Annotated in this window: 40 protein-coding genes and 21 pseudogenes (1 of these 61 running past the window's edge); 25 read left to right on the forward strand and 36 right to left on the reverse strand. The window is 60.6% G+C overall.

What is annotated here, in order from left to right; all coding sequences use genetic code 11:
- Nucleotides 1-227: 227 nt before the first annotated feature.
- Nucleotides 228-749, reverse strand: a complete 522-nt coding sequence (locus MAFF_RS38070; protein ID WP_157866064.1) for a GNAT family N-acetyltransferase — start codon at nt 747-749, stop codon at nt 228-230.
- A 304-nt stretch (nt 750-1053) separates the two neighbouring features.
- Here MAFF_RS38070 and MAFF_RS39250 point away from each other — a divergent pair, with 304 nt between their 5' ends.
- From MAFF_RS39250 to MAFF_RS24555, 9 genes and pseudogenes are all read left to right on the forward strand, one after another.
- Nucleotides 1054-1239 carry a hypothetical protein gene (locus MAFF_RS39250; protein ID WP_157866066.1) on the forward strand — a complete coding sequence of 62 codons (186 nt, stop codon included), beginning with the start codon at nt 1054-1056 and terminating at the stop codon, nt 1237-1239.
- A 635-nt stretch (nt 1240-1874) separates the two neighbouring features.
- Entirely contained in the window at nt 1875-3251 is a 1377-nt protein-coding gene (locus MAFF_RS24530; protein ID WP_010913677.1) for an aminotransferase, read from the forward strand.
- A 22-nt stretch (nt 3252-3273) separates the two neighbouring features.
- Nucleotides 3274-4764: a M81 family metallopeptidase gene (locus MAFF_RS24535; protein WP_044551235.1), complete on the forward strand. Its 1491-nt coding sequence runs from the start codon at nt 3274-3276 to the stop codon at nt 4762-4764.
- Between the two features lie 17 nt (nt 4765-4781).
- Nucleotides 4782-5669 (forward strand): MurR/RpiR family transcriptional regulator, encoded by an 888-nt coding sequence (locus MAFF_RS24540; protein WP_048894799.1) that lies wholly within the window; start codon nt 4782-4784, stop codon nt 5667-5669.
- A 1-nt stretch (nt 5670) separates the two neighbouring features.
- Nucleotides 5671-6993, forward strand: coding sequence for an aspartate aminotransferase family protein (locus MAFF_RS24545; RefSeq protein ID WP_010913680.1), 1323 nt, complete (start codon nt 5671-5673; stop codon nt 6991-6993).
- 357 nt (nt 6994-7350) lie between these two features.
- Nucleotides 7351-7518 carry a hypothetical protein gene (locus tag MAFF_RS39255; RefSeq protein WP_010913681.1) on the forward strand — a complete coding sequence of 56 codons (168 nt, stop codon included), beginning with the start codon at nt 7351-7353 and terminating at the stop codon, nt 7516-7518.
- A gap of 84 nt (nt 7519-7602) precedes the next feature.
- Complete coding sequence (locus tag MAFF_RS39260) at nt 7603-7863, forward strand: transposase (RefSeq protein ID WP_010913682.1); 261 nt, start codon at nt 7603-7605, stop codon at nt 7861-7863.
- A gap of 164 nt (nt 7864-8027) precedes the next feature.
- A pseudogene (locus tag MAFF_RS24550) lies at nt 8028-9188 on the forward strand (IS110 family transposase).
- Between the two features lie 406 nt (nt 9189-9594).
- Nucleotides 9595-9825, forward strand: a pseudogene (locus tag MAFF_RS24555) (IS5/IS1182 family transposase); the annotation flags it as partial.
- Here the strand turns inward: MAFF_RS24555 and MAFF_RS24560 are convergent.
- From MAFF_RS24560 to MAFF_RS40345, 15 genes and pseudogenes are all read right to left on the reverse strand, one after another.
- Entirely contained in the window at nt 9822-10709 is an 888-nt protein-coding gene (locus tag MAFF_RS24560) for a TauD/TfdA dioxygenase family protein (protein WP_010913688.1), read from the reverse strand. The pseudogene MAFF_RS24555 and the gene MAFF_RS24560 overlap by 4 nt on opposite strands.
- 773 nt (nt 10710-11482) lie before the next feature.
- Nucleotides 11483-12087, reverse strand: a pseudogene (locus MAFF_RS24565) (IS110-like element ISMlo1 family transposase); the annotation flags it as partial.
- Nucleotides 12087-12782 (reverse strand): annotated as a pseudogene (locus tag MAFF_RS24570) (aminotransferase class III-fold pyridoxal phosphate-dependent enzyme); the annotation flags it as partial. The pseudogenes MAFF_RS24565 and MAFF_RS24570, both read right to left, overlap by 1 nt.
- Entirely contained in the window at nt 12782-13417 is a 636-nt protein-coding gene (bioD, locus tag MAFF_RS24575; protein ID WP_010913692.1) for a dethiobiotin synthase, read from the reverse strand. The pseudogene MAFF_RS24570 and the gene bioD, both read right to left, overlap by 1 nt.
- A pseudogene (locus tag MAFF_RS24580) lies at nt 13414-14540 on the reverse strand (8-amino-7-oxononanoate synthase). The gene bioD and the pseudogene MAFF_RS24580 overlap by 4 nt, the downstream one beginning before the upstream one ends.
- Before the next feature lie 12 nt (nt 14541-14552).
- Nucleotides 14553-15503, reverse strand: a pseudogene (gene bioB, locus MAFF_RS24585) (biotin synthase BioB); the annotation flags it as partial.
- A gap of 240 nt (nt 15504-15743) precedes the next feature.
- Nucleotides 15744-16613 carry an HpcH/HpaI aldolase/citrate lyase family protein gene (locus MAFF_RS24590; protein ID WP_010913695.1) on the reverse strand — a complete coding sequence of 290 codons (870 nt, stop codon included), beginning with the start codon at nt 16611-16613 and terminating at the stop codon, nt 15744-15746.
- Between the two features lie 2 nt (nt 16614-16615).
- Nucleotides 16616-17069, reverse strand: a pseudogene (locus MAFF_RS24595) (MaoC family dehydratase).
- On the reverse strand, nt 17069-19030 hold the full coding sequence (locus MAFF_RS24600) for an acetyl-CoA carboxylase biotin carboxylase subunit (RefSeq protein WP_010913696.1): 1962 nt from the start codon (nt 19028-19030) through the stop codon (nt 17069-17071). Before MAFF_RS24600 ends, MAFF_RS24595 begins: the two are co-directional and overlap by 1 nt.
- Nucleotides 19031-19032: 2 nt before the next feature.
- The gene (locus MAFF_RS24605; protein ID WP_010913697.1) at nt 19033-20616 is read right to left on the reverse strand and encodes a carboxyl transferase domain-containing protein; all 1584 of its coding nucleotides are present in this window, start codon (nt 20614-20616) and stop codon (nt 19033-19035) included.
- Between the two features lie 26 nt (nt 20617-20642).
- Nucleotides 20643-21401: an enoyl-CoA hydratase-related protein gene (locus MAFF_RS24610; protein ID WP_048894800.1), complete on the reverse strand. Its 759-nt coding sequence runs from the start codon at nt 21399-21401 to the stop codon at nt 20643-20645.
- Between the two features lie 29 nt (nt 21402-21430).
- Complete coding sequence (locus MAFF_RS24615; RefSeq protein WP_010913699.1) at nt 21431-23119, reverse strand: AMP-binding protein; 1689 nt, start codon at nt 23117-23119, stop codon at nt 21431-21433.
- Between the two features lie 264 nt (nt 23120-23383).
- The gene (locus MAFF_RS24620) at nt 23384-24844 is read right to left on the reverse strand and encodes a dipeptidase (RefSeq protein WP_010913700.1); all 1461 of its coding nucleotides are present in this window, start codon (nt 24842-24844) and stop codon (nt 23384-23386) included.
- A 35-nt stretch (nt 24845-24879) separates the two neighbouring features.
- Complete coding sequence (locus MAFF_RS40340) at nt 24880-25161, reverse strand: hypothetical protein (protein ID WP_193363997.1); 282 nt, start codon at nt 25159-25161, stop codon at nt 24880-24882.
- 23 nt (nt 25162-25184) lie between these two features.
- Nucleotides 25185-25403, reverse strand: a complete 219-nt coding sequence (locus MAFF_RS40345) for a hypothetical protein (protein WP_010913702.1) — start codon at nt 25401-25403, stop codon at nt 25185-25187.
- Between the two features lie 792 nt (nt 25404-26195).
- Between MAFF_RS40345 and MAFF_RS24635 the strand changes: the two genes are divergently transcribed.
- The 6 genes and pseudogenes from MAFF_RS24635 to MAFF_RS24665 all read left to right on the forward strand — a co-directional run bounded on the left by MAFF_RS24635 (nt 26196) and on the right by MAFF_RS24665 (nt 32564).
- Nucleotides 26196-27485 (forward strand): aspartate aminotransferase family protein, encoded by a 1290-nt coding sequence (locus MAFF_RS24635; RefSeq protein ID WP_010913705.1) that lies wholly within the window; start codon nt 26196-26198, stop codon nt 27483-27485.
- A gap of 14 nt (nt 27486-27499) precedes the next feature.
- Nucleotides 27500-28630 carry a phosphotransferase enzyme family protein gene (locus MAFF_RS24640; protein WP_010913706.1) on the forward strand — a complete coding sequence of 377 codons (1131 nt, stop codon included), beginning with the start codon at nt 27500-27502 and terminating at the stop codon, nt 28628-28630.
- A 276-nt stretch (nt 28631-28906) separates the two neighbouring features.
- A complete protein-coding gene (locus MAFF_RS24645; RefSeq protein WP_044549054.1) occupies nt 28907-30064 on the forward strand; it encodes a M24 family metallopeptidase in 1158 nt (385 codons plus the stop codon).
- 250 nt (nt 30065-30314) lie between these two features.
- Nucleotides 30315-30653, forward strand: a complete 339-nt coding sequence (locus tag MAFF_RS24650; RefSeq protein WP_010913642.1) for a hypothetical protein — start codon at nt 30315-30317, stop codon at nt 30651-30653.
- 62 nt (nt 30654-30715) lie between these two features.
- Nucleotides 30716-31512: pseudogene (locus tag MAFF_RS38075) on the forward strand (IS5 family transposase).
- 44 nt (nt 31513-31556) lie between these two features.
- Complete coding sequence (locus MAFF_RS24665; protein WP_010913709.1) at nt 31557-32564, forward strand: IS110 family transposase; 1008 nt, start codon at nt 31557-31559, stop codon at nt 32562-32564.
- A 409-nt stretch (nt 32565-32973) separates the two neighbouring features.
- Here MAFF_RS24665 and MAFF_RS24670 read toward each other — a convergent pair whose 3' ends face one another.
- Nucleotides 32974-34188, reverse strand: a complete 1215-nt coding sequence (locus MAFF_RS24670; protein ID WP_010913710.1) for an IS701 family transposase — start codon at nt 34186-34188, stop codon at nt 32974-32976.
- 186 nt (nt 34189-34374) lie between these two features.
- Between MAFF_RS24670 and MAFF_RS24675 the strand changes: the two are divergent.
- From MAFF_RS24675 to MAFF_RS24685, 3 pseudogenes are all read left to right on the forward strand, one after another.
- A pseudogene (locus MAFF_RS24675) lies at nt 34375-34653 on the forward strand (IS5 family transposase); the annotation flags it as partial.
- Nucleotides 34654-34838: 185 nt separating this feature from the next.
- Nucleotides 34839-36346: pseudogene (istA, locus tag MAFF_RS24680) on the forward strand (IS21 family transposase).
- Nucleotides 36343-36864 (forward strand): annotated as a pseudogene (locus MAFF_RS24685) (ATP-binding protein); the annotation flags it as partial. The pseudogenes istA (MAFF_RS24680) and MAFF_RS24685, both read left to right, overlap by 4 nt.
- A gap of 90 nt (nt 36865-36954) precedes the next feature.
- Here the strand turns inward: MAFF_RS24685 and MAFF_RS24690 are convergent.
- From MAFF_RS24690 to MAFF_RS24735, 10 genes and pseudogenes are all read right to left on the reverse strand, one after another.
- Entirely contained in the window at nt 36955-37668 is a 714-nt protein-coding gene (locus MAFF_RS24690; RefSeq protein WP_010913715.1) for a tyrosine-type recombinase/integrase, read from the reverse strand.
- Nucleotides 37644-37985: a site-specific integrase gene (locus tag MAFF_RS40775; protein ID WP_010913716.1), complete on the reverse strand. Its 342-nt coding sequence runs from the start codon at nt 37983-37985 to the stop codon at nt 37644-37646. Before MAFF_RS40775 ends, MAFF_RS24690 begins: the two co-directional genes overlap by 25 nt.
- A complete protein-coding gene (locus MAFF_RS24700; protein WP_010913717.1) occupies nt 37982-38203 on the reverse strand; it encodes an integrase in 222 nt (73 codons plus the stop codon). The genes MAFF_RS40775 and MAFF_RS24700 overlap by 4 nt, the downstream gene beginning before the upstream one ends.
- Nucleotides 38204-38300: 97 nt before the next feature.
- Entirely contained in the window at nt 38301-39299 is a 999-nt protein-coding gene (locus MAFF_RS24705; protein WP_010913646.1) for a tyrosine-type recombinase/integrase, read from the reverse strand.
- A complete protein-coding gene (locus MAFF_RS24710) occupies nt 39296-40234 on the reverse strand; it encodes a tyrosine-type recombinase/integrase (protein ID WP_010913647.1) in 939 nt (312 codons plus the stop codon). The genes MAFF_RS24705 and MAFF_RS24710 overlap by 4 nt, the downstream gene beginning before the upstream one ends.
- The gene (locus MAFF_RS24715) at nt 40231-41454 is read right to left on the reverse strand and encodes a site-specific integrase (protein WP_010913648.1); all 1224 of its coding nucleotides are present in this window, start codon (nt 41452-41454) and stop codon (nt 40231-40233) included. The genes MAFF_RS24710 and MAFF_RS24715 overlap by 4 nt, the downstream gene beginning before the upstream one ends.
- Before the next feature lie 110 nt (nt 41455-41564).
- A complete protein-coding gene (locus tag MAFF_RS24720) occupies nt 41565-42386 on the reverse strand; it encodes a tyrosine-type recombinase/integrase (protein WP_080511929.1) in 822 nt (273 codons plus the stop codon).
- A 149-nt stretch (nt 42387-42535) separates the two neighbouring features.
- Nucleotides 42536-43612 carry a tyrosine-type recombinase/integrase gene (locus MAFF_RS24725; protein WP_010913718.1) on the reverse strand — a complete coding sequence of 359 codons (1077 nt, stop codon included), beginning with the start codon at nt 43610-43612 and terminating at the stop codon, nt 42536-42538.
- 138 nt (nt 43613-43750) lie between these two features.
- A pseudogene (locus MAFF_RS24730) lies at nt 43751-44251 on the reverse strand (ATP-binding protein); the annotation flags it as partial.
- Nucleotides 44252-44266: 15 nt separating this feature from the next.
- A pseudogene (locus tag MAFF_RS24735) lies at nt 44267-45037 on the reverse strand (Mu transposase domain-containing protein); the annotation flags it as partial.
- Nucleotides 45038-45063: 26 nt separating this feature from the next.
- On the opposite strand from MAFF_RS24735, the gene MAFF_RS24740 reads away from it, so the two are divergent.
- The 3 genes from MAFF_RS24740 (at nt 45064) to MAFF_RS24750 (ending at nt 48335) form a co-directional block, all read left to right on the forward strand.
- Nucleotides 45064-45351, forward strand: coding sequence for a DUF5372 family protein (locus MAFF_RS24740; protein WP_048894801.1), 288 nt, complete (start codon nt 45064-45066; stop codon nt 45349-45351).
- Between the two features lie 167 nt (nt 45352-45518).
- The gene (locus MAFF_RS24745; RefSeq protein WP_010913721.1) at nt 45519-45998 is read left to right on the forward strand and encodes a helix-turn-helix domain-containing protein; all 480 of its coding nucleotides are present in this window, start codon (nt 45519-45521) and stop codon (nt 45996-45998) included.
- A 258-nt stretch (nt 45999-46256) separates the two neighbouring features.
- Complete coding sequence (locus tag MAFF_RS24750; RefSeq protein WP_010913722.1) at nt 46257-48335, forward strand: recombinase family protein; 2079 nt, start codon at nt 46257-46259, stop codon at nt 48333-48335.
- Here the strand turns inward: MAFF_RS24750 and istA (MAFF_RS24755) are convergent.
- Nucleotides 48336-49111 (reverse strand): annotated as a pseudogene (gene istA, locus MAFF_RS24755) (IS21 family transposase); the annotation flags it as partial.
- Nucleotides 49112-49283: 172 nt separating this feature from the next.
- Nucleotides 49284-50474 (reverse strand): annotated as a pseudogene (locus MAFF_RS24765) (IS110 family transposase).
- 297 nt (nt 50475-50771) lie between these two features.
- Between MAFF_RS24765 and MAFF_RS24770 the strand changes: the two are divergent.
- The 3 genes and pseudogenes from MAFF_RS24770 (at nt 50772) to MAFF_RS24775 (ending at nt 52691) form a co-directional block, all read left to right on the forward strand.
- Nucleotides 50772-51476: a hypothetical protein gene (locus MAFF_RS24770; protein ID WP_044549064.1), complete on the forward strand. Its 705-nt coding sequence runs from the start codon at nt 50772-50774 to the stop codon at nt 51474-51476.
- A gap of 190 nt (nt 51477-51666) precedes the next feature.
- A pseudogene (locus tag MAFF_RS41470) lies at nt 51667-51932 on the forward strand (IS110 family transposase); the annotation flags it as partial.
- Nucleotides 51933-52541: 609 nt separating this feature from the next.
- Nucleotides 52542-52691, forward strand: a complete 150-nt coding sequence (locus MAFF_RS24775) for a hypothetical protein (protein WP_193364022.1) — start codon at nt 52542-52544, stop codon at nt 52689-52691.
- A gap of 106 nt (nt 52692-52797) precedes the next feature.
- Here the strand turns inward: MAFF_RS24775 and MAFF_RS41185 are convergent.
- Nucleotides 52798-52929, reverse strand: a pseudogene (locus MAFF_RS41185) (helix-turn-helix domain-containing protein); the annotation flags it as partial.
- Between the two features lie 344 nt (nt 52930-53273).
- On the opposite strand from MAFF_RS41185, the pseudogene MAFF_RS24780 reads away from it, so the two are divergent.
- A pseudogene (locus MAFF_RS24780) lies at nt 53274-54156 on the forward strand (TauD/TfdA dioxygenase family protein).
- Between the two features lie 285 nt (nt 54157-54441).
- Here MAFF_RS24780 and MAFF_RS40790 read toward each other — a convergent pair.
- The 6 genes and pseudogenes from MAFF_RS40790 to MAFF_RS24795 all read right to left on the reverse strand — a co-directional run.
- Nucleotides 54442-54504, reverse strand: a pseudogene (locus MAFF_RS40790) (tyrosine-type recombinase/integrase); the annotation flags it as partial.
- 441 nt (nt 54505-54945) lie between these two features.
- Nucleotides 54946-55159 (reverse strand): annotated as a pseudogene (locus MAFF_RS40795) (ATP-grasp domain-containing protein); the annotation flags it as partial.
- A 246-nt stretch (nt 55160-55405) separates the two neighbouring features.
- Nucleotides 55406-55621 carry a reverse transcriptase N-terminal domain-containing protein gene (locus tag MAFF_RS40805; RefSeq protein WP_341872704.1) on the reverse strand — a complete coding sequence of 72 codons (216 nt, stop codon included), beginning with the start codon at nt 55619-55621 and terminating at the stop codon, nt 55406-55408.
- Nucleotides 55622-56583: 962 nt separating this feature from the next.
- Nucleotides 56584-56874 carry a methyltransferase domain-containing protein gene (locus MAFF_RS41475; protein ID WP_425280339.1) on the reverse strand — a complete coding sequence of 97 codons (291 nt, stop codon included), beginning with the start codon at nt 56872-56874 and terminating at the stop codon, nt 56584-56586.
- Complete coding sequence (locus tag MAFF_RS39795; protein WP_010913730.1) at nt 56756-57181, reverse strand: MlrC C-terminal domain-containing protein; 426 nt, start codon at nt 57179-57181, stop codon at nt 56756-56758. The genes MAFF_RS41475 and MAFF_RS39795 overlap by 119 nt, the downstream gene beginning before the upstream one ends.
- 128 nt (nt 57182-57309) lie before the next feature.
- A pseudogene (locus MAFF_RS24795) lies at nt 57310-57671 on the reverse strand (M81 family metallopeptidase); it runs 297 nt beyond the window's last position.

Consider the following 57671-nt stretch of genomic DNA (forward strand, 5'->3'; position numbering starts at 1 on the left):
AAATGGGCATAAGTCTCATTTGGTCGCCGTACTTCTGACGGTCAAAGCGTTCAGGCGGAGAACCCGGCGATGATCCCGGGCTCCATGGCTCCATGGCTCGGTGGATCTGGAGGCACGAATGCCCCCACCAGCAGCGCGACGAACCATTGACGATACCGCTCGCTGGAGACGGTGCATCATCGGACATCTCAGGCTGGCGATCCTTCAAATACGGGGATTGCAAAAAATCAGCGGGCGAGTGAGCCAGAATCAGGCCAATAGTAGCACAGTTCGACGTGGATTCTTCCGTCAGGGTTGGACTGCGGTAGGCGCGCGACTACCTGACCACCCATTCTCTCGTAGAAAGCGCGCGCAGGGGCATTAACCTCGTAGACCCATAGATGCAGCCCCACGCCCGGGTAATTTTCGGCTGACCAGCCCGCAGCAACGCGAATAAGATGCCTTCCGACGCCCCGCCCCTTCGCCGTTGGCAAAACATGGAGATTGTCGACGAGGGTACCCCAACGGTCCTCCGCATTGCCTAAGAGGCAGACGAAGCCCAGCGCTTGGCCTTCTTCTTCGGCAACTATGACTTTGAGATTTGGAGCCGGTGAATTGAAACGCTCTCGCCAGACAGTCTGACGGTCGAGCACTATCGGACCCGCTAGATAGGATGCCGAGAGTATCCCTGCGTAGGCGTTGCGCCAACTTTCAATATGAAGCTGCGCGATAAGGTCCACATCAGCCACTGTTGCGTCACGAGTGTTCAAAATCTGTCCCTCCCGCCTCGAGATGAATAAAACTTTGGCGCAATTGACGTCTGCAGCCATCCGGGCTGGCTGCGGCTAAGGCTCGCCTTGGGTCACGAAACGGGCGATCAAATATGCATTGATAGATTCCGACCCCCCGTCCCGGCGCCCGAGCCTTGACTCCCCTGAAAGCAACTTCGGCCAGAGACAGCCCAACATGGTTGATCATGAGCATGCCAGCCTCCTGCTTCCAATCTGCTGGACTACCTCCGCCGACTTGGTGATCGTAGGAGGCCAGGCGATAGGCAGCCGGCTGGCTTCGTCGATGGGTTCGCTCACAGTGCAGAAGCTGCTGAAGGCCGCAACCGGGCCGAACGGTTCCTCATTCATGAGGCAGTCCCGTATGGGCATCCGCGGTGGCACTGTCGGCTCGAAGTTGCCGAATGCCGATGCCACGCTCGCCGGGCACGAGTGCGGCGCCACAGCTGATCGCGTCCTCGACCAAAGCTAGGAGCGCAGGGATGGGTCATTAAGTTTCGACACTCTCGGCCGTATTTCTGTTGCATAACTGCCAGTCGGGACGAGCGCTCCCGAGTTTCGCTGGGCCGGCGAGCGGGGCAATCAATTTGGGATTGATCCAAAATTCGTAGATTGGCAGGTGAAAGTCAAATGTTTTGTGATTGACATTTCCTAAACAATTGTTTTACATCCTGTCACAATCGACCGTCGAATAGTCCAGCTTTGAAGCTGAAAGTTCTGCAGCTTCAACGTTTTATCGCATAGATTTATGTTGCGGCTGATTGGGAGCAGGCGGCTTTGAGGAACAGGGAGAGGACGCATTAGCGCTGCCGCCGAGTCAACAAGGGAAGGTGCGTACTGCGCGTTGGAAGGCAAGGCGAGGACCAATTCTCGTCGCCGGTACCGACAAGGGCCCCATCATCAACGGTGTCAAGATGCCGCCGCTTGGCCTCGCTTTCGACTCGCGCCGCCCAGCCGCTTCGAACATCCCCGACCATGTCGCCGGTGAACTGACCCAAACGTCGGGGGACGCCTCGGCGTGAAGCATCGCCAAGCCTTAACCGGGTGGCCAACGCCCAAACACATTTCGGTCGGCCTTGGCAAGCAGGCCCGGAAGGAGACGAGACGATGAGGCACCAGATCCTGTCCAACCGTTCGGGCGAAGATCTGCGGGCCAGCGACCTCGCGCACCATCTGCATCCGTTCACAGACCATACCGTGCTGGCTGCAGAGGGTGGCCCTCGTGTCATCAAGGATGGCGACGGTATCTATGTTTGGGAAACGGAGGGTCGGCGGTTGCTGGACGGGATGGCGGGATTGTGGTGCGTCAACGTCGGCTATGGCCGAAAGGAACTCGGCGAGGTCGCCCGTCAGCAGATGGACCGGTTGGCTTTCTACAACACCTTCTTCAAGACCTCTCACGAGCCAGTGATCAATCTGGCGGAGAGACTCGCCGCCGTGACGCCAGAGGGCATTGACAACTTCTTTTTCGGCAATTCCGGTTCCGAAGCCAATGATACCGCGATCCGGCTTGTGCGCAGCTATTGGGCCGCTGTGGAAAGGCCCGAGCGGCAGGTCGTGATCAGCCGAGAATATGCCTACCACGGCTCTACCCTCGCAGGAGCAAGCCTTTGCGGCCTGCCGGGCATGCATGGCGTTGCGGGCCTTCCGATTCCCGGCATCGCGCACGCTGCCGCCCCGTATGCCTGGGCCGCTGGAAAGGACCAAGATGACCCGGCCTATGGTCGAGCATCTGCTGATGCGCTCGAGGCGAAGATCTTGGAGATCGGTCCGAAGAACGTCGCCGCCTTCATCGGGGAGCCGGTGATGGGAGCCGGCGGGGTAATTACGCCGCCGCCGCGCTATTGGGCGCGGGTGCAGGAGATCTGCCGCAAGTACGACATCCTGTTAGTCTGCGACGAGGTGATCTGCGGCTTCGGGCGCACTGGGGAATGGTTCGGTGCTCAGAGCTTCGGCATCGCGCCAGACATTATGTGTATGGCGAAGGGGCTTAGTTCTGGTTACATACCAATCTCGGCTGTCGGTGTCGGTACTCGCGTGGCCGAAATCTTGCGCACCCGCCCGGGCGTCCTCTCGCACGGCTTCACCAGTTCCGGTCATCCGGTAGCTGCCGCCGTTGCACTGAAGAACATTGAACTCATCGAGGCAGAAGGGTTGGTCAATCATGTACGCGACGTCGCCGGCCCGGCTCTCGCCCGCCGCCTGGGGGCGTTGGCAATGCACCCCCTGGTTGGGCAGGTGCGCGGCATTGGCGCCATGTGGGCGCTGGAGCTGACGTCAGACAAGGCCACCCGTGCGCCCTTTGCGCCGCTCGGCTCGGTCGCGACCCGCGTGCGCAATCTCTGCTTCGAACGGGGCCTGGCCACGCGGGCCGTTCGCGAGGGTCTGGTGTTCGCACCGCCGCTGATCATCACCGAGGCGCAGGTGGACGAGATGGCGGACATTTTGACCTCCTGCCTTGACACGGCCGTTGCGGAACTCTGACGACGGATACGGAGAACTGACCTTGAAGATCGGTATCGCCCGCCTGTGGCACGAGGCCAATTCATTCACATCGACCAGCATCGGGTTAGGGCATTTCCAAGCGCGCGAATATACGAAGGGCGGAGTGGCGGCGCAGGTTTTCCGCCACACCTCGATCGAAACCGGGGGGGCCTTCCGCTGGGGGCATAGGTGCGAAGCGGAGCTTGTCTTCTCGCGGCTGGCCGCCTCCGCCCCTGGCGGGCCAGTGGAGCAGCCGGTCCTCGATACGATCATCTCCGAGATCGTGGACGATCCCGCATTAGACACGGTGGACGGGCTCTATCTCTCGCTGCATGGCTCCTGCCTAGGGGCAGAGGATCTTTCCCCCGAAACCACCTTGGCAACCCGGTTGCGTGCTCGCTTTCCCGGCCTGCCGATCGTGGCTTCGTTCGACATGCATTGCATCCCGACGCCCGCTCTCGCCCAAGCGCTCGATGGCGCGACGGTGTACCGCCTCTATCCGCACACCGACATGGCGGAGACTGCGGAGCGAGCGCTCGACCTGCTAGGGGAGCTAATACGCCGGGGGCGCCGTGGCGCGGTCACGCTGGCGCGCTGCGGACTGGTACTACCGAGCTTCAATATGCGGACGGACGAGACCGGCCCGATGACGGAAATCGAGTCGCTGGCGCTCGACCTCGAGGCCCAGGCGGCGGCGCTGGGTTTGCCAGTCGTTGTCTACCCCTTCGCGAGCTTCGCTTATGCCGACAGTCCAGAGACGGATTCCGGCGTTCTGGTTAGCAACCTTATGCCGACGAATCCCGAGGCGGCTGCGCTGGCCGCAGAGTTCGCGCGGCGGGTGGTAAACGGGATGAGAGCGCGCGGGCCGGCCTTCCGGCCGGATCTGCCGACCGCGGGGGCCTTCTTGTCCACTCGGCCGTGGCGCGACGGGCGGCGCTGGGCGATCCTTGAGCCGTCGGACAATCCCATGTCCGGCGGAGCAGGCGACACGCCCGGACTCCTGGCTGCCGCGATGCGGAGCGATCTGCCAGAAGGATCCGTCTTCGCTTTCTTCGACGATCCCGGGGCAGTGGCCACCGCGCGGGCCGCAGGACAGGGCGCGCGGCTATCGCTCCATCTCGGCGGCCGGATCGACAATCGCTTCGGTGTGCCCGTCCTTGTCGAGGGGACGGTGGAACGACTGACCCAAGGACGCTTCACTAATACCGGACCGATGGAGACCGGTATCGACGTCGACCTCGGCCCGACCGCTGTCGTCCGGACCGGGCCGCTCAGGATCATCCTCACCAGCAATTGCTATTCGCCGAATGATCCGCAGTATTTCCACCTGCACGGCATCGAACCCGGGCGAATTCCTGTGCTGCTAGTCAAGGCAAAAAACCATTTCCGTGCCTCGTTCGGCAACCTCTTCGAAGCCTTCGTCCAAGTGGAAACGCCCGGCCCGGCGATGGCGGATGCAACGAAGCTGCCATTTCGGCGAATACCGCCCGAGCGGCTTCGGCTTCCGAGCTGAGTCCGGGGGCAGGAGACATGATGATGACCGTTGGGGAAATTCAGGCGCTGATCCTAGAAATGCTTCCGGACATGCCGCGGCAACTCGCGCTGGCAGCGCGCCACATCGCGGATCACCCAGACCAGGTATTGGTGCATTCGATGCGGGACCTTGCCTCGCGCGCGTCAGTTTCTCCGGCTACGCTGCTTCGCCTTACCCAGACGCTGAAGTTCGATGGTTGGGCCGAATTCCGAGCCGTTTACGCGCGCCAACTCCTGTCGGCTCCCGACGCCTATGCCGAGCGGGCGAGCCGCGCACTAGATCGTTCTGGCCTGCCGGCGCTACTGCATGAGAGTTTCGCCGCGCAGCGGGCGAATCTCGATCATGCCGCTGGTGTCAATTCGCCAGAGGCGCTCGCGCGGTCGGCGGCGATCCTCGCCGAAGCCGACCGCGTCTTCATCTCCGCGTTCATGAGCTGCCGCGGGCCGGGCCTGACGTTCGCCTACCTCTGTCGGTTGCTGCGGGACAACGTCTTCTTGCTCGGCGGCGAGGGGTCTCCGCTGGCGGCGGATCTCGCGCTGCTTCGGCCGGAGGATGCGGTGCTAACGATCAACTTCCAGCCCTATGGCCGGGAAATTGACGGGGTCGCCCGCGCTGTCGGAGAAGGCGGCGCCAAGCTCGTCTGCCTCTCGGACAGCCGAGCAACCCAGGTGACCCGGGTCGCCAGGGAGGTTCTGATCTTCCCAGTTGAGGGGCCGTCTTTCTTCCCGTCGCTTACGGCGGCCCATGCGTTGGTCGAGTGTCTCGCCATTGCGGTCCTAACCCATCTCGGAGACAGCGCCACTCGGCGCATCCGTCTTATCGAGGACGCGTACTACGCCAGCGGGACCTACAGCCAGACGAATAATCGCAGAAAAGCAGATTAGCATGAGCCACGTATTTCATCGTTCCGCCCTCTCCGTTCCTCCAATGGCCGTCGCGGCAGACGGGCACTACATCATCGACATCAACGGCCGCCGCTATCTCGATGCGTCGGGCGGTGCCGCTGTAAGCTGTATCGGGCATGGCGACCCACGCGTCGTCGCCGCGGTCGCCGAGCAGATCGCACGGCTCGACTATGCCCACAGCGGCGCCTTCACCAGCCCATCGGCGGAGGAACTCGCCGCCCATATCTGCGCGGAGGCGGGTCAAGGTATGGCGCGGGTCTATTTCGTCGGATCCGGCTCCGAGGCGGTTGAGGCTGCGATCAAGATGGCGAGGCAGTGCCAGATTGAACGGAGGCAGCCGAGCCGCCACGTCGTGATCTCGCGCCGCCTGAGCTACCACGGCAATACACTCGGCGCCCTAGGCCGATCCGGCAGCGAGACCCGGCGTGCGCCATATGCGCCGATGCTGCAGAAAAGAACGCAAATCGCGCCCTGCTTTCCCTACCACTATGCCGAGCCGGGAGAGACGCCGGAGGCCTACGGACTTCGTGCGGCGGAGGCGCTGGAGGCAGAGATTTTGCGGCTTGGCTCGGAGAACGTCGCCGCTTTCCTTGCGGAAACTGTGGTGGGTGCGACGTCCGGCGCAGTCGTCCCGGCGACCGGCTATTTCCGGCACATCCGCGAGATCTGCGACCGGTACGGCGTGCTGCTGATCTGTGATGAGGTGATGTGTGGCGCTCATCGCACCGGCCCTTTCCTCGCCTGCTCGGACGAAGGCGTTTCACCTGATATCGTCACGCTCGCAAAGGGGCTCGGGGGCGGCTATTTGCCCATCGGCGCGGTCGTCTGCCGGGCTGACGTGCATGATAGCTTTGCCCAAGGCTCTGGCGCGTTCACCCATGGCCATACTTACATGGCCCATCCCGTGGCTTGCGCCGCCGCGCTCGAGGTCCAGAGGGTGATCGTCGACGACAGGTTGGCGGAACGGGTGGTGAGGCAGGGAGCACTGCTCGACGCCGCGCTGCGGGATCGCCTGTCACAGCATACCTATGTCGGAGACATCCGGGGACGTGGCCTGCTCTATGCCGTCGAACTCGTCGCCGACCGTGAGACGCGAGTTTCGTTCGATCCTGAAATGCGGCTCGCAGCCCGGATTGGCGCTCAGGCGAAGGGTCGAGGGCTGCTTGTCTATCCGGGAAGCGGAACTATCGACGGCCTACGGGGTGACCACGTGCTGCTCGCTCCTGCCTATTCCATCGATGCGCAGAGAGTGGGCGAGATCGCGGACATCCTCACCGAGGCCATTGATGCGGCGCTTGGCTGAAAAAGGCTCTTGGAATCCCTGACCGGCATCGTTGCATTTAACCTCGGCAGCCTGGCGAGGAACAGCTTAGTGCCCTTCAATTTCCGTAGCTTGTGCAGTCAACATGTGGCGCGTGGCTGGGATCGAGGTGTCTTCGCCGACGCGATGACCGCGTCGCGGTCAGCGAGTTTCTTTTCTGAGCTGCGTATGTAATCGGGCGCAGGCGATAGTGCCCTGAAGGTTCTGGGAAAAGTTGAGGAGAGAACGGCCGCTGCTCTGAGGTTGGAGGGCGGCTATGGCACGCTGGCGACTTTTGCGATTCACTGATCCCGGGAAGGAAGTGCAATCGAGCGAGAAGTTAAGCTGAGCGGGCCAGAGTTGAAAGCGCTGCTGCTGTCGGACGCGGACGGCTTTCGGCGGGTTCTGCAGAGTGTGGTGCAGGAGTTCCTGGAAGCCGAGATGGCGGAGGCGCTGGAACTTCAAAAGGCGAACGGAACGCGGAGCGGGTCGGCTACCGGTCCGGTTACTCCGGACGCCGGCTTGTGACGCGGGTTGGTGTGATGGAGCTGCGGGTCCGCAGGATCGGACGGGCGGTTCTCGACGGAGCTGGTTGCGCTCGGAGAAGGACTGGTGTCGGCGCTGGTCGAGACGTATCTGCAAGGGGTGTCGACGCGCAAGGTGACGGCGATCACCGAGGAACTGTGCGGTCACACCTTCCAGGCCGCGACGGTGAGTGCGGCGACGGTGCGGCTGGAGGAAATCAACCGGCGCACACCGGTCGTGCGCATCTTCCCCATCTGCAGAGCTGTCTCCGGCTGGTGCGGGCGCTGGAGGTGCAGATCCATGAGACCTGGCCCGAGGCCGACCCGTTACGCCGACCGTGAACAATGAGATTGGTCAGGCCTCGATCTCGTTTGGCTGACTTTGGAGGGCTGCGATGAGAAGCCACAAAAGCTGCCTGAACCAGTTGAGATCCTATGAGGAGGTGGATAGCGATCCGCGCTGTGACAAAGTGAGGTCGCTTTCAATCAACACCTAACTCTGGAGAGCCGAACATGCTCGCTGCGAATGAACGACCTGAAGCGCAGACCGCTATCCGCATTGATCTTGGCGCAATCTTCGTCTCATTGGAACTCAGCCGTTCGAAATGGCTACCTCACTGTCCCCGGGCGGCGGCGAGAAGATGTCGAAACATGCGGTGGCGGCCGACGACATCGCTGGCCTACTGGCGCGGTTTGCCGAGCTCAAGAGGAAGGCGCAGGCACGGACCGGGCGCTGCTTCCCCATCATCGTGATCCAGAAGGCCGGGCTCGACGGCTTCTGGATCCATCGCGTGCTGCAGGCCGAGGGGATCGAAAGCCACGTCGTCGATCCGGCCTCGATTGCGAACTCGCGCCGGCGGCGGCGGGCCAAGATCGACGGTGAGACGCTGGTGCGCGCGCTGCTCGCCTATAAAAGGGGCGAGCCGCGCGTCTGTGCGATGCTGCGGGTGCCTACGCCCGAGGAAGAGGACCGTCGCCGCATCTCGCGTGAGCGCAAGGCGTTGACGAACGAGCGCGTACGCCACGTCAATCGCATCAAGGGCCTGCTGTTCAGCCAGGGCGTATCCGGCTACCAGCCGCTGCGCCGCGACCGGCGCACGCGGCTCGAGGAGTTGAGGACCGGTGACGGCCGACCATTGCCGGCGCATCTGAAGATGCAGATCAGCCGCGGACTCGATCGGCTGGAGCTGCTGATCGGACAGATCAAGGCGGTCGAGGCCGAGCGCGACGCCATGCTCGCTGTCGCGCCGGTCGGCTCTGCGCATTTCGCTGATTGTGAGCAGCCAGCACCGGCGATGCTGCTCGCCTTGAAAGGCATCGGGCCGGAGTTTGCCGTTGTCTTGTGGTCGGGGGGCTGTCGCATCATTTTGACAACCGACGACAAGTTGCTGCCTATGCTGGCCTTGCGCCGACACCCTGGCAGAGCGGCTCGGTCGATCACGACCAGGGGGGTTCGAAAGCCGGCAATCCAAGGCTGCGAACGACGCTGATCCAGGTGGCCTGGCTGTGGCTGCGCCATCAGCCCCACTCAGCGCTCAGCCTGTGGTTCAAGCAGCGGGTGAAGCAGAACGATGGTCGTCTGAAGAAGCACTCGCCCGCAAGCTGCTTGTCGCGCTGTGGAAATACGTCAATGCCGGCGTCGTCGTCGAGGGGGCCGTGATGAGGACCGCCTGATCCCCGATAGCAACCGAATTCCTCAATCTTCCAGGACCCGATCAGTCCTGGCGGATCCAGGTGGGACGAACCGCAGATGAGTACGGCTTCAAACGCCGCTTGATAGAATGGTCTCGTCCTCATGAGCCCTTGTCCGCCGCAAGCGGGATGTTGGTTCCGCTGTCTCTCACAGCGACCGTATATAAGTTGGATCTGGCTTGGCACCGAGCCGCGTCTTGCAATCGGGCTCAGATCGTGGATGCCGTAACAACAGACGGAAAGCAAAAATGTCACCCTGACACACCCGTTCCATCTTGACCCTCCTCATATAAGCAGGAGGGAGAAGTTGTAGCCGGCCGCTGCCAGGATAGCGTTGTCGGAGTCGCCCTGCCGGCCGGCGAGGTAGTTGCAGCCCATTCGATGCTCGGCCATCAAGCGCCAGATGCGGCGGAGATCGGCCGTCGAGCCGGTGATCGGCCACATCAAGAACGAACACAGAATGAGCCGCAATTACCTCGCTCACACCCAAGGCGATGCGATCAACGCCATCCTGGCAGCAGCCGGCTACAACTTCTCCCTCCTGCTCAGGTGGCTGAAGACGCTTTTGTGGCTCTTGATCGCCGCGTTCCTGAACCGGCCGAAGCAGCTTGCCGCTTAGCGATCAAGATTGTTCACGGTCGACTGGATAAATTTAGATCGCACAACACTGTACCGGCCGTCGACACTGACGGGCACCTCGCCCTCAATGGTTGCGCGACGAACGACGCGGCGTTGGTCGCCGCAATCCTTGGTTGCACAATGCATCGTTGCTCGATTGTCCCAGATAGCGATATCACCCTCCTTCCACTTCCAGCGTACCGTGTTTTCCTGCGCGGTGACATGAGACTCAAAGAGATCGAGTAGCCTTTGGCCGTCATATTTGGATATGCCAACGAAACGCGTTACATAAACGCCGAGCACAAGCGTGCGCTCCCCGGTCTCGGGGTGGACGCGTACGACTGGATGCTCTGTCTCGATCATCGGTCCAGTATTGGGCTCGGTAGAAGACCTGAGATAAGATCCGGGGAAGCTGTGAACAGCCCAGAGTTCGTTGGCAAGCCGTTGCAGCGGCAACGGTAAGTCGAGATATGCGGCCGCGGTGTTTGACCAGACGGTGTCGCCACCGACTAGCGGTATCGTAACGCCTCGCAGCACCGCAATCTTGGGATAAGCGTCCATGCAGGACCAATCGATATGCCAAACGTAAGCCCCGGTATCTCCACGTGCGGTATCAATGTCGTAAATCGGCGTCGTTCCCTCCGGATACGGCGACAGCTTCCCGAATCGCAGAGCAAAACGCTCCTGCCCAGCGTCGTCGAGATGACCCTGGTCGCGGAAGAAGACGACCTTGTGCTCAAGCACCAAGCCGTTTATGGCAGCGATGGTCCGGTCCGGCAAATCGGCCGAAAGCTTGACATTCCTGATTTCAGCACCGATACGCGCTGTGCATTTGATTACATCCCTACGTGGGATGACATTATCGATCAAGTCCATTTCACTCATGGTGGCATTCTCCGATGCTGCAGTTTTGTTGGCTATGCGCAACTGGTAGTATTTCATATTATTGCGAACCGCACCTACCACTCCTGGTAGGCTGATCTCGCCCGAAACGAGGTCCGCGCGACGTCCGTTACGAACTGCATGTCAGTGGGATCTCGCAGGGCGCGACGGTCTCAGTCACAGCGATGAGCAAACTGCGGGAGAGGATGTCAGTTCTAAGTTTCGTTAGGGTCAGTTTCTTATTTCGCCCCACGAACTTGAAACGCGCAACGCTGGACCGGCCGTCAAGAGCAACTGGCCGAGCGAGCCGGTGTCAGTATCGACACGATCTCCAAGATCGAGGTCGGGGCTGACCTGTGTGGTGAGACGGCCTCCGCTCCCGGCATCGTAATGTGCCAAAGTGGCTGTCGAAAGTCACATGAGGGAGAGCCGTCATGGAGAAGACTAGCACCATCGGTTTGGATCGCCAAAGCACGTCTTTCAGGTGCACGATGCATATGTGGACGGCCTCCTCCCTGCAAGATGTTGGGCAGCGGTTTGATCCCATCGCTTGCGATCATATGTCCGGCCTCTGATTGCGGTCGTACATGACCGCGGGCCAAGATGGTTTCCGCAACATGAGTTCCAAACAGGTTTTGCGGCCTTTTGAGAGCCTTGCATCGTACGGATTGTCTCACGTTTCGGATCGATCGATCACACCAACTGCTCGTTTCCTGCAAGTTCGGGTTCAGCCTACCAAGGTCGCGTCACATTGTGCTCCCCTGGATGACTGATCTCTATGCTGCCTGGCCATAAGCCGACAATGCAGCGTTGGGATTGTATCGTTCGCCGGTGACCATCAGCTTCCAGGCGACGCGGGCGATTTTATTGGCTAGCGCCACAGCGACGAGCTTCGGCGGTTTGCGGTTGAGCATGTCCAGCAGCCATGGGGACGCATTCTTCCCGCGGCCCTCCCGAACATGCCGGAGGACAGCGGTGGCGCCCGCGACGAGCACGCTTCGCAGATTTTCATCGCCAGCTCGGGTGATCACGCCAAGCCTGACCCTGCCAGCTGTCGAGTGATCCTTCGGCGTCAGGCCAAGCCAAGCCGCGAAGTGCCGCCCTGATCGGAACGTCTCGGGCGCCGGGGTCTTCATGACCATCATCAATGCGCCGATCGGTCCGACGCCAGGAATCCGTGTCAGGCTCGACTGCATTCGTTTGTGCGATGCCACGCCATCAGCCGTGCTTCGACCTTTTCGATTTCGTCCTCCAGCCGATCATATTCGCGGCCGTGCAGCCCAAACAGTTCACGTGCCAGTTCAGGCAGCGTTTCATCAGTCGCGATACGCTCGAGCAATGATCTGACCTTCGATGTACCTGTGGCAGCGATCAATCCGAATCATCGGCGATCAAGAGCGTGCCGGAGGCTTCGGCGATCTTCTTCAATTCGCTCAGAACCCAGGCCGGATACATCAGCATGCCGCCGGCGCCTAGCACGAGCGGCTCGACGATCAGGGCGGCGGCGCGTCGGTCGAGGCTGATGGCTTCGAACCGATCCAGCGTCTCCTGCTCGCGCCCGGCGGCCGCGAAGGGGACGGTGTCGACCTCGAACAGCAAAGGCTCGTAGGCGGCGTTGAACACGCCGCGGGCGCCGACGCTCATCGTGCCGATTGTGTCGCCATGGTAGCTGTGCTCCATGACGACGATGCGCGAGCGCGGCGCGCCGATGTTGCGGAAATAGCCGAGCGCCATCTTCAGCGCGACTTCGACGGAAGTCGAGCCGCTGTCGGAATAGAACACCCAGTCGAGTCCGGGCGGAGCGAGGTCGACGAGCGCCTCGGCCAGTCGTTGGGCGGGCTCGTGGGTGAAGCCGGCGAAAATGATCTGGTCGAGTCTCGATGCGGTTGTCTCGATAGCCTTCATGATGCGGGGATGACGGTGGCCATGGGTGACGACCCACCAGGAGGAAATGGCGTCCAGGATGCGGGAGCCGTCGGTCTTGTGGAGATAGGCGCCTTCCGTCAGCACGATTTCAGGGATCGCGGGCTCAAGCGCGTGCTGGGTGAACGGATGCCAGACTCGAGACTGCGTCATCATTCGCCTCCGGCAGTAAGGGCAAGGTCGAATCCGGCAATCATTGCATCTCTCAGCGTTCCACCCATCAGCGGATCGAGGTGCGGCAGCCTGCCAAGCTGCGGCACGCCGCTGAATTCGACGATTGTCCTTTGTGTGTCGGCTACCTCATCACCAATGAAGGCAACGCCGATCAGGGGGATGGAGCGGGCCCGCAGGACCTCGATCGACAGCAGGGTGTGGTTGATGGTGCCGAGCGCGGTGCGTGCGCAAAGAATGACCGGCAGTTGCCATTCCCGGAAAATATCGATGAACTTTGTCTGTCGATTGAGCGGCACCATCAGCCCGCCGGCGCCTTCGATGATGAGCGGGCCCGGCAAGTCTGGAAGTGATAGCTTGGCCGCCTCGATCGCGATGCCGTCGATTTCGGCCGAACGATGCGGCGACAGCGGCTCCTTCAGGCGATACACTTCCGGCAGCACGCGCCCCGGCGGAAGGCCGGCAAGCCGCGCAACAACCTCGCTGTCGGTCTCGCCGTCGAGGCCCGACTGCACCGGCTTCCAGTAGAAGCCGTTGAGGAAGCCGGCCAATCCCGCCGAAAACACCGTCTTGCCGATTCCGGTATCTGTTCCGGTGATGACGATGCGCTTGGTCATGTCGAGGCCAGCACCTCGACGAGCGCCTCGAGCATGGCCGAAATGTCGGCTTCGTCGACGTTGAGCGTCAGCGAAATGCGCAGTCGCGATGTGCCCTCGGGTACGGTCGGCGGACGAATGCCGCGTATGTCGAAGCCGCGCGCCTGGAGCGCCGCCGCCACCGCCATGGTGCGCCTGTTGTCGCCGATGACAAAGGACTGGATCTGCGAGCAACTGGGCACCACGCCGCAGCGCTCGGCCAATTGCCGGCCCGCGAAAGCGATACGCTCACGCAGCTGAACGCGACGCGTGGGCTCGTCGGACAGCATGGTGAGCGCTTCGCGCGCCGCGACCGCCATTAGCGGCGATGGTGCGGTGGCGTAGATGAACGGCCGGCACCGGTTGACGAGAAAGTCGCATAGCGTTCCCGGCCCGGTGACGAGCGCGCCGGACGCGCCGAGCGCCTTGCCGCATGTATGCAGCGCGACGATGTTGTCGCTGCCCTCGAACGCGGTGGCAAGGCCGCGGCCATCCGGTCCCCAGACGCCGGTGGCATGTGCCTCGCCGACGACAAGGAATGCCTCGTGCCGATCGGCAAGCGCGACCAGGCTCTCCAGCGGCGCGTAGTCGCCATCCATGCTGTAGAGGCTTTCGACCGCGATCCAGACGCGCCCCATGCCGCCTTCGGCGCGCCAGCGCGTGATCGCATCCTCGACAGCATCGACGTCGTTATGCGCGGCGAGCTTGAACTCGGCGCGTCCGGCTTGCGCGCCCTCATGCATGCTGGCATGGGCGAGCTGGTCGAGCACCAGCAGGTCGCCCTTCTGCGGCAGGGCCGTCAGCAGAGCGAAGTTGGCGATGTAGCCGCTGCCGAAGAACAGGGCGCGATCGGCTCCGAAAAACGCCGCAGCGTCCGACTCCAGCGCCTCGTGTTCCGGCGCGTTGCCGATCCGGTGGCGCCCACCGGCGTGCCCCGCGCAATCGCCGCCGCAACCGCCTCGCCAAGTCTTTTGCAGGAGGCAAGTCCGAGATAGTCGTTCGACGAGAAGTCGAGCCCGGCGCGCGGTGCCAGCGTCCGCAGCCGGTCCTTGCGCGCCAGTCCGCGCAAGGACCGGCCATACCGGGCAAGAAGCGCCCCGTTCATTGCGCCCATTGGCTCCATGCCGAGGCGCCGAAACAGCAGAATGTCCTTGTCCTCGCCGGGATTGTCCGCCGTCAGCAGCGTGTCGCCGACGAAGATCGAATTGGCGCCGGCAAAGAAACACAGTGCCTGCATCTCGTCGGTCATGGCGGTGCGGCCGGCGGAAAGACGCACATGCGATTTCGGCATCATGATGCGCGCCAGGGCGATCACGCGCACGAATTCGATCGGCTCGATGGGCTTGGCTTCGGCAAGCGGGGTGCCCTCGATCGGGATCAGCATGTTGATCGGAACGCTTTCGGGATGCTCCGGCAGGTTGGCCAGCGTCACCAGCATGTCGATCCGGTCCACCGGCTCTTCGCCCATGCCGACAATGCCGCCGCAACAGACCTTGATGCCGCTGTCGCGGACATTGGCGAGCGTGTCCAGCCGGTCGGCAAATGTCCGGGTCGAGATGATCTCTGAGTAATAGCGCTCGGAGGTGTCGATGTTGTGGTTGTAGTAGTCGAGACCGGCCTGTTTCAGACGAGCGGCCTGCTCAAGATCGAGCATGCCGAGCGTCATGCAGGTCTCCATGCCGAGTGCCTTGACACCCTCGACCATCGCCACCACCGCGTCCATGTCGCGCGCCTTCGGGTTTCGCCAGGCCGCGCCCATGCAATAGCGGGTGGCGCCGGCATCGCGTGCCTTGGTCGCCTCGGCGATGACGCGCCGGACCTCCATCAGCTTCGACGCCTTCAACCCGCTTTCGTGATGCGCCGACTGGCTGCAATAGCCGCAATCCTCCGGGCAGCCGCCCGTCTTGATGCTGAGAAGCCGGCTCAGCTGGACCTTGTTGGGATCGAAGTTCTCGCGGTGCACGGTTTGCGCCAGGAAGAGGAGATTGTTGAAGGGAGCGTCGTGTAGAGCCCGAGCCTTCTCCAGGGTCCACATCTGGTGGCCATCGAAGGTGTGACCTTCAGGCATGGTCTTTTCTGAAATCGCTGCGTGCATCTCCATCCTGTTCCGTGTTGTGGCGAACTGCTGTCAGTGACGAAATATCAGCCATCCTCCTTCTCCTCGGCGAGAAGACCCGGCATTCCCTATCAATGGCATCGATCTGACCCGCAACTTGGTAGCCTTCTTCTTTGTGAGCCCGCTAGGTGACCAATCTTGGGAGGATGTGGGTGGTCGGGACATGCGCTCCAACACATCGGGAAATGCCGGTCATAAAGCCAAGGTCAGCCGTGCAAGAAGCCGCTCAGCCAGACGCAAATGGGGACGATCGTACATCTTGCCGTTGAGCGAGATGACACCAGCACCGACTGACCTAGCGAAGGCCTCAACCACCTCCTTCGCTTGGGCCACAGCTTCAGGCGAGGGCGTGAACACGGCGTTGATGACGGAAACCTGCCCCGGATGGATCGCCATTTTGGCGGTGAACCCGTCGCGGACTGCCTCGGCGCAATCGCTGGCAAAGCCTTCCTCGTTGCGGAAATCGGGATAAACGGTATCGACCGCAGGCACGCCGGCAGCGGCCGCCGCAAGGATTGCCATCGTTCGGGCGTGTTGGAAGAGCGCCGTATAGCAGCCTCGATAGTCGCGCGCGACTAGTGCTCCAACCGAGGCAGAAAGATCCTCGGCGCCCCAGGTCAAGCCAGACAGGCGGGTGTTCGGGCGGGCGTGTGTCGGCGCGTTAAGTACACCTTCGGCGGTTTCCGTGATGAGCGGCAGGATGCGTGTCTCGCCCTCGGCAATGCGATGACGAGCTTCGAGCAAGCACAGACGCGCGCTGAGTTCCGTGACATGATCGGCATGATTGGCCTTCGGCAGCATGATGCCGTCGGGCGCAGCAGGCATCACTGCCTCCAGATCAGCGTCGGTAAGAGCGGTCGAGAGGTCGTTGACGCGGACGTAGAGAAGCGGTCCGACGCCCTTGTTGCGTTCGACGAAGGCGCGGGTGAGCTTGCGCGCGTCTTCCTTTGCGGACAGCGCGACCGAATCTTCGAGGTCGAGGATCAGGAGGTCGGCGCCCGTCTCCATCGCCTTGTCCTGCTTGCGGGCCGAGTCGCCCGGAACGAAAAGCAGTGAGCGCATGGTCAAGCGTGCCTCTTCCGGATCATGGCCTGCCGGATAGTCTTCGCGACCAGAACGTCGTTCTGGTTATAAGCGCGGTGCTCAAACTCCACGATGCCGCGGTCAGGCTTCGACTGCGATTCACGCACGCTTTTGACCTCCGTCTCGGTGCGCACAGTGTCGCCGTGGAAGAGCGGATGCGGGTAGACGGTTTCCGTTATGCCGAGATTGCCAATCGTCGTGCCGAGGGTCGTGTCGTGGAAAGGAAATACCGATCATCAGGCCGAGCGTGAAGAGCGAGTTGACCAGCGGCCTGCCCCACTCGGTCTTCTCGGAAAAGGCGAAGTCGATGTGCAGCGGCTGCGGGTTCATCGTCATCATCGAGAACATCATGTTGTCGCTCTCGGTGACGGTGCGCGTGATCGGATGGCGGATGACCATGCCGACGTCGAATTCCTCCAGATAAAGCCCGTGCATCAGTTTCCTCCCGACTCTTCGAAGCGGACAAGCACGGTTCCGTCAGCGACCTGCGCACCCTCGGCGGCGATCTTGGCGATCGTGCCATCATGAGGTGCCGTGATCGTATGCTCCATCTTCATCGCCTCGAGGATAAGAAGTGGATCGCCCTTGCTGACCTTGAAGCCGGGCTTGGCGCGCACGAGCTTGACGAGACCGGGCATCGGCGCGCGCAGGCTGCCGGCGCCACCATAAGCATCGGCAGCTTCGTCGAGAGGATCGCGGGCGATGAAGGTGTGGCTGACCGCGCCGTCGAAGACGGTGACGTGGCCGGGCCAGATGACGGCCGATGCGAGTGCTTCGGGCAGCGACGTGGGAGAGAAACGGATAGTCTGTTCATCGACCTCAGCGCGCCAAGCGCCATTTGTCTCTGCAGTTAGGGAAACACTGATCTCGCCGGACTCGCCGAGCGAGATCGCTTTGGCAGTCGATCCGAAATGGTCGTAGCCAGTCAGGCTGGCCCAGGGGTCATTCGACGTGGCCTCGTCAACACTTGCGACCCTGAGCGCTGCGAGCGCCTTCGAACGAGCAGATGCTTCGGCCAGGGCGGTCAACGCCCCCTGCTTGCGCGCGATGAGGCCCGTATCGACATCGCCGGTGGCGAAGTCTTCGTCCTGAGCAAGCGCCGAAAGGAAGGCGGTGTTAACGGTTGAGCCGGCAACCTCAGTGACTGCCAGCGCGCTGACAAGCAGTTCTAGAGCATCTTTCCGGTCGCTTCCTTTCGTGACGATCTTGGCGATCATCGGGTCATAGAAAGATGAAATCGTATCGCCCTGTCGAACACCGGTTTCTATGCGAATCGACGAGGCTTCCGGCGGGAACCTCAGATGATACAATGTGCCGGTCGCCGGCAAGAAGCCGCGCGATGCGTCTTCGGCGTAGAGCCGCGCTTCAAAGGCGTGCCCGTCGAGATGGATGTCATCTTGCGTGAGCGGCAGTAGCTCGCCAGCAGCGACGCGTATCTGCCATTCAACGAGATCCTGTCCGGTCACCATCTCCGTCATAGGGTGTTCGACCTGAAGACGCGTATTCATCTCCATGAACCAGAATCGGTCCGCGCGAAGGCCCTCCGACGCGTCGACGATGAACTCGATCGTACCGGCACCGGAGTAATTGATCGCCTTCGCGGCCTTCACGGCGGCGTGGGTCATCGCCACGCGCATCTCCGGCGTCATGCCGGGGGCAGGCGCTTCCTCAATGACCTTCTGGTGGCGGCGCTGGGCGGAGCAGTCGCGCTCGAAGAGATGGACCCCATTGCCGTGATTGTCGCCGAAGACCTGCACCTCGATGTGGCGCGGCTTCTCTACGTACTTCTCGATCAACACCTTGTCGTCGCCGAAGGAGGCTTTCGCTTCGCGCTGCGCCGACGCGAGCGCATCGGCGAATTCTCCGGCAGTCTCGACACGGCGCATGCCCTTGCCGCCGCCTCCCGCACGCGCCTTGATCAGGACAGGAAAGCCGATCTCTATGGCCCTGGAGGCCAGCAAGGCAGGATCCTGCGCTTCGCCATGATAACCCGGCACGACCGGCACACCGGTTATTTCCATCAGGCGCTTGGCAGCGTCCTTCAGACCCATGGCGCGGATCGACGAAGCCGACGGTCCGATGAACACCAGTCCTGCCGCTTCCACCCGCTCGACGAAATCCGGGGCCTCCGACAGGAAGCCATAGCCCGGGTGGATCGCCTGCGCGCCGGTCTTGAGAGCCGCGTCGATGATGCGGTCAGCCTTCAGGTAGCTTTCGGCGACGGGGGAGGCGCCGATATGCACTGCCTCGCCGGCCATTGCTACATGAAGCGATTTCGCGTCGGCATCGGAGTAGACACCGACGGTCGCCATACCGAGCCTGCGCGCCGTCCGGATGACGCGGCAAGCGATTTCGCCGCGATTGGCGATGAGGATTTTTGAGAACAGCTTGCCCATCCTCACATCCTCCAAACGCCGGGTTTGGTGTCCTTGATCTCGGCATTGAGCGCGGCCGAGAGGCTCAGCGCCAGCACCTCGCGCGTCTTCGTCGGGTCGATGATGCCATCGTCCCAAAGCCGTGCGGACGAATAGAGCGGGTGTCCCTCGCGCTCGTATTTATCGAGGATCGGCCGGCGGAAGTCGGCTTCCTCCTCGGCGCTCCAGCTGCCACCCTTGCGTTCCATGCCTTCGCGCTTCACCAACGCCAGCACCGTCGCCGCCTGCTCGCCGCCCATGACGGATATGCGGGCATTCGGCCACATCCACAGGAAGCGCGGCGAGTAGGCGCGGCCGCACATGCCGTAGTTGCCGGCGCCGAACGAGCCACCGATGATGACGGTGACTTTCGGCACCTTGGCGGTCGCGACCGCTGCGACCAGCTTCGCGCCGTCCTTCGCGATGCCGACCGCCTCGTATTTCCGGCCGACTATGAAGCCGGTAATGTTCTGCAGGAACACAAGCAGGATCTTCCGCTGCGTGCAGAGTTCGATGAAATGCGCGCCCTTCAGCGCGCTTTCCGAGAACAGCACTCCGTTGCCGTGGATATGCGCGAAGCCGGTGACGAGCGTCGTGCCGTAATTCGCCTTGAATTCGTCGAGCTCGGAGCCGTCGACTACGCGGGTGATGACCTCGCGGACGTCGTAGGGAGTGCGCGTATCGGAGGGCACGACGCCGAGGATCTCGAGCGGGTTGAGCAGCGGCGGACGCGGCTCGCGGAGTTGCAGTTGAGAAGGCTTTACGCGGTTGAGGTTGCGCACGATCCGTCGCGTGATCGCCAGCGCATGGTTGTCGTCCTGCGCGTAGTGGTCGGCGACGCCGGACTGGCGCGTGTGGACGTCCGCACCGCCGAGATCCTCCGCGCTGACATCCTCGCCCGTCGCGGCCTTCACCAACGGCGGGCCGCCCAGGAAAATCGTGGCCTGATCGCGGACCATGATGGATTCGTCGGCCATCGCGGGAACGTAGGCGCCGCCCGCCGTGCACGAACCCATGACGCAGGCGATCTGGGGGATGCCGGCAGCGGACATTGTTGCCTGATTGTAGAAGATGCGGCCGAAGTGCTCGCGGTCGGGAAACACTTCGTGCTGGTTCGGCAGGTTCGCGCCGCCGGAATCGACTAGGTAGATGCAGGGCAGGTTGTTTTCCCGCGCGATCTCCTGCGCCCGCAGATGCTTCTTTACAGTCAGCGGGTAGTACGTGCCGCCCTTCACCGTCGCGTCGTTCACGACGATCATGACCTCCCGGCTCTCGACGCGGCCGACGCCTGCGATCATGCCTGCCGACGCGATAATGTCGCCATACATGCCCCATGCGGCGAACTGGCCGACTTCCAGAAAGGGCGAGCCCGTATCGAGAAGTTGCGCGAGCCGCTCCCGCGGCAGGAGCTTGCCGCGGGAGAGGTGGCGCTGGCGCGCGTCGTCAGGGCCACCAAGGCTGATCGACTTCGCCTTTTCGCTGATATCGGAGATCAGGCTCCGCATGCGACCCGCGTTGGCTCGGAACGGGTCAGAAGAAGTTGAGATCGAACTGCGGATGACTGGCACTTGGCTCTCCGGAATACTGTATTGGGTCAGACGCCACGCCACACCGGGGGACGCTTTTCATTGAAGGCTGCAGCTCCTTCGACTGCGTCTTCTGAAGCGATGAGAGTCTTCAATAAGTCGTCGTTCATCGCCCATCGCAGGCTACGGCCAGTCGCCAACGACGCCCTCGCCAGATCGAGGCTTGCCTTCCGGGACATCGGGGCATTCAGTGCAATTGCTCTGGCCATCATCAACGCAGTTTCTAATACTTCGGACTCGGGAACGATCCGATTGACGAGGCCAAGTTCGTAGGCCCGCTGCGCGCCGAACAATTCACCAGTCAGAAGGATTTCCGCGGCAATGACTGGCGGGAGTATTTCCCCGAGCCGGAAGGCTCCTCCGGCACCCGCAACCAGACCTCGCTTCGCCTCAGGAAGCCCGAACCTGCACGTGTCCGCAGAAACGACGAGGTCACAGGCCAACATCAATTCAAAACCTCCTGCCACCGCCACGCCGTGGACAGCGGCGACGAGAGGCTTCGTCAGATTTCGACTGACGAGTCCTCCGAGACGTCCTTCCCCAAACAGAATGTCGTCCGCCTCGCCGTCAAGGAACGCTTTCAGGTCCATCCCTGAGCAGAACGCGGCACCCTGACCGTTGATGATAGCAACCGACGCTGACGGGTCCGCCTCGAAGTGGTCGAACGCTTCTCGCAGAGCGCGGCTCAGCTTGCCGTCGACGGCATTCCGACGTTCGGGCCGGTTCAAGGATATGAGAGTGATGTCCCGCCGTTTTTCGACGAGCAATGGTTGGTCTGACAAAGTAGCGTCCCCGTTTAATCTTTCTGCCTGGATCGTGCTTCGAGAGCGGCTTCTTCCTGCGCAATCTTCCTGAGCGCTCCCCGGATGATCTTGCCGGTGGTGGTCATCGGCATCTCGTCTATGAACCTGACGACCCGCGGATATTCATGCGCGGCGAGGCGCGATTTCACGTGTGCCGCGATGTCCTCTGCAAGGTTTTGCGAAGGACTGAATCCTTCGCGCAGGACGACGTACGCCGCCACGACGGAACCCCTGATTTCATCCGGCTTGCCGACCGCACCGGCCAGACGCACTGACGGGTGACCGAGCAGGCAATCTTCGATCTCAGCGGGACCGATCCGATACCCCGCGGAGCCGATGACATCGTCGTCTCGTCCGACAAAGCGCAAACGTCCATCATTGTCCCTGACACCTCGGTCTCCGGTAACCAGCCATCGGCCCTCGGGTCCATGAATGAACTTCTCCCGAGTGGCATCCGGGTTGTTCCAGTACCCTAGGAACATGACGGGGTCGGGAGCGAGTGCCGCAATAGCCCCCTCCACGCCTGCAGGCTGTCTCAGTCTCGATACCGGATCAATGACGTCGACATCATGTCCAGGGACCGGCCGTCCCATAGATCCTAGTGCGGGCGGCTCCAGGGCCGCACAAGACGAGACGATCATGTTGCATTCTGTCTGGCCGTAGAATTCGTTGATCGTCACGCCTAACGCGTCCTTGCCCCACTGGATCAGCTCGGCGCCCAACGTCTCTCCCCCGCTGGCGACGGAACGGAGGTCGAGCCCCGAGCATTCCTCAGCAGGCTTGAGTTTCAGCATCTTCAGGGCGGTAGGTGGGAGGAATACGTTTCTGATCCTCTGCGAGCGGATCAGGGTGATCGCCGCCTCGGTCGTGAACTTCGAAAAGCGGCAGGCGACGACCGGAATACCATGATGAAGCGCAGGCATCAGTACGTCGAGCAGTCCTCCAATCCACGCCCAATCGGCAGGTGTCCAGAAGCGGTCGTCGGGCTTCGGCAGAAAGTCATGACTTATCTCCACACCTGGCAGATGTCCCAGCAGGACGCGATGAGCATGTAGCGCACCCTTGGGATTGCCGGTTGTTCCAGACGTATAGATGAGGATCGCCGGGTCATCGGAGTGAGTATCGACGGGGATAAACGTGTCCGACTGCTCAGAACACATCTCTTGGAATGAGACTTCGTCGCCCTCCCCCCGGCCGTCCACGCAGACGACGAGTTCTATCGAAGGCACGCGAGACCGGATGCTTGCGACACGTTCGGCGCCGGCACGGTCGGTAATGACTACCCTCGCGCCTGAGTCGCGAAGTCGGTGCTCGAGCGCCTCCGGACCGAACAGGGTGAAAAGTGGTATCGACACACATCCGAGTTTGGTCACGGCGATATGGGCTACCGCAGTCTCGACACGTTGAGGAAGCAACACACCCACTCGGTCGCCCGTTTCACCCACCTGTCGGCCAACGCCATGCCCAAAAAGTGCATTCGCTAATCTGTTCGACATCGTGCGCAGGTCGGAAAATGTGTATTCGCGCGTAAAACCAGCCGGATCGACGTCAACTATCGCGAGACGAGTTGGGTCTGCCTCAGCCCACTTGTCGCAGATGTCGACGCCGATATTGAACCGCTCAGGAATAGACCACTGAAACGATCGGCGGACCTCCTCAAAGCTATCCTTCTCGAAAAGCATCTAACCGTCCCCCGGGCACGCTGCCGCTCCCGCCGTTCGAGCTGCTAGTTAATGTTCAAGTCGGTCTGCTTGATACTCGCCACTTTCGGTCAACCAAGAGGATGTTTGCCTCAAAAGCAGGTCGCCATTGAAACGACTGCCGCAGAACAGTCGCTTCTTCTAAAGGTCAAGCTTTTCTCCACACGAGTAGGTGGTGAAGGGATTCTCGGCCGACCGATCGCTTAATCCTAGAGACATGCCAAGCCAGGCTCTCCAATGGATGGTTCAAGTCATCAACGCCCTCACTTGCTCCGCATGTTTCACTTGGGTATCGGATGCGGCCGCCGCAGCCATCGATCGAAACTCATCGACGCTGAGCTCGCCGACTTGCTCTAGTAGCCTTGGCCACGCAGATAGGCCTTCCGCTAACGAGGCCAACCGAAAGAATTCGTTGGGTGCATGAATATCTTCATCATAGAGGGCAAAGCCGAACATAAGCGTCTGAATTCCGAGCAGCTCTTCGAATACCGCGGTGACGGGTATGGACGCGCCCAGACGCACAAGCACTGACTCTTGGCCGTGCGCCTCGGACAAGACTCTTTTAGCGGCAAGCAGAAGGGGGTGTCCGGTAGGCAGGTCGAAGGCGCGACACCCGGTTCCCGGGTCATCGATCGAGAGCTCAACGTCCGACGGGCAAACAGCACGCAGATGAGCCTTTAGCGCGTTTGAAACTTGATCGGGGTCCTGTCCCGGCACGGTTCTCAAGGACAGCTTAGCGTTGGCAGTTCTTGGGATTACTGTTTTGCTGCCGGATCCGATGTAACCTCCCCACATTCCGTTTATGTCCAAAGCCGGTCGAAGCGTCAGCTGTTCACGTACCGAGAAGCCGGGTTCTCCTTGGGCGCACGCCCCAACGTCTTTGACGAAAGTGACCTCGTCGAAGGGAAATCTGGCCGTCTCAGCTCGTACGTGGACGGGGACGGAAGATATGGGCGGCACCAATCCCGGGACCGCTATCGCGCCACTCTCGTCATGCAACGAAGCGATGATCCTCGCCATCTCGTGTGCGGCGTTCCGAACCGCGCCACCGTAGAGACCAGAATGAAGGTCCTTGTCGGCGGTTTTGATTGAAATCTCAAACTCCACAATTCCACGCAAGCCGACATTAATCGTCGGGATTTCGGAATGCACTCGCGAGTCATCAGTGGATATCATTCCATCAGCCTGCAGCAAGTCGCTGTACAGTTCCACAATCGCACGCAAACTGGGACTATTGATTTCCTCTTCCCCTTCCAAAAAGACTTTTACGTTCACTGGGCAGGCGCCTCGGACGTTGAGAAAAGCAGCGATAGTTTCTAGCGCGATTGCAGTCGAGCCTTTGTCGTCAGATGCACCGCGCGCATAGAGCCGTCCGTCTCGGATCGTTGGTTCGAAAGGTGGAGTCACCCAAGCGTCCAGCGGGTCGGGAGGCTGTACATCATAGTGTCCATAGATGAGCAACGTAGGTTTTCCCGGCGCACCATTCCAAGCACCATAGACAGCGGGATGGCCTCCGCCATCGAGAAGCTGGACATCGCTCAAGCCCATGCTTTTGAGCCAGGTCACCAGAAACGTTTGCGCGTCGCGCATCCCTCCTGTGAAAGCTGGGTCCGTGCTTACACTTGGCAGGCGCAAGAAAGCGCAAAGTCTATCTACAATGTCGTTTTGGTGGTTGTGAAGATACTGTACAATTGCATCGGTGTGCATCGCTTCTACTCCTACTCATGAATGTGCGGCCATGGTCACATCGCAGCCTCGGCTTTTAGCGCACGGTAAGTCGTATCGACCGATTTCGCGGTCGCGTCGACAATGATGTCGATTTGTCCCGGGTGATGATCAGAGGGGGGGGCAAAGCCAAGGATATCGCCATGCGGTATGGCTCGGCCGATGATCCCGTGCTCAAATAGAGAAGCGGCGGGACGCGCGCCGACCTGCACCTCGGGCTCAAAAGATACGAGCGCTTTCGGATCCCGCATCATCCCTACGGCGGAAAGGATACCAACGCCACGAACTTCGCCGACCATGGAATGTCCCTCCAGTTCGGCTCTCATGCGGGAAAGCCAATAGGGCCCGACATCCTGGACATGTTCCAGGATGTTTTTTTCTTAAGCACTTGAATGTTGGCGACTGCGGCCGCCGCGCACAGCGGTGCGCCGACATAGATGCCGTCCTGGTTTGCGCCAGACCTGACGGCAGCTTGACCGTCATAGAAGAATGCGCCGTTGCCCGACGCGAGGAGCCCGTCTTCGATCTGCACTTCACTCACTTGATTTCCGTCGGACGGCGTTTGACTGCGGAGTTCGATCCGCTAGCCCACGAAATATGAGCCACCTGGCATTGGGTTCGCCAATATAATGTTGCGGACAATACCATCGCGTTTTTAGATGGCTGCAAACTTACTATGAGGACGGCCGCTCTTTTTGTTCTTCGGAAATGTTGCTGCGCTCGATGTTTTCTCCGGTCCTCATCCTGGCGATCCTTTCATCATAGTCCGGCCGAACCGCCGGGTTGCCTGAAGCAAACACGGCGTCCTCACCCAACCTGAGGATTCGCCCCTCTCACTAGGGGTGTGGTCCGCCAATAACCGTAGCCTAGCCTTGCCCCGCGGAGTGGGGGGGCATTGTAGGGTGACAGACGGTCATCGGGTATTGTGCGCAGCGCGCTGGCAAATGGCGCCGGCGCATCGCGGCCGACTCGCGCAGTGCTTGATGCCTGCTGGTGCTCCAGCCACCGCCTCGCATGCCGATCTCGTCGCGAGAAGACACCAATCTGCAAACTGAATTGGACGCGCGCGGCCGCCGGCTATCTACTGCCGATCGAGGACATGGCACTGGATGCAGCTTCTAGGAATTCCAAATGAACGCATGCTTTTCCGTAACATTTGCGGCAACGATTGCAACGCCTCGCGTCCAGGCTGGACTTGCCAATCTTATGCGAAGTGTTGCCCTTATCCACAAGCTAGCAGCGGACCGTGCGAAAACCCCGGTGGGTTTTTTCAATCGTTCGCTGTCAAGCTAAGATGAGCGCGCGGCAACCCACGCGGATCGATGCGAATGATATGAGCGATCTGCCTGAACGACTCCACGACATTATCCGACGCCGGAATATGGTGCTCGGGCCGGGTTACCAGTTTTCCGAGACTATTCCGGTGGAGTTTGTCTCGAGTTTTGGTGCCCACCTGATAGACAGCGACGGCAATGACTATCTCGACGCGTTTAACAACGTGCAGGGCGTCGGCCACGCGCACAGGCATGTAGCGGACGCGGTCGCCCGCCAGATTGCAGCGATCAACACAGATACACGCTACCCCCAGGAAGCGCTGGTGGCCTATGCCGAGCGGCTACTTGCAACATTCCCAGCCGAACTTTCGAAACTAAGCTTGCCCTGCACTGGATCTGAAGCAAATGATCTCGCAGTTCGGGTCGCGAGGTACCATACGGGCGGCGAAGGTATCATAGTTACGCGCTGGGCGTTTCACGGTCGCACTCGTGAGGTCGCCAGTTTTTCCCCAATGCTGGGCGCAGGATCCCCGCTGGGACCAAACGTCCGGCTTATTGCCGCTCCTGACCCCAGGTTCTGCGGACCCCAACAATCCCTTGAGAATTATATGCGGGATCAAGTGCGTTCCGCAATTGTTGATCTCGAACGGCACGGATACAGGCTAGCAGCCTTAGTCGCCGATTCCGCGTTCACCTCAGACGGCATTTTTACTCACCCTGTGGGCTTCCTGCAGGCCATGGTCGACGAAGTTCATGCCGCTGGTGGCCTTCACATCGCTGACGAGGTTCAATCAGGGTTCGCTCAGCTCGGAGATTCGATGTGGGGGTTCAGTCGGCACGGGGTAGTTCCAGATATCGTCACGATGGGCAAGGCGATTGGGAATGGTTTCCCCATCTCTGGCGTCGTCTTCCGCCCGGAGGTATCTGACGAATTCGGACAGAAGGTTAGCTATTTCAATACATTGGGCGGCCGATCGCTTTCTATAGCCGCGGCGTCCGCAGTGCTCGATGTGTTCGAGCAGGAGAATGTGCGTGAACGCGTTGCCGTGAACGGAGCGGCCTTGCAGTCAGGGCTTGAAACGCTGGCGCGGGAGTCTCCTTACGTTGCGGAGATCCGAGGTAGCGGGCTATACCTTGGTGTCGAGATCGTGAAGGACAGAGAGACACTTGAGCCCGATCCCATTCGTTGCGAAAGCATCATCAAGGACCTTCGCGATCGTCGAGTTCTTATCAGCCGGACCGGCTCCTCGGGTAACGTGTTGAAAGTTCGTCCTCCAGTCGCTTTCACCGCTGCCGATGTGTCTCGATTCCTTGAGACCTTTGCCATCGTAGCGAAACAGCGGCTCTAGAAGGCTCTAGCAACATGAACAAAATACCTGACGCAATACTGCAACGGCTCCTGGAGGAGAGCAGCCTGCTCTCATCAAGCGAATCTATCGACCCCTTGTTGCTGAACAACATGCTCGAAAAGCACTATGGGCTCACCGGACAGATTGAACGATTGGGCAGTGAAAAGGGCCATACGTTCAGGCTCAAAGCCGATGCGCGCCAATACCTCGTAAAGGTGTCACCGTCTGACGAGCCTGAACTAGTTACGGCGTTGCAGATTGCGGCGATGCGTTATCTTGATGACGCCGCTCACGCTCTGCCGGTCCAGCGGATCAAGCCAACCCTTGACCGAAGGGATAGCGTCCCAGTCGACTTGGGGGATGGCACCTGTCGAACACTCAGCGTCTTCTGCTTTGTCGAGGGCCTGTTATGGGAGCAAATGGATGCCAACGTTGAGCAGTTGACCAAGGTGGGAGACATGCTCGGGCGATTAAACATTGCATTGCGATCATTTGGTCATCCAGTTGCCGCGCGTAGCTTAGTTTACGACATTAGGCACTTTCCCCATTGGGCGGGACTTGTTGATTACCCGCCAGACCCCAATCACCGACTGCTGGCTCAACGGGTCTTCAAGCTCTTCGAAGAAGTCGTGCTGCCGCGGCTGCCCAGTCTTGAAATGCAAGTGATCCACGGTGACTACGCTCCCAACAATGTCGTGGTGGATCCGCACAACGATGTCTTCGTGACGGCCATCCTTGACTTTGGTGACACTGTCCACAGCGCGGTGATCTTTGACCCTGCCAATACGGTCGCGCACCTGATCGGCCGCACTCAGGATCACCCGTGGCAGGATGCCTTTGCCTTTGTCGCCGGGTACGAGCAGAGCCGGCCGATAAACGGGTCGGAACTCCCACTTTTGCCTGTTGCGGCTCTCGCGCGGCTCACCATGCTCGCGTTGATCCGATACTGGAAGGCCGAGAGAGCGCCTGACCAGAGTGAGGAGCTAATCGCCAGTGCCGAAATTTATTGGACGAACCTAGAGCGAGCGATGGCCGTACCACTGGATGACGTCATCGGGCGATTCCGCGACCGCGCCGGTGAGTACGTGGGCGCAGCGACTGGAAACGGATGCGGCTCCAGGGAACACCCGCGGGACTCCACGTGAATGCCTCCATGAATGTCAAAATTTGCGAAAAGGATGTCACGAGGGCCGTATCCCTAAGGTGTTTATTCCCAGTTGTTCGGTCGCTTTTCAGTAAGGCCGCAACTTTTCGCCCATGGCCTCTCGTTAGTGGCTGAATCAAAAACGAAATCAAACCGTTCGGTCGTGCGTTTGGCCTCTATTCCATAGCATAGCCGAAAGGTGTGTGGGGCTGAATATGAGCTTCCCCTCACTGATTGACAGTACAATACGACGGTTGAAAAAGGAGTTACGAATACCATGACTATCTCAGCGATTCCTCTAACGGGGATGCCCTTCCCGAAATCAGAGTATGAGCGCCGGCAGCAAAAGGTCCTTGAAGCGGTAGCGCGCGGCAAGCTCGACGCACTCCTCGTTACAGCCCATGGCCATCTGCAGTATCTCACCGGGTACAACGGGCGTGGCGCCTATTTCGCGCCGTTCCCGCTGATCCTCGTGCCGGGGCGGACGCCGACGTTTGTCATCCGGGAGTATGAATTGGGCGCCGTTCGTGCTGAGAGCTGCGTTGCCGAGATCGTTACCTATACCGAGCAGAACGACTTTCCCAAAGTGTGCGCCGATGTCCTTCGGCGGTATGGATTGCAGAACAAAAGTGTAGGCTTTGAGCTAGGTTGCTGGAATCTCGCGCCGGCCGATGTGAGTCGGGTCCAGACGCAACTTCCCGATATGAAGGTCGCCGACGCGACTCGTCTGGTCGCGTTGGTAGCGGCGGTAAAGACAGAGCTCGAGCTCGAAGCCATGCGCGCCGCGATGGTGCTGACGGACGTGGCCGTGCGCACGTTTCAAAACTCATTGCGGGAAGGCGTCACCGAAGCGGAAGTGTCAGCGAAGATCGACCTGGATGTAAGAAAAGCCGGCGGCGTGCTTCAGGCGCCTGTCACGACTCTGTTGTTCGGCGAGCGAACGAAGCTGTCACACGGCAGCCCGATGGACCATCCGATCAGAAACGATGAGCCCGCATTCATGGAACTCGGCGGTCTCAAACAGGGCTACTCCGCAGGACTTGTCCGGTGCGCCGTGCTTGGTCGGCATCCCGAGACCGAATCCTTGCACGCCCTATCAGTGGAAGCCCTCGAAGCAGTGATAGCCGCGATCAAGCCGGGGGCAACCGCAGGCGAGGTCGATGCTGCCGGGCGAAAGGTGATTGAGCGATCTCAACGTCCGAAGGTCCTTAACCACCGGGTTGGGTACCAGACAGGTATCAATTGGACAGAGCGCGGCAATCTGAGCTTGGAGCCGGATGCGACCGATGTCCTCCAGGCCGGAATGACCTTGCATATGCCAATCATCCTGTGCGGAGAGGGCGGCTATCTGCTTGGAACCAGCGAGCATGTCTTAGTTACAGAGAGCGGCGCCGAAATACTTAGCGATACACCGCATACCCTTTATCGCGCGTGATTTTTGGCAGCGGCGCCGGCGGAAGTCTTTGTAGTTCGTTGGGGATCTTGAAAACCTGGACAGACTGCAGATCTGTGTCAAATTGGTATCTATAAAAGGGATCCCGACGCTCGCCTTCGTCGCGTGATGTTGACGCGCGAAGGCGTGTGATCTTGTGGTCGCAGCCGCGCTATCAACCGCAGCTATAGCGTTTGCGTGTCGCGATGTTCCCACCTTAATTTAGACTAGGTCGTGAACTCATAAACGCTGGATGATTGAGACGCTGGAAAGCAATCACCCGTCGGCTTACAGTCTGACTATGCCGTTTGCCCGCAAATTAATTCTTCACGTTCCGGTATCGGATGAGACCTTGCTCGATGGCTTTGTTGAGCAATGTCTGAATGACGGTGTATCGCTCGTGGCCGTGGTCGGACCAGGCTGCGCGAGGGTTGAAGACATTATCGACGAGATCGTCGTCGGTGACGGAAGCGACGAGACACGCTTTATATCCACGACTTCTCACCCCGATGAGCCATTTGAGGATGTGTTGAACATGGCTAGGGCGTGGGAGTTCGAGCGCGGCGATCCCGTCGAAGAGGTCCGGCTGTAAGAGTCGTTGACCGCCCGCAATTTAGGCTTCCATACCACGCCGTTTTCTGATTCAGGCTCCACATGAGCCGATATGACCTGACTGACTTCGAATGGCGCGCGATCGAGCCGCTGTTGCCCAACAAGCCGCGAGGAGTGCCGCGCGTTGACGACCGCAGGGTGCTGAACGGCATCTTCTGGGTGCTGCGATCGGGTGCGCCATGGCGCGATCTGCCGGAGCGATACGGCCCGCGCACCACCTGCTACAATCGCTTCGTCCGATGGCGGAAAGCAGGTGTGTGGGACCGCCTCATGGATGCCATCACCAAAGCCCATGACGGCACGGTGCAGATGATCGACACCTCCATTGTTCGCGTCCATCAGCAGGGCGCGACGGCAAAAAGGGGGATCGAGATCATTGTCTCGGTCGTTCCCGAGGCGGGCTGACAACCAAAATCCATGCTCTTGTCGACGCCCAAGGCAGGCCGATTAAGCTGACGCTCACGGCAGGCCAGAAGAGCGACATCGCCTCCGCAGCGGACTTGATCAAGGAATTGCCGGAGGGTGCCATGCTACTCGCCGACAAGGGCTATGATGCCAACGCCTTGCGCAATGCTGTCACCGAGCGAAAGGCATGGGCCAACATTCCGCCCAAGGCCAACCGCAAGGACGCGATCTGCTTCAGTCCCTTCCTCTACAAGGCGCGCAACCTCGTCGAACGCTTCTTCAACAAGGCCAAGCAATTCCGTCGTATCGCAACCCGATACGACAAGCTGGCTGAGAACTATCTTGCCGCCCTCAAACTCGTCGCAATCCGCATCTGGCTACGCGGTAATGAGTCATCGTGTAATTTGTGGCTGCTTCCCTCGGGCCTCGGGTGAGGCGCACACTTCTGGTTGTCGAATCCTGAAGGAAGGAAACAGCCATGAAGCATTATGCCGGACTGGACCTGTCGATGGAAAGCACGCAGGTCTGCATTATTGATGAAAATGGACGCAAGCTGAGTTCCGAGACGGCTGAGAGCACGCCGGATGCGATCGCCGACGCATTGCGCCGACACGGCCCGATCGAGCGGGCGGTGATCGAAACCGGACGTATGTCACCCGCGATCTGCCTTGGCCTGCGGGAGTTGGGCGTCAACGTGGTGTGTATCGATGCCCGCCAGGCGCACCAGAGCCTCAAGGCGATGAAGGCGAACAAAACCGATCCCCATGATGCTGCAGGGCTCGCGCAACTGGCAAGAACGGGCTTCTACAAGGAGGTTCATGTCAAATCGCCGGGCGCGCACGGTGTACGCAGCATGATCACCGCTCGCGGCCATCTGGTGGAGGCCCGTGTCCGGCTCGACAACATGATCCGTGGGTTGTGCGCCACCTTCGGCTGTAGGCCGGGCGTCGGGCAGGGAAAGGCCTTCATCGAACGCATCATGGAAGCATCCCACATCCCTGGTCTTGGCGAAGCGATCACTTCGTTGCTGACGGTGCGCGTGCAACTGGTCGAGCAGATCAAGGAACTGGATCTCAAGTTGCGTATGCTCGCCGCTCAGTCGCAGGCCTGCCAGATCCTCATGAGTATACCTGGTGTTGGCATCCAGACTTCAGCCGCCTTCTCCGCGGCCATCGACGAGGCCGGCCGGTTCCGACAATCGCGAAACGCGGGTGCCTACTTTGGCCTGGTGCCCAGGCGTCATCAGTCCGGCGAACTCGACTGGACCGGCCGGATCACCAAGCAAGGTGACAGCATGGTCCGCAAGCTTCTCTATGAAGCAGCCAACTCAATCCTGACCCGGAGCCGGGAGAGCTTCGCGCTCAAGACTTGGGCGCTGAAAATCTCGAAGCGCCGCGGCCTGAAGAAAGCCCGAGTGGCACTCGCGCGGCGTCTCGCTGTCATCATGCATGCCATGCTGCGCGACGGCACTTTGTTCGAGGCTTGAGATGAGGTAGAAACAGTTTGCCAGCGGTGAAGCGCCAGCGCTGATCCGAGGGCGGTGTCCCGCGAGGGAACGCAGGGACGGACGATATGCGAAGGTAGTCAGATGGGCCTGACAGCCCGCTTCGAGTCAATGCAACGTCCGGCCTTGTGAGACCCGATACAGCACGACCAGCTCCGGCTCGGCCAGTGCGGACAGATCCTTGAAACCCTCAAGGGATACACCGCCAAGCTCTGCAAATTACAGATCTACGTCCTAGCATTACAGTTGCATTTTAGTTTTCAGGTGAGCTCGTCGAGCGGCCGCCTGATGGGCGCGCCTCCAGCATGACCACGCAATGACGTCGGCGGGCTTTATGCGGCGCTGGGCAAGCCTGGTGGCATGCGCCGGACTTCCTGGATAGACCAGCGGATCAGATCCTGATGGTCGGCATCCGCGGTCTTTTTTGGGGCGTCGCGTCATTGGCGCGGTACCGGATCGCCGCCATCATGGCGAAGGCGAGCATGACGAGGGAGACGTGGCGATGCCAGCCATGCCATGACCGGGTTTCGTTGTGATCGAGTCCGAGCTCGTTCTTGGCGGCCTCGAAGCTGTCTTCGATCGCCCAGCGATGGCCTTCAACGGAAACGAGCGTCTGGATGCCCGTCCCGGCCGGGCACCATGTCGTGAAGAATGCGAGATCACCGTCGCTGATATTGCGCCGGATCAGGAGGCCACGGGTCCAAAGTCCCGATTTCGTCTCGTTATATTCGTCGGCATCGAGATCGGCGAGTTCGCAGTAGGCCCAGTCATGAAGCCGCGCACCTTTGGTGCCCTCTCCGGCGGAAAGACGCTGCCATGCACTTGGATCGAGATCACGGGCGATCTCCTGAGCTGTGCCGGCGACCGGAGGCTTGCCCGACCAGGAGCCGAAATGATGGTCCGATTTAACCCCAAGAACGTAGCCTTTGCAGGCTCGGCGCACGGTTCCTTCGACGTCCCCGACGCCATACACCGCATCTGCGGCCACCCATGAAAACGGCACATCGGCTGCCAACGCACGCCGTATCATATCGACAGCCAAGCCTGGCTTGGTAGCGAAGGCTATAGCTTCAGGAACATGGGTGGCTGCAAGCCTTGCCGGATCGCCGGTCCAGCTCTTGGGCAAGTACAGGGCTCGATCGATAAAGGCATGACCGCGAACGGACACATAGGCGGCGAACACACCGATCTGGCAGTTCGTTATCTTGCCTGCCGAACCTGTATATTGACGCGCAACACCGCACGATGTCTTACCCTGCTTGAGGAAGCCCGTCTCATCGATGACCATGACCGCATCATCAGTGGCGAGGTTTTCGACAACATACTCTCGCACGATGTCGCGAAGTCCGTCCGCGTCCCAGCGTCCGCGACCCAGAATAGCTTGTTGCCGCCACGGGCCGGAATCACCGGCCGCCTCAGCGCGCATCCAACCTGTCTTACGGCGCTCGTCACCCAGCAAGCCGTCCAGGAAAAGGTTCGCAGATGCTGCAACTCGCTCCTGCGTAAACAGTCCGCGCATACGGGCTTTCACCTCACGCAGGGATGATGCCCAAAGCTCAAGCGTAGTCTCGATTGATGCACCTGTCATCCATGACCTCCGAATCATGGAGACCCATAGATTCAGACCACAGATAGATATGCAACTGTAATGCTAGGTCGTCAGTCGCGCTTTCGTAGACATCGATCATAGCTGCTCCTCCTCGCAAACTTGGCCAACGCGACGAATGTTCGCAAGCTGGATGTTCACCGAAGGCCGCTTTCAAAGCGAGCTAGATTGTGATTCAGCGTTCGCATGAGCCGATATGATCTGACCGACGTCGAGTGGCGTGTGATCGAGCCGCTGCTGCCCAACAAGTCCAGAGGCGTACCGCGCGTCGATGACCGGCGCGTGCTGAGCGGCATCTTCTGGGTGCTGCGATCGGGCGCACCATGGCGGGACCTGCCCGAGCGCTATGGCCCGCGCACCACCTGCTACAACCGCTTTGTGCGATGGCGGAAGGCAGGCGTGTGGGACCGGCTGATGGAGGCCATCACCGCCGCCCACGACGGCGCCATCCAGATGATCGACAGCATGCGGCGCGGCGATCAGGATGAGATTCAGCGTCAATCAAGATGAGACTCGGCGGGGGTGGTGTGACGCAGTGAGGGCGTAGCCCGAACGGAGTTACACCACCCCCGCGGCGTCACTGCCGACGTCTTTGAGCGCGGTTGGCTGAAGTACCTTGGCGATTTTCTGGAGAATGGAGAATCACCTTTGTGCCAGGCCGTCATGTAACCGACCATCAGATGAGGCTCTTTATGAAGTTACGACAGGAACATACGACCGAGGTTGCCGCGGCCAAGGCGTCGATCAGCAGAGCGACGGCCTATCGCATCAAGAAGAATCCGGACCTGCCATCGCAAAAGCAAAAGGCTCGCGGCCGGCGACGGCCTGACCCTCTCGAGCACATCTTCGATGCCGAGGTCGTTCCCCTTTTGAAGGCGGCGCCAGGCATCCGTGCTGTCGCCATCTACGAAGAGATGCTGCGGCGGCACCCGGAACTGAGCGAGGGCATTCGCCGGACCCTGGAGCGGCGCATTCGGTCATGGCGCGCCATCCACGGCGAAGAGCAGGAGGTTATCTTCCGTCAGCTTCACGAACCCGGCCGGCTCGGGCTGTCGGATTTTACTGACATGAGCAGCTTGGGCGTGTCCATCTCGGGCCAGCCGCTCGACCATCTGCTCTACCACTTCCGGCTCGCATGGTCGGGCTTCGAACACAGCCATGTCATTCTCGGCGGTGAAAGCTTCGTGGCCCTGGCCGAAGGACTGCAGAACGCGCTCTGGTCACTTGGCGGAGCGCCGCTCTATCACCGCAGCGACAGCCTGTCGGCGGCTTTCCGCAATCTCAGTGCCGATGCGAAGGAGGATCTCACGCATCGTTACGAGGAGCTCTGCGCCCATTATCGCATGACGCCGACCCGCAACAACAAGGGCATCGCCCACGAGAACGGGTCGATCGAAAGCATCCATGGTCATCTCAAGAGCGCCATCCGTGACGCCCTTCTGATGCGCGGCAGCAAGGACTTTGACGATCTCGGTGCGTATCGTGCGTTCATCGATGAGATCGCCAGCCGGCACAACGCCAATCATGGCAAACGCATCGACGCCCTCATCTGCAGGAGCTCCCCGATCGGCGGACCAGCGACTTCGAGGAGGTGGTCGTGACCGTGTCGCGGACCGGCGGCTTCACCTTGCGCAAGGTCTTCTACACCGTTTCCTCCCGCCTGATCGGACATCGGCTTCGCGTCCGGCTGTTCGACGATCGCCTCGAGGTCTTTGTCGGAGGAACACAGCTGATGACGCTTCCCAGAGGCCGCGGGCATGCGGATGGAAGGCACGATCAGGTCGTCAATTATCGGCACGTCATCCATTCCCTGCGCAAAAAGCCGATGGCGCTTCTTAATCTCGTCTATCGTGACAAGCTCTTCCCGCAGCAGGATTACCGCAGGGCCTTCGATGTGCTCATTGAGCGGCTGCCGGACAGGCAGGCCTGCAAGGTGATGGTCGAATTGCTGGCGCTGGCCCATGATCGGGGCTGCGAGCGCGAACTTGCCGAGCAACTCGCCGAGACCCTCGACGCCGGCGACCTGCCCGATATTGCCCTCTTGCGAACGCTCTTCGGCCCGGATCCCGCACGGCTGCCGACCGTCTCGGTGCAGCTCGCTTCCCTCAACGGCTATGAAGCCCTGATCGGCACGGCCTATGTGGGAGACGCCGCATGAAGGCCGCCCACATCATCGACGAAGCCCGTCTCGGCATCATGCTCAACGACCTCAGATTGCCGACGATCAAGACCCTGTGGCCGCAATTTGCCGAACAGGCCGATAAGGAAGGCTGGCCCGCCGCCCGGTTCCTCTCGGCCATTGCCGAGCATGAGTTGGCCGAGCGCGATCGGCGCCGGGTCGAACGTCATCTGGCCGAAGCGCATCTGCCGCCCGGAAAGACACTCGACAGCTTCGCCTTCGACGCCGTACCCATGGTCTCCAAGGCGCAGGTCATGGCCATGACCGCCGGCGACAGCTGGCTCGCAAAGGGTGCCAACATCCTGTTGTTTGGCCCGCCCGGCGGCGGAAAGAGCCATCTCGCCGCAGCTATCGGGCTCGCCCTCATCGAGAACGGCTGGCGCGTGCTGTTCACCCGAACCACCGATCTCGTTCAGAAGCTTCAGGTCGCACGGCGTGAGCTGCAGCTCGAATCCGCCATCGCAAAGCTCGACAAGTTCGATCTGCTGATCCTCGACTAACGTGCACTGCGCAGAGATGTGGAGCTGACACTGCAAGAGCCCGCAGACGCGCGACTTCCGACGATACCACTCCACATAACTGAGCGACTATAGGCGGCGCAGCCAGCCCAACATCCCGCCATCATAAGCGATGATCGTCTGATCTTTTGCCGATGACATCACGTCGGGAAAGACTTGTTCGAGCGCTTGCCGCTTCATATCGATATCGGCCCGCGCGTAGCGCATCGTTACGTTCAGCCCCGAGTGGCCAAGCCATTGACTGATGGTGGCGATGTCAACACCCGCCTTGAGAAGGTGGATGGCCGTCGTGTGCCTCAGCGAGTGGGGATGGATGCTTTTTTCGGCCAGGGTGGATTCTTCCCCCGCAGCCATATCGACATATTTGCGCAGTAAGTATCGAACACCGAACCGGGTCAGCGGTGTGCCGCGGTCGTTGAGAAAGACCCTTTGCTCGGCGGGATTATCCGAGGGCGAATGCTGCGTGTTGATCAATTCCTGAAGAAGCTGGGCCGTGTTTCGCCAGATCGGGCAGAGGCGAACCTTGTTGCCTTTGCCGTGCAGGCGCACCTGGCAGGGCGATACCAGACGAAGGTCACAAATGCGAAGATTCAGGATTTCCTGAACTCGTGCACCCGTATTGAACATCAGCGAGAACAGCGCGTAATCCCGCTGTCCAGAAGGCGTGCGGCGGTCGATACGCGCCAGCACGCTCTTGATTTCGGGCTCTTCGAGATATTCGACAGGTGCCACCCGCGCGCCCCTCTTGAAGGGAAGTGTCACCACCAGTTGCAGGGTATCCATATATTCGGGATGCTCCGAGATAGGAACCGCGCAAAGGTATGCATCGCCGCCAGCCTTGCATTGCGGGTGGCAATGCTGTTGCCACGCTCGACCTCAAGTGACGTGAGAAAGCTGCCGATCCTGTCGGCATTGATGTCGGAGACGTCGATGCTTTCAACGGATCCATTGGTCTCTGCCGCTGCAAATCGCAGGAACAGCACCATCGTGTCGCGATAGCTTTGGATCGTATGATGGCTCATGCCGCGGAGAGCGGGAAGATATTCTTGAAAGAAGCGTGCCATGCTTCGGCCCAATGCGGTGGATTGATGTTTCTTCATGCCACAACCTCGCTGACGAGACCGCCGAAAGCCCCTTCAAAGCGGTCGCTGGCGATCTCTCTCTGCTTTGGAAGGAAGTGCAGATAACATGCCGTCGACACGATGCTGACGTGGCCCATGTAGAGCGCCAGTTTCGGCAAATTCGATTGCACATCGGCGCCGTCCAAATACCAACGGATCAGCGCGCCGACCGCAAAGCTGTGACGATAATTCCGCATGCGGAATTAGCGGCATAACTCCGAGTGCCGGATTATTCCGAGTGACGGCCGGGAGGCCAACGGATACGGGGGATCTCTGGCTGTTGGGTCGGCATTATCAGAGGCTCTTCAGGAATGCGAGGAGATGGTCGTCGGGCTTGTAGCGGCCCAACCGGATGTCGGCCGTGTCGGTCCTTGCCAGAGCTTGCTCCTTGAGCTTCATGTCGGCCTGAAGATAGATGGCGGTGGTTTCGACCGACTCGTGGCCCAGCCACAGAGCGATGACCGAGCGGTCGACGCCGTGCTGGAGCAGGTCCATTGCCAGGGTATGCCTCAGGACATGCGGCGTTACGTGCTTGCTGGCCAGCGATGGGCAGTCGCGACGTGCGACGGCGAGGTGCTTGTTCAGCAGGTATTGAAGTGCGTCGTGACTCAATGACGTGCCGCTTATCGTCGGGAAGGCAGGATCGGCGCTCCGCCCGCGTCGCTCGGCAAGCCAGGCACGCAGCACCGTGACCGTATCCTTGCGAAGCGGTGTGTTGCGGAGTTTTCGGCCCTTTCCCTGGCATTGCACATAGGCGGCCGGGCCGAGGACAATGTCCTCGCAGCGAAGGCCGACGATTTCGGCAGCACGCAGGCCGGTCTGCACGGCCAGCAACAGAAGCGCCCGGTCACGGCGCCCGATCCAGCTGCCGAGGTCGGGAGCGGCGAGCAAGGCGGCCACTTCGATGCTGGTGAGGAAGGCGACCGGCCGGCGAACATAACGCTTGCTCGGGATGGCGAGCACACGCTGCGCCAATGCGCTGTGTTCCGGCGCATGCAACGCCACATAGCGGAAGAAGGAATGGATGGCGGCAAGACGGACATTGCGGCTGCGGGCGCTGTTGTCGCGGTCGCGTTCGAGATGATCGAGGAAGGCGCCGAGGAACGCGGTGTCGAGATCCGGCAAGGTGACGTGCGAGGCCCCCTTGCGTAGCTGCCGCTGGGCATAGGCCAGCAGCAGGCAGAAGGTATCGCGGTAGCTCGCAAGCGTATGCGGGCTTGCCTGTCGTTGTCTGATGAGGCGATCGGTGAAGAAGGCCTCAAGAAGAGCGGGGAACGTTGGGGCGGCGCTCATGGGCGGGATTCCGGCTGAGATTGTTCTGCCCGCAGCAGCGCTTGCTGCAGCAGCTCCGGCGTTGCCGTCAAATACCAATAGGTGTCGGTGATGTGGGCATGGCCGAGATAGGTCGCCAACTCGGGCAGGTGGCGTTCGACATCGACGCCGTTGCGATACCAGCGCAGCAATGTTGTCACGGCCAGTCGGTGGCGAAGGTCGTGCAGGCGTGGCCCGCGGGAGTCATTGGCGCCGCGGAGGCCGACCTCGCGCGACAGCTTGACGAACGTCCACCGCACGGCCCATTCGGTCAAACGCGTCCCGCGCTCGGAAAGGAAGAAGCTGGAGCTCACCGGATTCGGGCATGACCGGTCTCGGCTGGCCGCATAGATTTTGAGGGCGTCTTGCGTCGAGGGGTGAAGCGGCACATAGCGCGACTTGCCGAACTTCGTGTCGCGAACCGTCAGGATGCCATCAACGAGATCGGTGTCGCCGCGATCGAGACGCAGCGGTTCGTTACAGCGCAGACCGGTCGCCGCGTACAAGCCGAAGAGCGTGGCATAAGTCTGCGGGCGAAGGCCGACTGTCGACGGCAAGAGCTTTGCCGCGTCGATCAGTCGGGTGATCTCTTCGTCGCGATAAATATAGGGGGACGATGGTCGACGATACCGGTGAGGAAGAAGGTCGGTCGGCGGGACGACGGTCCGCGGGTCAATGGCGCTGCAATAGCGCGCGAACCGGCGAACCATCGCCAACCGGTTGGCCCACTGGGCGGGCTGTGCCTCTGCCGGCTGCATGGCCCAGGCCAGGGCAATCTCGGTGGTGATGAAGGTGGCGCCGGAAGATTCGGCAAAGACAACGAAGCGCTGCAGCAACCGTCCGGAAAGACGCAGCTTATGGGCGAGGGCGCGGCGCGCGGCCAGGTACTCTTCGAGCGCCGCTTGCAACGCGCTCATGATGCGACTCCTGGCCAGGGTAGCGCAATGGCACGCAACGCCGCGATGTCGACTTTGGCATAGATCTGTGTCGTGTTCGGCTGGCTGTGGCGGAGAAGTTGACCGATTTCAACGAGCGAGGCGCCGCGGCGCAGCAGATCGGTGGCGAGTGAGTGACGCAACAGGTGCGCACCCTTGAACGCCGGCGTCAGACCGGCGCGCTTGAGCGCACGACGGACGATGCAGCAAATAGTCGACTGGCTGACAAAGCCGCGTCTGGGAGCCCGCGTGCGAATGAAGACACGGCGTGTTGAGCAAGCAGGCCGATCCTGCCGCAGATAGTCGACCAAGGCGGCACCGACATCCGCCGGCAGTGGCAGCCGCGCCAGCCGTTGACCCTTGCCATGCACGACGATCTCGCCGCAATCCCAGTCGAGATCGTCCAGGGTCAGGGCCGAGACTTCGCCACCCCGTAAGCCGAGGCGCGCGAGCAGCATCAGAACCGCGTAGTCCCTGCGGCCGGCCGGTGTTCTCCTGTCGCAAGACGCAAGGAGCCGTTCGACCTGTTCTGCACGCAGCGCCTTCGGCAAGTGTGCCAAGCGCCAGCCGGCGATCCCAGGCACCGCGACAGCGAGATCGGTCGCAAGCAAACCGCGTTGCTGCAGGAAGCGCAGAAACGAACGCAGCGCCGTGACCGCCAACTTGGCGCGGCCGAGCGACCCGGCCTGGGCTCGCCGCACGATGAACCGATGAACGTCGCCCACTCGCAGGTGGTCGAAACCCGGATCCTTGCCGCCAAACTGTTCGTCCAGGAACCCACGAATAATCGGCAGATAATTCGTCAATGTCGATGCCGAGAGACCACGCTCCTTGCGCAGGAATTCCCCAAATGCGTCGATCAGCTTACCCTTGGCGCTCGTATCGACCTCTGGCAGCAGCACCGGCACGCCGCCCGTGTCGCGCAGATATCGTACCAACTGCCGAATGGTCCAAGCATCGCCACGCCTCGGGCGCAGACCAAGTTCCGTCAGAAATAGATCTGCGTCCTCTTCCCCGAGCAAGCTCAGCGGAACATCCTGCCTCTCCACCCAAGCACTGAAACCGGCCAGGAGCTTAATCTTCTGCTGAACAGTCGTTTTGGCGTATCCCTGGCCATCGAGCAAAGCCTCGAAACCATCCAGGTGGCTAGCCAATCGGCCTATCCAGCGATCTTTGGCTAGCGCCTCATTCAGATCAATCATCGTCTGTCTCTCCCTATAGCGTGGGAAAGTCCACGCTCAGAAAGAGCAGCCGAATAATGTCGAGCAATCAACGGCCGACGCTGATCCAATTACTTGCAATCATGAGAAAATTACGCCGCGGCGATGGCGTCACTCGGAATAATCCGACACCCGGAATTATGCCTCAGATCGTGGATGCGCGGGCGCCGGCCCTCGCTATCCTCAACACCTGCCATTTTGAATAGAGCGTGGATGCCGCCGCTGATCCCAGTTCCGGTATAGGCACGAAGACCGCCTTCCGTGTTGATGAGAAGGGGTGTGTCGGGATCCCTGCTGAACGGTGGGGCGAGACGTTTTCGAAGGTAGCTGCACAATTCGGCATGTGCGTCGGGCGACAGCGGCAGTATTCTCGATTTGTGGAACTTGGACTCCCGAACCCGCAACACTCCACTTTCAGGCTCGCAGTCTGCCAGTGTAAGGCGCAACAATTCGCCGCGACGCATTCCTGTTGTGTAAAGCAGAATGACGGCCATCCTATACACCGCAGGCCGCAGTGGCGATCCCGACGCGACGGACATATTGTTAGCGGCCGTCAGCATTCCGGCTATTTGACCGGGCTCCACGATAACGGGACGCCGGTGAGGCCGGGGGCGCGCGAAGTACAAGGGATTGGGGATAAAGCAGCCCGGCTCCTTCCGCCGTCGGTACAGGCAGAACATGCGGACAACGCGTTGGCGATAACGCAGGGTGTTGCTTGCCAGATGAGGGAATGTGGCACACCACCGATCAAAGCTTGCACGGTCAAGATCGTGTCCAGGGGTGCGGCTGATAAATTCACGCAAGGACACCAGAACCCTTTCCTCCGGATAATAGCGGCGACCAAGAGCGCGCTGGTGGGCAAGCCATGCCACAATCGGCTGATCCAGGGGTGTCGGAGAGATGGCTGTGAACATTTGCCGTTCTCCTTAAAAAGCGGCAATGCCAGGTACGGGCAGAGCCACCGTACGCAGCATGTCCGTCTCGATGCGAAGATAAACACAAGTGCTCTCAAGGCTTTGATGGCCGAGCAGGTCACCGATCGTCTTTACCCCGACGCCACGGCCTAGCAATCGCATCGCAAAAACGAATGGCGCAATGCGTATGATGAGACACCATCTAGCGGCAGGCCGCTTTGCCGTGCCCGCTTGGAGAAGATGTCGCATATCCCCCAGCTCGTCAGGGCTCCCACAGGGCTACGCACTTTAGCAAACAGAAAGTTCGTCACCAAATCGCAGGGACGCCCATCCGCGATATATCTGTCGAGGATTTCAAGGGTCTGGTCGGCCAAAGGAAGAACGAGCGTGGAACGAGTCTTGCGCTGCTCTACCCGCAGTGTACGTCGCTTCCAATTGACCGCGTCCAACGTCAGCGCTGCAATCTCAGAAGGTCGCAGACCGTAATAGGCCATGAGGTGGAGGATCGCATGGTCACGGCGGCCGAGATAATCAGTCCTCGCGACCGAGGACAGCAATTTTTCGATCACCTCCCAATCAAGGGCACGAGGTGGCAATTCTCCACGATAGGTTCTGGGCGTATCGATGCGCTCTAGCCCTCGCGCTGCCTTACCACGATCGGCGCAAAAGCGCAGGAAAGCGCGCAGATGGGCAACCTTGTGCTGGAGTGTTTGGCGCAGCACCCTGCGGCTCAAGGTATGAATGAAGTTTTCGACGTGCTCTGATGTCAGTGCGGAAAGATCCTGTGACGGTCCCGCCGACAAGGACAGAAACTCCTCGATCGTTCCCAAATGCTGACCGATCGTCGCCGGTGCTAACCCCCTCACGTCTAGAAGATATTCTCGATATCGCAGCAGCAACTGCTCCACGGGGCCTTGCGGCTGTGTTTCTTCGAACCGCCCCTCTGCCTTGAGGAAGCGGCGATACGCGCGCTCGGTGGAAGCGTGGCGCAGAGCGCCAGGAACGAAGGCTAACGCTCCGTCCAATTCGGCTCCGAGTAGAATCCGGCCACACTGAAGAGCGGCCGTAGCCTCGAGGATGCACTTCAATCGGTGGACATGGCGACGTGTCGCAGCACCAGGTAGATATCCTGCTGCGAGCAACCACCGGGCAAACAATTCAAGCTCCGCGCCGAAGCGCGAACATTCGTAATGACAAAAAGACTTCGGGAACAAAACCTTTAGCATGGCGCTCTCCTGTTGAGGTTTAGGGGAGCGGCCATCCTAGGTGGACGGTGATTCAGTTATGTGGAGTTGTATCGTCGGAAGTCGCGCGTCTGCGGGCTCTTGCAGTGTCAGCTCCACATCTCTGCGCAGTGCACGTTAGTCGAGTATGAGGAGCTGAACGCGGCCGAGCGTCTTGAGCAGGCGGCCATAGCGTCCATCGCCGCGTGCCAGGGCGAGCGCCTCGAAGAGACGCGGGACGCGATGATAGAGCACCGATCGATTGTCGCGGCAGGCCTTGTGACCGAGCGCGCAGGCCAGCCAACTCTTGCCCAGGCCGGTTGCGCCCGTGACCAGGCAATTCTCATGACGGTCGATCCAGTCGCCGGCGACGAGCCTGGCGAAGACGGCGCGGTCGATGCCGCGTGGGGTGCGCAAATCGACATCTTCCACACAGGCGCTCTGGCGTAGCGCGGCGAATTTGAGGCGCGTGGTGAGCCGTTTGGTGTCGCGCTCGGCGGCTTCGCGGTCGACCAGAAGCCCGATGCGTTCCTCGAACGACAGCGCATCGAGATCCGGTGATCGTCGCTGCTCCTCGAAGGCCTTGGCCATTCCGGTCAAACCGAGTGCGACCAGCCGTTCATGGGTGGGATGGGTGAGCATTGATATCTCCCTGGTTCAGTGGAAATAGCCCTGACCGCGGATATTGCCGTGGCGCAGGGGTTGGTGGTCGGGCGCCTCGTCGAGGAAAGCGCGATCAAGGCCGTTCTTGAGGATCGAACGGATCGAGGCGACGGAGCGTGCCTTGATGAGGATGCCGCGCTGGCAGGCTGCATCGACGCGCGCGTTGCCGTAGCTCTTGCTCAGCGCCAAAATGCCGAGGCAGGTGCGAAAGCCCTGCTCGGGGTGCGGCCGGTCAGCGATGACAGCCTGGAAGAAGGCAGCGGTGGAAGGACCGATCTTCTCGCCGGCCGCGATCAGTCCCCCCGGCGTCCACTTGCCGTAGCGGCGATGCGCGCTCGGCATGTGATCGGCAACGGTCGTATGGCCGCGCCGGTTGGGCGCACGGGCGTGGCTGGCGATCCGCTGCCCCTTGTGGAAGACCTCGACGGTGTTGTCGGCGATGCGCACATCGACGAGTTCCCGGATGAGACGGTAGGGCGTGGAATACCAGTGCCCGTCGACCTCGACGTGATAGTCGGGCGCGACGCGGCAACGCTTCCAGCGCGCAAAGAGGTATGGCTGGTTCGGCAGTTCTCCCAGCTTCGGCCTGTCGATCTCGGCGAAGAGCGCGGCTGGAGCCGAAGCCACGCATCTGGCGGGCGTTGAGTTCGGCGACAGCAGGCGGATGGCGGCGTTCAGCTCCGCCAGGGACAAGAAGCGCTGATTGCGCAGACGCGCCAGGACCCAGCGCTGGGCAATTTGCACGGCGACCTCGACCTTTGCCTTGGATAAAGCCGTCAACTGCAGCCCGTGTGGGGACGACCGGCCTCACGGTCCGCATTACTCACCCATTCCACCCGCTTAAAGGCCAGACCTTCGACATGATCAGCCGCAGCCCGCATTGGGGCGACGACCGGGTGATCTACCGAGCGGCGGACGGGACCTTGCCCACGATTGCCGCCGCAATGACGGACATGGAGCAGCCTGACGCATTCCGGCGCGTCGCGGCCGGGCGCGCGGCGTTCCGGACGGTCGACCTATTGGATTTGCTCACGCTGCTGGATCGGATCGCTGCGCCGGTGGAGGCGGAGGATGCGTAAGGTTAAATACGCCGCTGGTGTAAGGCAAATTACGCCGCAGCGCCTGCTCGGATACCGGAGATACGCCCAGTATTGCGGGAATTGCCTTGAGCGTCGTGGAGTTGTCTTGTTTGACGTCTCATCGTGTAAGGCGTATTTATATTTACGAATCAGTTTGGATGATGGTCATGGCGAAGCCAAAGCCAAGACGACGCGACCCAAAGGCCGAGGCCTTGGCCCGCGACGGCGCGCTCAACCCCCACCCCGAGGCCGTGCGCGACACGCTGTTTGCCGCCAATCCCTTCTTCGATGCCAGGGACCTTGTGCAGGTCCGCTACGAGATGGTGCGCCGCCATCAGGCCGATCGCGTGCCGATCAGCGACGTCGCCAGCGCCTTCGGGGTCTCGCGGCCGACCTTCTACAAAGCTCAGAGCGCCTTGGCCGACCAGGGCCTCGCCGGGCTGGTGCCCCGGCAGCGGGGTCCAAAGGGCGGACACAAGATCTCTGCCGAGGTCCTCGCTTACATCGACCAAATCAGGACGACGCGGCCCGACCTCACCGTGCCGCAATGTGTAGACGCTATCGCCACACGCTTTGGCGTCAGGGTGCACCGGCGAAGTCTGGAGCGGGCCATGGCGCCCAAAAAAAAACGACTCGATCTGCCTTAACCCTCCGTGCGACCAGCCTCGTCGGCACATACGAACAACTGCGCGCCGCGGTGCTCAGCGCCCGGCTGATCACCGGATCAGGACTCGTAACCCTGCACCGTCAAGGCATGGTCGCCTGGATCAAGGCCGCAACGACAACTCCCAACTTTACGCCGCCTTGCCCGGTACATCGCCCCCCGTCGGCAGGCGCGATCGCCACCAGCGAGCTCACCCTCATCCTTGCCAGCCTTGTTGTCACGCTAACCGCGGAGCCAGCACATGCCTGACCTCAAAGTCACCGCCGATCACCTGCGGCGCGACGCCTACCTCTACATCCGTCAGTCGACGCTTCGACAGGTCGCCGAGAACGGCGAGAGCACGCAGCGACAATATGGGCTGCGTGATCGCGCCATTGCCGCCGGCTGGCCGACCGAACGCATCCACGTGATAGACCGCGACCTGGGCAAATCGGGATCCAGCGCCGTTGCCCGCGACGGCTTCCAGGAACTGGTCAGCGAAGTCGCGCTCGCCAAGGCCGGCGTCGTCATGGGGCTGGAGGTCTCGCGCCTGGCCCGCAACTCCGCCGACTGGCACCGGCTGCTTGAGCTGTGCGCCCTGACCAGCACCCTCATCCTCGATGAGGATGGCATCTACGACCCGGAAAGCTTCAACGACAGACTTCTTTTGGGTTTGAAAGGAACGATGTCGGAAGCCGAATTGCACTTCCTCAAGGCGCGCATGCGCGGCGGCCAACTCAACAAGGCAAGCCGCGGCGATCTGAAGATAGGCCCGCCCGTGGGCTTGGTCTACTTGCCCGATGGCACCCTCGCACTCGACCCGGACGCCGAGGTGCAGGCCGCGCTCCGCATGGTGTTCACCACCTTCGAGCGCCTGGGCAGCGCAACCAGAACCGTCAAGTTCTTCCTCGACGAAGGCATCCTGTTCCCGCGGCGACTGCGCAAGGGACTGCACAAAGGCGAACTCATGTGGGCGCCGCCACGGCACGCCCGCATCCTCCAGGTCCTGCATAATCCGAGATATGCCGGCGCCTTCGTCTACGGTCGAACGCGTGGACGGCCCCGGCCGGGCGGCGGCGTCTCGCAGATCAAGGTGGATATGGCTGACTGGCGGTTCGTCATGCCCGACCTGCATCCGGGCTATATCGACTGGGAGCGCTTCAAGGCCAACCAGGAGCGTCTCGCCACCAATGCGCAAGCCTACGGAATGCAGCGCCGCGCCGGGCCGGTCCGCGAAGGATCCGCCTTGCTCCAGGGCAGAGTTCTCTGCGGCCTTTGCGGCGGGCGCATGGGCGTCCATTACAGCCAGGAGCACGGTCAGCCTGTCCCGACCTATATCTGCCAGGAAACCGCCACCCGCCGTGGCGGCAAGGTCTGCCAGTCCGTGCCCGGCAAAGTCGTCGACCCGGCGGTGGGTGCATTGCTTGTCGAGCTGATGACGCCGATGACCCTTGAGGTCACCCTGGCGGTGCAGCGCGAGCTTGAGGCACGCGCCGCCGAGATGGACACGTTGCGCCGACAGCATATCGAGCGGACGCGTCATGACGCCGAGCTCGCCCGGCGCCGCTACATGAAGGTCGATCCCGACAATCGCCTCGTTGCCGACACTCTCGAGGCCGAGTGGAACGAGAAGCTGCGGCTCCACACCGACGTTGTCGAGGACTATGAACGACGCGCGCCCGAGGAAGCCGCCGCCCTCGACGCCGAGACGCAGCAACGCGTCCGCGATCTTGCCGAGCAGTTCCCGCGGATCTGGAGCGATGCCCGCATCGATGTCCGCGAGCGCAAGCGTATCCTGCGGCTGCTGGTCGCCGATGTCACCTTAATCAAGGCCGAGACGATTACCGCAAACGTGCGGCTCTCCGGCGGGGCGACCCGAACCTTGACGCTGGACCGGCCGCTGCCGATCTTCCAGATCCGTAAATCCAAGCCCGACTTGATCGCCGAGGTCGACCGCTTGCTCGACCGTTATTGCGATCGCGAGGTCGCCGACATCTTCAATGAACGCGGTCTGCGGACCTGGGACGGCAAGCCGTTCAATCTCAAGAAAATCGCTTTCATCCGCAGAACTTATAACCTGCCCGGTCGTCGCCAGCGCCTGCGCGATTGTGGTATGCTCACCACCCAGGAAGTGGCCGAACGCTTCGAGATCGCCGAGACCACCGTGCATCAATGGGGACGTCAGGGGCTCATCACCAAAGTCTACAGCGACAATCTCAGCCGGGGTCTGTGGGATATTCCTTCCCACCTCGAGATCATCAAAGGTCGCCCAGGCTGTAACGCTAATCCCGCCCGCCCTGCCTCCATTACCGTGCCATCAGCCGAACAGGACGCACTATGAAACCTTCGCCTTGTCCTTTGGGCGTCTCGGCCTGGCTGCGAGAACTGCGGTGCCGTAATGGCTCGCCATCACGGCATAGGTCCGGTTGAGACCGGGGTCGTAGCGATCGGGGTTGGTGACGGCGGCCTTGAGATTGTCGCAGACCACGAACTTCGGCACGCCGCCCAGAAAGGTGAAAAGGTTCGTATGAACACGGATCCACTCGGGCAGGCTCTCGCTCGGGCACGCCTCGGCGTAGGTATGTTGGAGACGCCCATCGCTGCGACAAACAGCTTCATGGGATGCGCTTCGCCGGTGATGGGGTCGAAGATGTCGATGGTGTCGCCGGCGAAATCGACAAACACCTTCTCGCCGCCCAGGTGCGTCTGGCGCATCGTCGGGCGCGCGCGCTCTTTCCAGGCCTCGAAGGTCGTGCAAAACCAGGTATAGCCAAAGCCGTCGGGATTGGCGGCACGATACTCTTCCCACAGCAGCACCCGCGTTACGCCGCGCCGGCGCAACTCCTTCTCCACATAGCTCCAATCGGGCACCGGCCGCCGAGGGCTTTGCGAGGCCGCCTTCGGCGCAGGGAAGAGCAGCAGCTCAAGGCCTTCGTCATCCATCCCTTCGGTCAGCGGCCAGCTCAGTCCGGCAAGACGGGCGCGTCGCAAGTAACCGTGGACGACGCCATTGCTGACCCCGAGCGTGCGCGCGATGACGCGCTCGGTCAGACCCTGGGAAAATCTCAATCGTAATACGTCTCTGATCCGGCGCATCGACAATCTCTTGGTTGGCATCAGGCTGCCTCGTTTTGAACGAGGCCTCCTGTAGACCGCTGAGTTGTCGGCCGAAGCGTCCAGCACCTCCGAAAAGGTTGCTCACGATCGCCTGAAATCGCTGCTCACGATCCCGCGAAATCCTTGCTCACGATGCGGTGAAATCCGTGCTCACGATCGTCTGAAATACGCATCATGCCTTCATGAGAGCACCTTTGATGACCACGCCCGCGGTCACGTATTTCCACAGTGCCACGAGCAGCTTTCTCGCAAGGGCGACGATGGTTGTCTTTTTGAGGCGCCCCTGGTTGCGCGTCACGCGTTCGTGGAAGCAGCGGGTAAGCGCTGAACTCGGTTGATTGCGAAGCTCACAGCCAGGCCAACTCGATCATCGTCGTTCGCAGCCGGGGGTTACCGGCCTTCGAGACACCTTGCTCGTGCTGGACCGATCCGCTCTGCCAAGGTGTCGGCGCGAGCCCGGCATTGGCGGCGACCTGCCGGCGATTATCGAAGTGCCGGAACAGCCCTTCCGCATAGAGGATGGCCGCACACTCGGGGCCGGTTCCCTTGAGATCGAGCAATGTCGCTGCTGGAGCTTCGGCGACTTCGATTGCCGGCAGAGCATCGCGCTCGGCCTGCACCTCTTTGATCTGGGCTATCACCAGCTCGAGCCGGTCGAGTTCGCGACGGATTTGCCCCTTCAGATGTTCGGGCAGCGCGCGGCCGTCGCCGGTCCCCAGTTCCTCAAGTCGGTGTCGCCGGTCACGCCGCAGCGGCTCGTAGCCGGTGATGCCATGAGCAAACTGCAGGCCCTTGATCTGGTTGACATGGCAGGTCCGCTCACCAACCAGAACCTTGCGTTCACGGCCAATGCGCCGATGGTCCTCCTTGACGCTCGGTACCCTAACCATCGCGCACACGCGCGGCTCACCTCGTTTGTAGGCGAGCAGCGCACGCACCAACGCCTCACTATCGATCTTGCCGGTCTTGGCACGACGCCGCCGGCGCGACGTGGCAATCGAGGCGGCGTCGACGACATGGCTGTCGATCCCCTCGGCCTCCAGCTTCGATGGATTCAGAAGCCGTCGAGACCCGCCTCTTAAATGACTACAAGCGCAAAGTGCCGGCCGGTGCTCGCCAGTGCCTTGTCCTGAAGCTGGGCAAAGCATGCCAGCAGTCCCGTGATATCGCCGCCGCGTACCGCATGTTTCGACATCTTCTCCCCACTGCCCGGCGACAGCGAAGTGATCAACCAAGTCGATTTACTGAGTTCCAAAGAAACGAAGATCGCGCCACGATCGGTGCGGATAGCGGCAGGCGCCGCAGATTGATCGGCTACAACACGGATGCTGGCCTCCACAGAGTTGTTGGTTAGCAACCCCATTCAGCTCGCTATCCACCCCCGGTCATGGGATTATTGATGGTTCATCATTGTCGTCCGAATCAAAGGATGCGCTATGGGCCAGGTTCTGCATGGGATCAAACATCTAGCCAGGTGCCTGTCACACCTGTGCGCCCGCAGGCGCGCTAATTTCTAGTTTCATTGGCTAGGTAGGGGCGATTTCAGCCATGAGCCAATGAGTCAACTACCAGATGCGGTAGTGTCGGTACTTGCCTGTGACCTGTAGAATTGTTTCAGCACTGACCAGGAGTAGTTTCAGCACTGACCAGGAGTATCGGCATGCCGAGAAACGTGACAACGCTAGCGGTTTCCAAGTACATCTGCGCAGCAGATGAGCTGTGCCGCAAGTCCGGCCTCCACATTACGATGGGCGACGATTTTGAAGAGTATGTCCGGATTACCAGCAGACTTCCCGGAAAGTCGCCGACCTATCCTTTCTTCCGGCCGGACTGTTCTGATCTTCCGCCAAGAAAGGTTTTTTGGATCGTCGGGCGGGACCGCGAAGGAAGGGTAGCGCATGCCCAGGGAATGCGTTTAGACGATCTATCAAACACAAACCTTGCTGAACACCTTGGGTCGCTCAGAGCCTTCTTCTCACATCCCAACCTCCAAGCCGGGCTCGATTCCTCGTGTAGCTGCTACGCGCCGAATGCTCGCAAAATAACCGGCTTGGTAGCATATCATGGCGACATGTGGCTGCGGGAGGACTTTAGAGGCCGCGGTCTTTTGGTCATTATTAGTCGCCTGGCATTTGGACTAGCATGGGCTAGATGGTCGCCGGATTTCATTTACGGGCTCGTTCCCGGCTGGGGCATCGAAAACGGGGTGGTCAATCGCTACGGCTATCTGCATCGAGAGCCGCACGGATCAGTCCTGCGCTTGCCTGCGCAGGGAATAGACGACGACGATTGGCTCGTTTGGCTGACCCGAGACGAACTGTTGAGGATGCTATCACATACTTCGGAAATCGCGGTGGAGCCGTGAGAGTACTTTTGCGACAGCCGACTCTCTCATGAAGCACTGTAGCGCAAGACACTGATCTGATGCAGGGGCACCAGATGCAGTACCAAATCGCATCTAGCTCAGCCAACGTTTCAGAGGCTTTGAGGTGGAAGCGAGCGAGAACCGATCGAGGCTCGCGGCGAAGACGTCGTCCAGCCGCATCACGAAGAAGATTTGCATCAATGCGCGCCATGTCAAGGCAGCGCTGGATATGGCGCCGAAACAAAACTGTTGCGAACAACGGTGACGGCTTGGCGCATCTTGCCAAGGTGGGATTCTTCCGTGAGGTGTGTGGGTGAAGGGATTCGACAGCATGCTGACGCGCACGCTCGTGGGGCACGCACCAGGCAAATATGGTTCATCAGTAAGCTTTCGAACCAGAGCCGCAGTATTATGAAGACATTCGGATTGCCCGTTCCGGCAGGTAAGAGAACCACGCGTTCGAGAAGAATGCCCCCGAACTTCTTGTCTCTATCGAGACAAGCTAGCCCCTATCGTGTTGTGCCAGTGGCACGTGATCGGAGATCGGGTGGGCGTCGTCGTTCTTCAGCGGCAAGAGAAAACGGGAAACGCATGTGCGCTCGGGTCAATTAATCCGAATATTGGCCATGTGCGGCCGCCGGTCGCGAGCTTTGTCAAGACAGCGCTCGCCCTTGCGGCCGATCAGCTTCCCGATGACCTTGCCAGTGCAAGCGTTGGGACGACTTCACAGCCTTCTCGGCAACGGGCGGATTTGTCTAACGAACTTCGTTGCGGACGGGCCCTGCATGGGTTTGCTATCTCGGGTCATTCTGCTCATGTTAAGCTATGGGGTGTCGCATGCTTGACTCGCAGAGATTGCACGGTTTCGGCTGCTGCTTTGACATAAGCCACAAGCTTGAACCAGACGCCCGAGGCGCTGAGCGGCTCGCCGTAGCGGTCAACGAACATCCGCTCGTTTGGCGCTCTCGGCTGCCGTTCCAACGTAAGCGCTCAATTTTCTGCACCTAGGCAATTGCGTGCGCGGCTTTCATGGTTGTGTCCATTTCAATGGTAAGGACACAAGAAATGGACGAATCTGGCAGTGGAAAGCTTGCGGTCATCAAGGTGCTGGGGAACGGCAAGCGCCGCTTTAACCCGGTCGCGATGGCCCGACTGATCGGCGCGTGTCTTGAGACGGGGTTTCGGTCGCGGGGCTTGCGCTGGCGCACGGCGTGAACGCGAACCTGCTGCGCAGCTGTCCGAGCGGTGCCGGATCATTCTTCGTTGCGCCAACGGCATTCCCAGCAAGGCCGTCGCAGCTGTGGGCTGACTTCGGTCCACGCGCGCTGGGCAGCAGGCCGGCAATGCCCTCGCGCTCGAAGGCGTCCTCGGCCTGGTAACAGGTCGGCCGTGACACGCCGAACAACGCAGCTGCGTGGGCCGTGTTGACGCCGTTACGGAACGGTCCAGACATATTCGGCCAGTTCCACTGGCCGACTGAATCCCGCAAAAATTTATACAGATTTAGGAGATGACAGTCACCTTACATTCGATCTCGAGCGAGATCAGCCTACCAGTAGAGGCAGGTGCCGTTCGCACTGGAGACATGTAACACTACCCAACAGCGAACACGGGCAACATTATGATGCCGCAACGAGCGAGTACGAGCCAGCGATAACCTCTGACCGTGATGCTCGTTGAAAGGATAATTTGGAAGCGCTTGCAAAGCCGGACTTGGCGCTCTTCTTCTGAGAAAATGTCACAGTTGAATGGCTTTGCATGGAGAGAAAAAAGACCGCAACGTTGGAGAATCCCACCATGAGTGAACTGGACTTGATTGATAGTGTCATTCCGCGGACTGATGTCGTCAAATGCACGGCGCGCATCGGCGCAAAAATCAGGAACATCAAGCTGTCGGCTGATCTCCCGGATCAGACCATCGCTGCGATAAATCGTCTGGTACTTGAGCATAAGGTCATCTTCTTCCGTGACCAGGCTCATCTCGACGACGCCGAGCAGGAGGGCTTTGCTCTTCGCTTCGGGAAGCTTTCGCTATACCCCGAGGGAACGACGCCCATCTTCGATATGGATTCTGCAGCCAGAGATAATTCAGGCTGACGTTTGGCATATCGATTGGTCCTGCATGGATGCGTACTCGAAGATTGCTGTACTGCGAGGCGTTCTGATCCCACCAATCGGCGGCGACACGGTCAAACACTGCGGCCGCATATTTCGATTTGCCTCTGCCGCTGCAACGGTTAGCCGACGACCTCTGGGCTGTTCACAGCTTTCCCGGAGCCTATAAGAGGCCTTCTGCTGATGCCCTTGTCGGACCGAGGATCGAGACCGAGCACCCTGTAGTACGCGTCCACCCCGAGACCGGCGAGCGTACCTTGGTGCTTGGCTCGTATGTATCACGTTTCATTGGCGTCCCAAAACATGACGGCCAGAGGCTCCTCGATCTATTTGAGTCTCATATCACCGCTCAGGAAAACACAGTGCGCTAGAAGTGGAGGCAGGGTGATGTTGCTATTTGGGACAATAGAGCCACGATGCATATGCGACCAAGGATTACGGCGACCAGCGTCGCGTCGTTCGTCGCGCAACCATCGAGGGCGAGGTGCCCGTCAGTGTCGACGACCGGCACAGTGTTGCCCGTTTCAAATTCATCCAGCCGCTGCCGTCCGCAAAGGTCGTCTAGTGGCCTCTCATATCCCCTGTCAAGGCTGAAGGCGAGAGGGAACAACTGCTTGGGGCAAGTGTGAAAAGCGGTCGGCTTGGCTCGAACTGCACAGGGCGGGGAGTGGAGCTCGAAGAGACAGTTGATCAGACTCTCATCCGGCGGTTGCGATCCATCGCTGGTCCCCGGCCTTCGCCGGGGCAGGCTGAGCAGGCCGCCGCCCGACACGACGCAGTGGACATGTGGACGATGGTAGACTGTCGTCGTCGCGAGGCTACGATGGCCCAGCAGCCACCTGAAGATCCGTATGCTCGTGCCGGCTTCCAAAAGGTGGATGGCGAAGCTGTGGCGCAGGGTATCCACAGTCACTCGCTTCTCAATGCCCAGGAGTTCGCAGGTGCCGCTCGGCAGGCGATCCCCAATGTCTGCGAATGGATCGGGCCGCGGCCATCGCGCCGGGGAAACAACCAACGCCCCGGCTTGGTTAGACGGCCCTTGCCGCCCTTGCCCTACTCGATGCGAATGACCATTCGGCTGCTATCGATATCGTTCACCTTCAGACGCACCGACTCCAGGCCCGTAAACCCGCCCCATAGGTGGTCATGAGAGCGACCCGGTTCCCGGTACCCTCTCCGTCGAAACGCGATAGAACGGCAATCGGTTGAAAATCACTCACTTCTTTTTGGAACGGACAATTAGACCTTCAGGGGTCGCGCAAGAAGTGCCACTGCTTCGTTGCCGTCGACATACCCTCCGGATCGAATAGCGTAGACGATAGACGACGCTCGGATAGGCAGAAGTTCCGACGCCGAGGACGCCATCGCGATCAGGAACCAGGAACCGCGCGGCCGCAGTGTACGAATGCTTTCTGCGGTAAATCCCATTCTTCGCCAATGGCAAGCTTGACGTGCTCGGTGATGAGATCGACACCGTAAGCCAGATGAACCAGTTGGGGAGTAGGCGTGAAGTGAAGCCGCGGATTGACTTCAATGACGACTGGGCCACATTTCGTCCATCGGAATTCCGATGCCTGGCGTCGTCTCGGCGCTTTCGGTTGCTGCTGGGCAAGCGGTCAAGGCCGGCGATCAGATCGATGCCAAGAATCTGCTGCTGGTCTAGGCGGAAATACCCGCACCAACATCGGGTGTGGCTTGGCAGGTAGATCACAGGCGGGCCGCTTTCGATGCGGCCGCCGTGCAGGGTGAGAGAGCCGTCTCGCCAAAGGCGAGTGCGCATTCGATGCAGAGCAACGTCTAGCGTCTCGCCAGCATTATCTCGTCCTGCACCACCAATGCGCCGTTTCACCGGGCCGCCGGGGATGACCATATCTTGCCGTCCACCTTCTCTTACCGCGATTCTCCGTCACCCGTTTCACGGCCAACATCTTCCCGCTATGCGAGCTGGTCAGCAGACGTTGCAATGCTTGCACCTTGCCCCATCTGCCTTCCCGGTTTGCCTTGGCGATACGCACCTGAAGTCGTTTCACTCTACTTCAATATGCTTCCAGTTCGCCTTGCGCAGTGTGCGAGGACGCACCAGCCTCGGTCGCTTTCGCGCCGATCGCCGTCATCTGCCTTCCCTCGTATACCGATTGGTCAACGTTCTCTCGCGATGAATGACCGCGCGGAAGTCTGCCCGCTTTCTAGTCAGGCGATGTCTCAGCCCGTATCCCGTCCATTACAGCCGGGCATACGCTTTTTCCGCACTCTTTTACCCTCAGCGCCAACAGCGTTCCTTATGGTCCGCCTGCCGTTGCCGGCAGCAGTATGGACTTACCCTGTTCCGCATAAGTCTCCGAGTCAAAGACTGCGCCTCACCGCGTACCGTTTTGGTTCAAGCCTGTCAGCAGTTTTCGTTGTTAAGGATCACGAGGTTTATAAGTTCACATAGGTCGGTCGTACCCGCGCATCCCTTGCTCCACTCCGCCTTCGTGCTGGCAGATTCCGCCTTGCCTCACGGCTCGGCGTACCGGAAATCCGGCAGCTACGTTGTCCCCAGAGCTTGACACCGAGCTGTTACCGGCTCGGCATGTCCGTGTAGGGAACGGCTGATGAAACAGCCGGTTTCTTCAGGCGATATTTCCTCCTGTGAACAGAAACTCACGCGACTTGCAGGTCGCACAAACACATTCTTCACCAGATCGAGGCCGATCATGGTAACCATAGACGCCTCCCGTCGTGGCCTACTTAAGCCTGCATATGGTCAGCGATATGTTCGCGGCGGTCCACTGGACTTCTTTCTCTCGCTGGCCGGGTGAGCGATAGCTGCGGCGCCCTCGTTCTAGCGTGATCGCACAAGCCGATCGCATTCGACCGAGGCGACGATCGTCAAATTGAGACTTGGCGCGTTCGCGCCGAAGTCTGAGCGCAGTTCTAACAACAGAGGGAGCCAGCCGGTTCTGTCGCAAATGGTGCTTTTGGTCACAATGGGACGCTTTCGCGCCGATGATCATGCTGCAAGGAGTTCGAACTGCTCTGCGATCGAGGGACGTGGAGAGCGCGACCGGGGAGGCACCAGCTTTTCTGACAGGATGTCAATGTGGGAGTCGACAAGATCGAGCACGAGCCGGCCGCCGGGCCGAATATGCCGGTGAACGGCCTCCAATGCTCTGATCTGCAGCTCACTTGTCAGGAGGTGCTGAAAGGAGTGGAAGGGCACCAAAGCAACGGCGAACTGCTCTCCAAGCTCCAGCTCTGACATGTCCTGCTGCACAAACCGTAATCGTTGTTGTGCCGCGATCGGATTCCCGGCTACTTTGCACTCCGCAATTGAAAGCAGTCCTCCCGATAGATCGACACCGCTGGAAGGGCAGATAAAGCGAGGTCACCTTGCCGACGAGATGCATCTTGATTTTTGCGCCGGCTCCGGCGGCAGATGCCTGTGTGACGGTTTCCGGATCATTGACCGTGATCGCGCCCTGGAGCTTCACAGGATGCTTCAGTGCGGCCTGCAGGATCAAGGTGCCGTCCCCCGGCCCGCCGGCCAGCGTCCGGTCGCCAAGATCGGCGAGCGCCTTGGTAATGCCGCTCTTGTCCTGCGCAGTCACATCCAGGGCCTCTGCGATCGTCGCGGTTTCATCCTTGAAGCACTCGCGCAGATCCCAGAACCCTGGGCGTAATCCTCCACGATCGCCTTGGCTTGCGCATATGGCCCGTTGCTCAGTATCACAGCGGCCTAACCCATGCCCGTTAGATCCGCAAAGCGATAGGCGTTGTAGATGCTAAGGTCCACCACTGGCGCTTCCGACTTCTCGAGCGCACGGGCACGTGCGTGCATTTCCTTAAGTGGGCTGAGATGAGTTTCGAGCCTGCCTGGGGCGAGACGGCCTTCGAGCACATCGAAGACCAATTTAACGACCTTCTTGCCATTGTCGTAGTAATCGTCATGGGGATTGTTCTTGTGGGCGATACAGATGTCGGCTGCATTCAACATCTGCGGCGTGATATTGGCGTGAAGGTCGAGACCTACCCCGATGACTGCGTTTCCGCCGATGGCGGCGCGAATGTAGGAGAGGAAATCACCTTCCGCATTTTCGA

Source organism: Mesorhizobium japonicum MAFF 303099 (genome assembly GCF_000009625.1).
Classification (GTDB): Bacteria; Pseudomonadota; Alphaproteobacteria; order Rhizobiales; family Rhizobiaceae; genus Mesorhizobium; species Mesorhizobium japonicum.

Bases quoted from the DNA above. Each gene is read 5' to 3' on its own strand.
- MAFF_RS39250 (WP_157866066.1), top strand. From the start codon at position 1,054: ATGGGTTCGCTCACAGTGCAGAAGCTGCTGAAGGCCGCAACCGGGCCG.
- MAFF_RS24530 (WP_010913677.1), top strand. From the start codon at position 1,875: ATGAGGCACCAGATCCTGTCCAACCGTTCGGGCGAAGATCTGCGGGCC.
- MAFF_RS24540 (WP_048894799.1), top strand. From the start codon at position 4,782: ATGATGATGACCGTTGGGGAAATTCAGGCGCTGATCCTAGAAATGCTT.
- MAFF_RS24545 (WP_010913680.1), top strand. From the start codon at position 5,671: ATGAGCCACGTATTTCATCGTTCCGCCCTCTCCGTTCCTCCAATGGCC.
- MAFF_RS24560 (WP_010913688.1), bottom strand. From the start codon at position 10,709: ATGAGTGAAATGGACTTGATCGATAATGTCATCCCACGTAGGGATGTA.
- bioD (WP_010913692.1), bottom strand. From the start codon at position 13,417: ATGACCAAGCGCATCGTCATCACCGGAACAGATACCGGAATCGGCAAG.
- MAFF_RS24590 (WP_010913695.1), bottom strand. From the start codon at position 16,613: ATGCGCTCACTGCTTTTCGTTCCGGGCGACTCGGCCCGCAAGCAGGAC.
- MAFF_RS24600 (WP_010913696.1), bottom strand. From the start codon at position 19,030: ATGGGCAAGCTGTTCTCAAAAATCCTCATCGCCAATCGCGGCGAAATC.
- MAFF_RS24615 (WP_010913699.1), bottom strand. From the start codon at position 23,119: ATGCTTTTCGAGAAGGATAGCTTTGAGGAGGTCCGCCGATCGTTTCAG.
- MAFF_RS24620 (WP_010913700.1), bottom strand. From the start codon at position 24,844: ATGCACACCGATGCAATTGTACAGTATCTTCACAACCACCAAAACGAC.
- MAFF_RS40340 (WP_193363997.1), bottom strand. From the start codon at position 25,161: ATGGTCGGCGAAGTTCGTGGCGTTGGTATCCTTTCCGCCGTAGGGATG.
- MAFF_RS24635 (WP_010913705.1), top strand. From the start codon at position 26,196: ATGAGCGATCTGCCTGAACGACTCCACGACATTATCCGACGCCGGAAT.
- MAFF_RS24640 (WP_010913706.1), top strand. From the start codon at position 27,500: ATGAACAAAATACCTGACGCAATACTGCAACGGCTCCTGGAGGAGAGC.
- MAFF_RS24645 (WP_044549054.1), top strand. From the start codon at position 28,907: ATGACTATCTCAGCGATTCCTCTAACGGGGATGCCCTTCCCGAAATCA.
- MAFF_RS24650 (WP_010913642.1), top strand. From the start codon at position 30,315: ATGATTGAGACGCTGGAAAGCAATCACCCGTCGGCTTACAGTCTGACT.
- MAFF_RS24665 (WP_010913709.1), top strand. From the start codon at position 31,557: ATGAAGCATTATGCCGGACTGGACCTGTCGATGGAAAGCACGCAGGTC.
- MAFF_RS24670 (WP_010913710.1), bottom strand. From the start codon at position 34,188: ATGATTCGGAGGTCATGGATGACAGGTGCATCAATCGAGACTACGCTT.
- MAFF_RS24690 (WP_010913715.1), bottom strand. From the start codon at position 37,668: ATGGATACCCTGCAACTGGTGGTGACACTTCCCTTCAAGAGGGGCGCG.
- MAFF_RS40775 (WP_010913716.1), bottom strand. From the start codon at position 37,985: ATGAAGAAACATCAATCCACCGCATTGGGCCGAAGCATGGCACGCTTC.
- MAFF_RS24700 (WP_010913717.1), bottom strand. From the start codon at position 38,203: ATGCGGAATTATCGTCACAGCTTTGCGGTCGGCGCGCTGATCCGTTGG.
- MAFF_RS24705 (WP_010913646.1), bottom strand. From the start codon at position 39,299: ATGAGCGCCGCCCCAACGTTCCCCGCTCTTCTTGAGGCCTTCTTCACC.
- MAFF_RS24710 (WP_010913647.1), bottom strand. From the start codon at position 40,234: ATGAGCGCGTTGCAAGCGGCGCTCGAAGAGTACCTGGCCGCGCGCCGC.
- MAFF_RS24715 (WP_010913648.1), bottom strand. From the start codon at position 41,454: ATGATTGATCTGAATGAGGCGCTAGCCAAAGATCGCTGGATAGGCCGA.
- MAFF_RS24720 (WP_080511929.1), bottom strand. From the start codon at position 42,386: ATGTTCACAGCCATCTCTCCGACACCCCTGGATCAGCCGATTGTGGCA.
- MAFF_RS24725 (WP_010913718.1), bottom strand. From the start codon at position 43,612: ATGCTAAAGGTTTTGTTCCCGAAGTCTTTTTGTCATTACGAATGTTCG.
- MAFF_RS24745 (WP_010913721.1), top strand. From the start codon at position 45,519: ATGGCGAAGCCAAAGCCAAGACGACGCGACCCAAAGGCCGAGGCCTTG.
- MAFF_RS24750 (WP_010913722.1), top strand. From the start codon at position 46,257: ATGCCTGACCTCAAAGTCACCGCCGATCACCTGCGGCGCGACGCCTAC.
- MAFF_RS24770 (WP_044549064.1), top strand. From the start codon at position 50,772: ATGCCGAGAAACGTGACAACGCTAGCGGTTTCCAAGTACATCTGCGCA.
- MAFF_RS24775 (WP_193364022.1), top strand. From the start codon at position 52,542: ATGGACGAATCTGGCAGTGGAAAGCTTGCGGTCATCAAGGTGCTGGGG.